The organism is Acetobacter sp. DmW_043 (genome assembly GCF_002153485.1).
GTDB classification, from domain to species: domain Bacteria; phylum Pseudomonadota; class Alphaproteobacteria; order Acetobacterales; family Acetobacteraceae; genus Acetobacter; species Acetobacter thailandicus.
In genome coordinates this window covers 1-57,671 of record NZ_JOMN01000007.1, presented here as the reverse complement: position 1 = coordinate 57,671, position 57,671 = coordinate 1, and the positions used below count along the sequence as shown (strand labels likewise).

General features: G+C 51.0%; 47 protein-coding genes and 2 tRNA genes (2 of these 49 only partly in view). 29 read left to right on the top strand and 20 right to left on the bottom strand.

Annotation, left to right across the window (positions count from 1 at the left end; translation table 11 throughout):
* On the top strand, positions 1–23 hold the 3' portion of the coding sequence (locus HK11_RS01910) for a cobalt-precorrin-6A reductase (RefSeq protein ID WP_086553656.1). Its footprint begins 766 nt before the window's first position; the window shows 23 of its 789 coding nt (coding positions 767–789); its start codon lies off the left edge, out of view; it ends in the stop codon at positions 21–23.
* Here the strand turns inward: HK11_RS01910 and cobJ are convergent.
* From cobJ to HK11_RS01880, 6 genes are all read right to left on the bottom strand, one after another.
* Positions 1–754 carry the 5' portion of a precorrin-3B C(17)-methyltransferase gene (cobJ, locus tag HK11_RS01905; RefSeq protein WP_086553655.1) on the bottom strand. The gene continues 8 nt to the left of window position 1, outside the view, so only the first 754 of its 762 coding nucleotides appear in the window; the start codon lies at positions 752–754; the stop codon falls past the left edge of the window. The genes HK11_RS01910 and cobJ overlap by 31 nt on opposite strands.
* Entirely contained in the window at positions 751–1,476 is a 726-nt protein-coding gene (locus HK11_RS01900) for a precorrin-2 C(20)-methyltransferase (protein ID WP_086553654.1), read from the bottom strand. The genes cobJ and HK11_RS01900 overlap by 4 nt, the downstream gene beginning before the upstream one ends.
* A complete protein-coding gene (locus HK11_RS01895; RefSeq protein ID WP_086553653.1) occupies positions 1,476–2,105 on the bottom strand; it encodes a precorrin-8X methylmutase in 630 nt (209 codons plus the stop codon). The genes HK11_RS01900 and HK11_RS01895 overlap by 1 nt, the downstream gene beginning before the upstream one ends.
* 20 nt (positions 2,106–2,125) lie before the next feature.
* Positions 2,126–3,340, bottom strand: coding sequence for a precorrin-3B synthase (cobG, locus tag HK11_RS01890; protein ID WP_086553652.1), 1,215 nt, complete (start codon positions 3,338–3,340; stop codon positions 2,126–2,128).
* Between the two features lie 306 nt (positions 3,341–3,646).
* Positions 3,647–4,747: a hypothetical protein gene (locus HK11_RS01885; protein ID WP_143216341.1), complete on the bottom strand. Its 1,101-nt coding sequence runs from the start codon at positions 4,745–4,747 to the stop codon at positions 3,647–3,649.
* A gap of 548 nt (positions 4,748–5,295) precedes the next feature.
* Positions 5,296–6,225, bottom strand: a complete 930-nt coding sequence (locus tag HK11_RS01880) for a DMT family transporter (RefSeq protein WP_369822905.1) — start codon at positions 6,223–6,225, stop codon at positions 5,296–5,298.
* A gap of 177 nt (positions 6,226–6,402) precedes the next feature.
* Here HK11_RS01880 and panC point away from each other — a divergent pair, with 177 nt between their 5' ends.
* Positions 6,403–7,242: a pantoate--beta-alanine ligase gene (panC, locus tag HK11_RS01875; protein WP_086553650.1), complete on the top strand. Its 840-nt coding sequence runs from the start codon at positions 6,403–6,405 to the stop codon at positions 7,240–7,242.
* Positions 7,243–7,271: 29 nt separating this feature from the next.
* Positions 7,272–7,625, top strand: a complete 354-nt coding sequence (locus HK11_RS01870; RefSeq protein WP_086553649.1) for a RidA family protein — start codon at positions 7,272–7,274, stop codon at positions 7,623–7,625.
* A 122-nt stretch (positions 7,626–7,747) separates the two neighbouring features.
* Here HK11_RS01870 and HK11_RS01865 read toward each other — a convergent pair.
* Positions 7,748–7,823 (bottom strand) — tRNA-Asn (locus tag HK11_RS01865).
* Between the two features lie 136 nt (positions 7,824–7,959).
* Between HK11_RS01865 and HK11_RS01860 the strand changes: the two genes are divergently transcribed.
* Positions 7,960–9,000, top strand: a complete 1,041-nt coding sequence (locus tag HK11_RS01860; protein ID WP_233133254.1) for an ABC transporter substrate-binding protein — start codon at positions 7,960–7,962, stop codon at positions 8,998–9,000.
* Between the two features lie 92 nt (positions 9,001–9,092).
* Here HK11_RS01860 and HK11_RS01855 read toward each other — a convergent pair whose 3' ends face one another.
* Positions 9,093–11,249: a TonB-dependent siderophore receptor gene (locus HK11_RS01855; protein ID WP_233133253.1), complete on the bottom strand. Its 2,157-nt coding sequence runs from the start codon at positions 11,247–11,249 to the stop codon at positions 9,093–9,095.
* A 190-nt stretch (positions 11,250–11,439) separates the two neighbouring features.
* On the opposite strand from HK11_RS01855, the gene HK11_RS01850 reads away from it, so the two are divergent.
* The 3 genes from HK11_RS01850 to HK11_RS01840 are packed head-to-tail and all read left to right on the top strand — an operon-like array spanning position 11,440 to position 13,531.
* The gene (locus HK11_RS01850; RefSeq protein WP_143216340.1) at positions 11,440–11,781 is read left to right on the top strand and encodes a hypothetical protein; all 342 of its coding nucleotides are present in this window, start codon (positions 11,440–11,442) and stop codon (positions 11,779–11,781) included.
* Positions 11,781–13,235 (top strand): PepSY domain-containing protein, encoded by a 1,455-nt coding sequence (locus HK11_RS01845; protein WP_158092776.1) that lies wholly within the window; start codon positions 11,781–11,783, stop codon positions 13,233–13,235. The genes HK11_RS01850 and HK11_RS01845 overlap by 1 nt, the downstream gene beginning before the upstream one ends.
* Positions 13,232–13,531, top strand: coding sequence for a hypothetical protein (locus tag HK11_RS01840; RefSeq protein WP_086553644.1), 300 nt, complete (start codon positions 13,232–13,234; stop codon positions 13,529–13,531). Before HK11_RS01845 ends, HK11_RS01840 begins: the two co-directional genes overlap by 4 nt.
* On the opposite strand, the gene HK11_RS01835 is transcribed toward HK11_RS01840, so the two are convergent.
* Positions 13,495–14,352, bottom strand: coding sequence for an N-acetylmuramoyl-L-alanine amidase (locus tag HK11_RS01835; protein ID WP_086553643.1), 858 nt, complete (start codon positions 14,350–14,352; stop codon positions 13,495–13,497). The genes HK11_RS01840 and HK11_RS01835 overlap by 37 nt on opposite strands.
* 602 nt (positions 14,353–14,954) lie before the next feature.
* Here HK11_RS01835 and HK11_RS01830 point away from each other — a divergent pair.
* From HK11_RS01830 to HK11_RS01795, 8 genes are all read left to right on the top strand, one after another.
* Entirely contained in the window at positions 14,955–17,729 is a 2,775-nt protein-coding gene (locus HK11_RS01830) for a ribonuclease E/G (protein WP_086553642.1), read from the top strand.
* A gap of 118 nt (positions 17,730–17,847) precedes the next feature.
* On the top strand, positions 17,848–18,552 hold the full coding sequence (gene hisG / locus HK11_RS01825) for an ATP phosphoribosyltransferase (protein ID WP_086553641.1): 705 nt from the start codon (positions 17,848–17,850) through the stop codon (positions 18,550–18,552).
* Positions 18,553–18,569: 17 nt separating this feature from the next.
* Complete coding sequence (gene hisD / locus HK11_RS01820; RefSeq protein ID WP_086553640.1) at positions 18,570–19,883, top strand: histidinol dehydrogenase; 1,314 nt, start codon at positions 18,570–18,572, stop codon at positions 19,881–19,883.
* A gap of 71 nt (positions 19,884–19,954) precedes the next feature.
* Positions 19,955–20,173 carry a translation initiation factor IF-1 gene (infA, locus tag HK11_RS01815; RefSeq protein ID WP_003622234.1) on the top strand — a complete coding sequence of 73 codons (219 nt, stop codon included), beginning with the start codon at positions 19,955–19,957 and terminating at the stop codon, positions 20,171–20,173.
* A gap of 5 nt (positions 20,174–20,178) precedes the next feature.
* Complete coding sequence (locus HK11_RS01810; RefSeq protein WP_086553639.1) at positions 20,179–20,811, top strand: nucleoside triphosphate pyrophosphatase; 633 nt, start codon at positions 20,179–20,181, stop codon at positions 20,809–20,811.
* On the top strand, positions 20,808–21,914 hold the full coding sequence (locus HK11_RS01805) for a ribonuclease E/G (protein WP_086553638.1): 1,107 nt from the start codon (positions 20,808–20,810) through the stop codon (positions 21,912–21,914). Before HK11_RS01810 ends, HK11_RS01805 begins: the two co-directional genes overlap by 4 nt.
* Positions 21,907–22,071, top strand: a complete 165-nt coding sequence (locus HK11_RS01800; protein ID WP_086553637.1) for a DNA gyrase inhibitor YacG — start codon at positions 21,907–21,909, stop codon at positions 22,069–22,071. Before HK11_RS01805 ends, HK11_RS01800 begins: the two co-directional genes overlap by 8 nt.
* A gap of 74 nt (positions 22,072–22,145) precedes the next feature.
* Positions 22,146–22,221: transfer RNA gene (locus tag HK11_RS01795), tRNA-Phe, on the top strand.
* Between the two features lie 40 nt (positions 22,222–22,261).
* Here HK11_RS01795 and HK11_RS01790 read toward each other — a convergent pair.
* Positions 22,262–22,582, bottom strand: a complete 321-nt coding sequence (locus HK11_RS01790; protein WP_086553636.1) for a hypothetical protein — start codon at positions 22,580–22,582, stop codon at positions 22,262–22,264.
* 183 nt (positions 22,583–22,765) lie between these two features.
* Between HK11_RS01790 and HK11_RS01785 the strand changes: the two genes are divergently transcribed.
* From HK11_RS01785 to HK11_RS01775, 3 genes are all read left to right on the top strand, one after another.
* On the top strand, positions 22,766–24,232 hold the full coding sequence (locus HK11_RS01785; RefSeq protein WP_158092775.1) for a hypothetical protein: 1,467 nt from the start codon (positions 22,766–22,768) through the stop codon (positions 24,230–24,232).
* A gap of 133 nt (positions 24,233–24,365) precedes the next feature.
* Positions 24,366–27,164, top strand: a complete 2,799-nt coding sequence (gene polA / locus HK11_RS01780) for a DNA polymerase I (protein ID WP_086553634.1) — start codon at positions 24,366–24,368, stop codon at positions 27,162–27,164.
* A 3-nt stretch (positions 27,165–27,167) separates the two neighbouring features.
* The gene (locus HK11_RS01775) at positions 27,168–27,788 is read left to right on the top strand and encodes an SCO family protein (protein ID WP_086553633.1); all 621 of its coding nucleotides are present in this window, start codon (positions 27,168–27,170) and stop codon (positions 27,786–27,788) included.
* A gap of 10 nt (positions 27,789–27,798) precedes the next feature.
* On the opposite strand, the gene HK11_RS01770 is transcribed toward HK11_RS01775, so the two are convergent.
* Positions 27,799–29,937, bottom strand: a complete 2,139-nt coding sequence (locus tag HK11_RS01770; protein WP_198943207.1) for a protein-disulfide reductase DsbD — start codon at positions 29,935–29,937, stop codon at positions 27,799–27,801.
* Between the two features lie 399 nt (positions 29,938–30,336).
* Between HK11_RS01770 and HK11_RS01765 the strand changes: the two genes are divergently transcribed.
* Genes HK11_RS01765 through HK11_RS01740 form a run of 6 tightly spaced genes read left to right on the top strand, consistent with a single transcriptional unit; the run spans position 30,337 to position 36,751 of the window.
* The gene (locus tag HK11_RS01765; RefSeq protein ID WP_086553708.1) at positions 30,337–31,962 is read left to right on the top strand and encodes an ABC transporter substrate-binding protein; all 1,626 of its coding nucleotides are present in this window, start codon (positions 30,337–30,339) and stop codon (positions 31,960–31,962) included.
* Complete coding sequence (locus tag HK11_RS01760) at positions 31,959–32,978, top strand: ABC transporter permease (RefSeq protein ID WP_086553632.1); 1,020 nt, start codon at positions 31,959–31,961, stop codon at positions 32,976–32,978. The genes HK11_RS01765 and HK11_RS01760 overlap by 4 nt, the downstream gene beginning before the upstream one ends.
* A gap of 14 nt (positions 32,979–32,992) precedes the next feature.
* Positions 32,993–33,967 carry an ABC transporter permease gene (locus HK11_RS01755; RefSeq protein ID WP_086553631.1) on the top strand — a complete coding sequence of 325 codons (975 nt, stop codon included), beginning with the start codon at positions 32,993–32,995 and terminating at the stop codon, positions 33,965–33,967.
* Positions 33,957–34,964, top strand: a complete 1,008-nt coding sequence (locus tag HK11_RS01750) for an ABC transporter ATP-binding protein (protein ID WP_086553630.1) — start codon at positions 33,957–33,959, stop codon at positions 34,962–34,964. Before HK11_RS01755 ends, HK11_RS01750 begins: the two co-directional genes overlap by 11 nt.
* A gap of 8 nt (positions 34,965–34,972) precedes the next feature.
* Positions 34,973–35,974, top strand: a complete 1,002-nt coding sequence (locus HK11_RS01745; protein WP_369822904.1) for an ABC transporter ATP-binding protein — start codon at positions 34,973–34,975, stop codon at positions 35,972–35,974.
* Between the two features lie 39 nt (positions 35,975–36,013).
* Positions 36,014–36,751, top strand: coding sequence for a 1-acyl-sn-glycerol-3-phosphate acyltransferase (locus tag HK11_RS01740; protein ID WP_086553628.1), 738 nt, complete (start codon positions 36,014–36,016; stop codon positions 36,749–36,751).
* 122 nt (positions 36,752–36,873) lie between these two features.
* Here the strand turns inward: HK11_RS01740 and HK11_RS01735 are convergent, their stop codons facing one another.
* The 4 genes from HK11_RS01735 to HK11_RS01720 form a co-directional block, all read right to left on the bottom strand.
* Positions 36,874–40,245, bottom strand: a complete 3,372-nt coding sequence (locus HK11_RS01735; RefSeq protein ID WP_086553627.1) for a glycosyltransferase — start codon at positions 40,243–40,245, stop codon at positions 36,874–36,876.
* A 117-nt stretch (positions 40,246–40,362) separates the two neighbouring features.
* On the bottom strand, positions 40,363–43,299 hold the full coding sequence (locus HK11_RS01730; protein WP_086553626.1) for a glycosyltransferase: 2,937 nt from the start codon (positions 43,297–43,299) through the stop codon (positions 40,363–40,365).
* A 114-nt stretch (positions 43,300–43,413) separates the two neighbouring features.
* A complete protein-coding gene (locus HK11_RS01725) occupies positions 43,414–44,430 on the bottom strand; it encodes a glycosyltransferase (RefSeq protein ID WP_086553625.1) in 1,017 nt (338 codons plus the stop codon).
* A gap of 237 nt (positions 44,431–44,667) precedes the next feature.
* Positions 44,668–45,873, bottom strand: a complete 1,206-nt coding sequence (locus tag HK11_RS01720; RefSeq protein WP_233133251.1) for an AI-2E family transporter — start codon at positions 45,871–45,873, stop codon at positions 44,668–44,670.
* Positions 45,874–46,091: 218 nt separating this feature from the next.
* Between HK11_RS01720 and HK11_RS01715 the strand changes: the two genes are divergently transcribed.
* The 3 genes from HK11_RS01715 (at position 46,092) to HK11_RS01705 (ending at position 48,030) form a co-directional block, all read left to right on the top strand.
* Complete coding sequence (locus tag HK11_RS01715; RefSeq protein ID WP_086553624.1) at positions 46,092–46,331, top strand: bacterioferritin-associated ferredoxin; 240 nt, start codon at positions 46,092–46,094, stop codon at positions 46,329–46,331.
* A 66-nt stretch (positions 46,332–46,397) separates the two neighbouring features.
* A complete protein-coding gene (locus HK11_RS01710) occupies positions 46,398–47,351 on the top strand; it encodes an NAD(P)H-dependent glycerol-3-phosphate dehydrogenase (protein WP_086553623.1) in 954 nt (317 codons plus the stop codon).
* A gap of 139 nt (positions 47,352–47,490) precedes the next feature.
* On the top strand, positions 47,491–48,030 hold the full coding sequence (locus tag HK11_RS01705) for a Dps family protein (RefSeq protein ID WP_086553622.1): 540 nt from the start codon (positions 47,491–47,493) through the stop codon (positions 48,028–48,030).
* Positions 48,031–48,132: 102 nt separating this feature from the next.
* Here HK11_RS01705 and HK11_RS01700 read toward each other — a convergent pair whose 3' ends face one another.
* From HK11_RS01700 to HK11_RS01690, 3 genes are all read right to left on the bottom strand, one after another.
* A complete protein-coding gene (locus HK11_RS01700) occupies positions 48,133–48,531 on the bottom strand; it encodes a hypothetical protein (RefSeq protein WP_198943206.1) in 399 nt (132 codons plus the stop codon).
* Between the two features lie 95 nt (positions 48,532–48,626).
* On the bottom strand, positions 48,627–49,535 hold the full coding sequence (locus tag HK11_RS01695) for a 4-(cytidine 5'-diphospho)-2-C-methyl-D-erythritol kinase (RefSeq protein ID WP_086553620.1): 909 nt from the start codon (positions 49,533–49,535) through the stop codon (positions 48,627–48,629).
* Positions 49,536–49,554: 19 nt separating this feature from the next.
* On the bottom strand, positions 49,555–51,381 hold the full coding sequence (locus HK11_RS01690; RefSeq protein WP_086553619.1) for a tetratricopeptide repeat protein: 1,827 nt from the start codon (positions 51,379–51,381) through the stop codon (positions 49,555–49,557).
* Between the two features lie 114 nt (positions 51,382–51,495).
* On the opposite strand from HK11_RS01690, the gene HK11_RS01685 reads away from it, so the two are divergent.
* Together HK11_RS01685 and HK11_RS01680 are read left to right on the top strand one after the other, a co-directional pair.
* Positions 51,496–52,332 carry a uracil-DNA glycosylase family protein gene (locus HK11_RS01685; RefSeq protein ID WP_086553706.1) on the top strand — a complete coding sequence of 279 codons (837 nt, stop codon included), beginning with the start codon at positions 51,496–51,498 and terminating at the stop codon, positions 52,330–52,332.
* 210 nt (positions 52,333–52,542) lie between these two features.
* On the top strand, positions 52,543–54,474 hold the full coding sequence (locus tag HK11_RS01680; protein ID WP_086553618.1) for a transglycosylase SLT domain-containing protein: 1,932 nt from the start codon (positions 52,543–52,545) through the stop codon (positions 54,472–54,474).
* Between the two features lie 43 nt (positions 54,475–54,517).
* On the opposite strand, the gene HK11_RS01675 is transcribed toward HK11_RS01680, so the two are convergent.
* Positions 54,518–55,816: a hemolysin family protein gene (locus HK11_RS01675; RefSeq protein WP_086553617.1), complete on the bottom strand. Its 1,299-nt coding sequence runs from the start codon at positions 55,814–55,816 to the stop codon at positions 54,518–54,520.
* A 186-nt stretch (positions 55,817–56,002) separates the two neighbouring features.
* Positions 56,003–57,205 carry an adenosyl-hopene transferase HpnH gene (gene hpnH, locus HK11_RS01670; protein ID WP_086553705.1) on the bottom strand — a complete coding sequence of 401 codons (1,203 nt, stop codon included), beginning with the start codon at positions 57,203–57,205 and terminating at the stop codon, positions 56,003–56,005.
* Between the last annotated feature and the right edge of the window lie 466 nt (positions 57,206–57,671).

Here is a 57,671-nt window from a genome sequence, read left to right as displayed (position 1 = left end):
CCACAACACTGCGCAATGTATAAAACCAGGGCTGATGACCAGAAGGCCGCTCAATCAACCGGCTGGCTGCACACCCGATCAGCACCAGAGTGCTCATATCCGCCAGGTCGGCATCAGCCTCTTCAATACTGGTTATTCTGACGGCTTCATCGGGACGACCAATAGCGCGGGCAAACGCAACAGGCGTATGAAGCGGCACAAACTGCCGCAGATGAAGCAAGGCCTCACCAAGCTGCCAGGGGCGTGCCTGCGAGCGCGGATTATAAAGGGCGATAACAAACCCGGCCTCTGCCGCCAGCTGCAACCGCCGCAGAACAACTGGCCAGGGCTTGAGGTTATCTGAAAGAGACATCACACAAAAATCGCCTCCCAGTGGCGCACCAAGTGACGCCGCAGCCGCCAGAACTGCACTGACCCCGGGGATGACTTCAATATCAAGCGTCCGCCATGTGTCAGGCCCAAGCTGCACCTGCTCAAAGACGGCACTGGCCATGGCAAATACCCCGGCGTCACCACCTGACACAACGCCGACATGCCGGCCAGCTGAAGCCATTTCAAGAGCGTGACGTGCGCGTTCAGCCTCAACACGGTTATCAGAACTATGACGAATGACATGATGCGGCGCTTCAACCCGCTGCACATAAGGGCCATACCCCACAAGGTCGGTCACCTGTTCGAGCACCTGTGTTGCCTGGGGAGTACGCTGCAAAATATTACCAGGCCCGAGGCCGATAATGCTGATACGCCCGCTCATCTGACACCCTTTCGTCCCGGAACCAGCACCAGCGAGAAATATGGTGCGGTCTCTCCACACTCATCAAACGGGCAGGAAAAACTATCCGGCTGCGTGCCACGCTCAACATAGCGCGCATCTGACATGCGACCTGACTGTACAAGGGCATTGCGCACTTTGCTCATGTTACGGCCTATTTTCATAATAACTGCCGCATCAGCCTGTTGCAGCCAGCGGGTCAGATCTGCCTCAGGCAATGTCGCAGGAATAACACACAGAACATCATCACCATGCGTCATGGGCAGCTGAACCTGTGACCAGCAGCCATTCATAGCGGCAATACCAGGCACAACCGAGGTTGCAAACTGCTCTTTCAGCCGGTCAAACAGATACATGGCTGAACCATAAAGAAAGGGCTCACCCTCACACAGCACGACGACATCCTGCCCCTGTTTAAGCATATCTGCCAGCTGCTGCGCACTGCGGTCATAAAACGCCTGGATACCACGCTGATAATCCGGGTCTTCCACTGCGATTTCTGTCGTGAACGGATACACCAGGCGCAGCTCATGCGTACCTTCGGTAATGTATGTCTCTGCAATAGTGCGGGCGTGCCCTTTGCGCCCCTCACGGCAAAAATAAGCTACTACCGAAGCACTTTCGATCAGGCGGGCGGCTCTTACCGTCAGCAGATCAGGGCTGCCTGGACCAACCCCTACAACATGCAGTGTGCCTGTAGCCATTATTCAGTCTCGCTGGCCAGAGCATTGACCGCAGCTGCAGCCATTGCACTGCCACCAAGACGACCATGCACAATAAGCCAGGGAACATCTGTACGCTGAGACAAAGCTTCTTTCGATTCAGCCGCACCGACAAAACCAACCGGCAAACCAATAACAGCCGCAGGCTTTGGTGCACCGGCATCAAGCAGTTCGAGCAGATAAAACAACGCGGTGGGCGCGTTGCCGATTGCCACGACTGCGCCTTTCAGCCTCTCACCCCAGAAGTCAAGCGCTGCGGCGGAACGTGTGTTACCAATCAGCTTTGCACGCTCAGGCGTACGTTCATCACGCAACGTACAAACGACCGGATTAGAAGCAGGCAGACGGGCACGGGTAACACCATGTGCTACCATTTCTGAGTCACACAAAACCGGACATCCACCCTTCAGTGCCTGACGTGCAGAAGACGTGAAATCAGCTGACATGCTGACATGCTGAGCCAGTTCAACCATGCCGCAGGCGTGAATCATACGCACCACAATATTAGCATCAGTAACAGGAAAGGCACTCAGATCTGCCTCATCACGGATCATAGAAAAAGACCGCTGATAAATGGCCGCGCCATCATGGATATAGTCATAACCAGCCATAATGGCCCTCACTCCTTCGTTTAACCGCCGCCTTCACCCATATCTGAGCGCACAAAAGCACACACGGCTTCAAAATCTGTCACCCTGCACACAGGGGCATCACCTGCCCTACTGTTTCTGGCAAGATGATACTCACCAGCAGTAGCCACAACTGTGACATCTGCCGGAGCAGGATGAGCACACCCCTTACGACACCCTGAGACATGAAGTGAAGCACCTGACGGCAAAAAAGCTGACAGAGCCAGGGCCTGTGCCGGTGTATCGTGGGCAGCCTGTGCACATCCCTTCGCACCAGAACAGGCATAAACGCGCAGCCTGGCCTCATCATGCTCTGTCAGAAGTCCTGTGATCTGAGGCATCGCATTTTGCCCTGCCAGGATCAGACTATGCCACGGCGTCAGTCTGATATATCCATCACCCTGACTGGCAACGGCGGCACAATCACGTAAAATTTCAGGCGTCAGAGAGCCAAATGCCACACCCAGACCATATACACCTGTTACCAGAGAACCAGTCAGCAACGGATTTTTCTGCGGCGGGATTATTACGCGCTCATATGGCTGGTTACACGCTTCAAATAAAAGACAGCCCGTTTCAGGCTGGCGAAGCGGGCGTGTTTTATCGGCCTGCTCAACAAAGCGCCTGGCCAGATCAAGAGCAAGCGAGACAACACCTGAAGCATCAAGAGCCTCGCTGCGAGCAACACCACAGACGACCTGCCACAAAGTGTCGGAACCAGCCACAGCCTGCAAAGATATATCGCCCTTTAAGGCACCAGCCGGGCATAAACCACCACCATCAACCACGAAGCCAAATTTATCCGGTAAAGCAGACAAATTCTCTGAGCTCATAAGCTGTTCTGACAAATTATGAGCGACAGAAAGCGTTTGTACAGCACAGTCTTTATCCAGCCCGGCCAGAGGCGAAACCTGTAATGCCCTGCGTTTTTCCGCACCCGGATCAGGCAGACCAAGACCTGCCTCAACCATACGCCGGGGGAAAAGAAGCGCCTGCTCGTAAGTAAACCCTCTGAGCTGCAGACTGCCACGATTTGTAAGTGTGATAACACCATTGCCATGACGCTCTGCTTCATCAGCCAGAAGGAGTGCCTGTTGCGCACTGACCCGGCCAAAAAGCGGACGCACCCGCACCAGCCAGCCATCAGCCGCCTGCATGGGCATATGCAGACCTGGACACCACCCTTTAACGACCGGCTGCGCGACAGAAAATGTCATAATATGTGTTGTCCCGCCCCCAGGCTTTTATGCTCTGTGTGACAGTGTTAAGCAGGCCTGTTTCAGTGTGTCAAAAACTATCAGTGAAAATATTAATATCACGAAAAAACAGAAAAATTATCGGGTAAAAGGATATATACTGACCTGACAATGAGCAGCAGCGGCTTAACCTGTTATACCGACTGTACTATTTACGCCGGCTCTACATTTTTCTCCTGCTCGTAACTCACTTCTTTTTCTGGTCACACACGAACACCCACCTGCAGACCGAATGTTCGTATAATGTGAAACCAGTCCAATTTCTCTTCAGCTATTCTTAAACTTCTTTTTTCGAAAAGAGACCTGCATAGATATCAGCTTCTCTATCCCTGATGTGCTGCGGCACATCTCACCATTCTTAACTTCCGTGACAATTTCTCCGCTTGAAAACTGTGCTGCATAAACGCAATCCAGCTCCAGACTTTCCGGCCCGGCTATCTCTATAGCAAAACCGACAAGCGGCATCCCTTCCCCTCTGGTGCCACAATATACGCCATTCGCTACCCAGTCGCTGATGCGGCCATTCAACAACACAGCTTTATACCTGATCCGTAAATTTTCAGGATTTATATGCAGCTCAAACCCCTCAATTCTGAAACGGGCAGTATTTTCAAAATAACCCACCACCACAGGAGTGCTTTCCGGGAAAGAGGCAACAGAACTCTGTGTATGAAAATCACCAATATTAGAAATATGAGCTGACAGCCTTACAGGCAGAGCAATTTCTTTCTCATGGCGAGGCATAAGGCATTTGCGCCCAAAAAAGTTTTTAGTTGCTATACGCGAATCTGTACTGGTGCCGTTATCAAAACGTTCCTCCAGCTCTGGTGTCTGTCCATTATAAATAAAATGATTGAGCGTATCATGCCGCTCCTTACAATATTTTTCAAATGCAGCAAAACATGAAAAAGTAGATTTACATGTCCCCACAAAAAAAGTCGCCTTCAAAGAAAGAGAAAAATCAATAAGTGATAAGGTAAGAGTATCATATTCTCTTATGTTAATAAAATCTGATTTCCAGTATAAATAAATATTGAAATCTTTTTTTGCTATAGTTCTTATTTCTTCTTTTGAGTATGGCATATTATTCTCATCACACAGAATTAATGCTGATGATAATAAATATCCAAATTTATTTTTGGCTTTCGACAGAATAGCTGATGGCGCCAGTAAATTATCTTCATACTTAACCGGACTTAAAACACTATGGCTGTAATCTTCCCAGTCTTTCTCAACACGCATTTGTATAACATGTTTGATATCACGATCCTGAAAAATACCATCACTAATGATCGTAGCAATTTCTTCTATAGTGTCATTCAGAATAAAAGCCCTGGTGAGCTGGCACGTCAGCCCATAAAGCGCCATATCACCAAGGATTTTAGTTTCTCCAAACCGCTCTGCACCTTCCCAGAAGCAGGCTGAGGAATCAACTTCCTGATAATCATCATCCGGCCCGTATTTAACCGGAATGGAAAAGGCATTAAGAACATAACAAATATAACGAACATCAAATACTGACGCAAAATCAACCCGTGGCCGGGGTTCTCTGCTCTGCGGATCAAACATAACCAGAGGAGGAAGCTTTATACCCTTCTTCTCTCTCAGCGCTTTATGAGCCAGGCCAATAAGCGCCAGTTTCTGGTTAGTTATACCGGCAGCTACACCATTATAACTTATATATTCCATACCCATCTCATCATCTATCTTGAAAAAACTGTATAATTTTTTAACAGACTGGCAATATTCATATAATTATACCACCCTTAAAATCATATCACCCTCTGGTCAGGCAGCAGACAACACATAAATGGGTTTAAAAAACAAACCCATTTAAACCGACTACCAGACCACAGAAGCCAATGCTCCCTACATGGTCCATGGCTGAACGACAGAGAGAAAGCTGATGGTCTTTTTTATTTCAACATCCCGGCTTTCAAAGCACGATTACGCTCTGCACGCTCCTTCATGGCCATACGCTCGTAGCGAATACGCTGACGAAACCAGTTGAGCATGCCTGAAAAAGTAATGACGGCAATACCAACAAAGGTCCAGACATCCAGCGCATCATGAAAAACGATATAGCTTAGCGCAATGGCCCAGACCATCTGGCTATATTGCGGCAAAGCAACACGGTTAGCCGGAGCACGGGCTGTCGCCAGCATGAGCAGCAGCTGCCCTAATGCAGCCAGAAAACCATAACCAAACAAATATACCCAGGCAGTAATATGCGGCGGCCAGGCTGCATTAGCGGCCATCAGAATACCATTACCGATAAGCGGCCCCGCCAGACTTGAGCCAAACAGAGACAAACGCACACTTTCTTTATCAGCCACACGATAGGCTATAACACTACCTGCGCATGATATAGCTGAGAGCAAAGCGCATAAATGCCCTATGTTCAGGGCACGCACACCAGGGCGCAGCACTATCAGCACACCGACAAACCCGAGCACAACCGCAATCCACGCCCATATCGTCACTTTCTCTTTCAGCAACACAACTGAAAGAATAGTAACAAATAACGGCATCAGAAACATAAGAGAAAAAGCCTCAGGCATAGGCAGCAGCATAAAAGCCTTTACACTGGCTGCTGTCGCCACAAAAACGCACACAGCACGCAAAACCCACATAGCCTTATTTTGCGGCCGCACAACATCGAGATACGACTCATGTGGTTTGCGTATAAATGGCAGAATAAGCAGCCCGAACACACCACCTGAGAAAGCAACCTCAAACGGGTTCATATGTCCCGCCAGCATTTTCGAGAACGCGTCACTGATCGAGAATGACGCGTACGCCCCAAAAGCAAGCGCCATGCCAGAGAAAAGAGTTTTTGTGTTCATAAGATGAGGTGCCATATCCTGAAGGCAAAAAAACCGCGACGCTTTGTCATCAAAACAGCGTCACGGCCTGCATATGCTCCCGATATAGCGTTAACAGCGAAAACACCACATTATTTTTCTTCAGAGCAGAAGTGCTTTATAAGTATAGTATCTTTTATTACACAACCAGGATCTGACATGCAGATTATTACAGACCGGCAGGAACTGGCCCGCCTGGTCACTCAATGGCACAGACAAGGCGAAACCATAGGTGTCGTGCCAACAATGGGATCTCTTCATAACGGGCACCTGGCACTTGTGCGTGCCCTGGACGGTAAAGTCACCCGCCGCATTGTCACGATTTATGTTAACCCCATTCAGTTTAATAACGCAGATGATTTTCGCCTCTACCCACGCAGCCCTGAGGCCGATGCAGACCTCCTCAGGCAGACCGGTATCGTCGACGTGCTGTACACGCCCGACAGCAAGGACATGTACCCCGAATATTTTTCAACGCAGGTAACCGTCAGCGGCGCAGATACTATTCTCTGCGGTGCAGACCGCCCCGGGCATTTTAATGGTGTAACCACCATTGTCACCAAACTACTGATGCAGACAGGCGCTGATGTGGCTGTATTTGGTGAAAAAGACTTCCAGCAGCTCAGCATTATCCGCCGCATGACTGAAGATCTGAACTTCCCTGTTTCTGTGCTCTCTGTACCGGTTGTGCGCGAAGCTGATCAGCTTGCTCTCTCTTCACGCAACCGTCGCCTGACAGCTCAGCAGCGCCGGCAGGCTGCGCAACTCCCCTCTCTTCTGCTCGCATGCATTGCCAGCATGAAACATGATCAGACAGAAGAAGACGCACTTGCCACCTGCCGCACCAAACTTACCCAGGCAGGATTTACTGTGCATTATCTCGAACTGCGCTCAGGCGAGACACTGAAAATCACAGCAGCGGCAGACCCTTCTGCCCGCCTCTTTGTTGCCGCAAGCCTGGGGGATATTCGTCTTATTGATAATATGCCTCTAAGCTGAGGCTTTCTTTTCTGACACAGGAGCCTGTCATGAGCGATATTACGCGCCTTGAGCCCGAAGAACGCCTTTGTGGCGCAGTTATCTATAATGGTCTGATTCACCTGGCTGGTCAGGTCGCTGATGATCCGTCACTTGATGTAAAAGGACAGATGGCTGACATTCTGCGCCAGGTTGATTCTCTGCTCAGCAAGGCTGGCACTGACAAAAGCCGTCTTCTCTCCGTTCAGATTTTTCTGACTGATATCAACGATATTACAGAAATGAACAAAGCATGGGACGCCTGGTTAGACCAGGATAATAAACCAGCCCGAGCAACAGTTGAAGCAAAACTGGCTAACCCGGCATGGAAAGTCGAACTGACCGGCATTGCGGCCCTGCGCTGATACTACCCCGGAGCTGCTGATAACGCAGCTCCACCAGATTCTGCCCGGCACACGCGTATACAGTCAGAAGACGCAATGATTAGCACCCTGGAGAAACAATATTTATATTTTTATGAAAAGGCTGGCTCCCGAAGTAGGACTCGAACCTACGACCCAGCGATTAACAGTCGCTTGCTCTACCAACTGAGCTATTCGGGATCAGCGAGGCATCGTATAACCGCATTTGGCGGGGCTCGTAAACCCCCTTATGTGATTTTTTTTATTTTTTTTATCGCAACTGTTTCTGCCGTGACAGTACAGATCTCTCCGCGTTAGAAAGATCAGGAACATGAGCATGTCAGGCCCCCCTCCCGGCACTTTCCCGCGCCGCACGTTTCTGCTCTGTGGATTAGCCGGAGCGGCAGCCGCAGGCAGTGCTGAGCTGTACCATCTGCACAGGCATCATCACCCCCGCCGCAGAGCTGATGGCCTTTACCACCAGATACGCCTGGCATGGCCTGACGCAGATAACAGCCCGGTTCTGAATGTTGCTGCGCAGAAAAATTTTCTTACGCACTACAATCTCGATCTCCTGCCCTTTAACAACCCGCCTGAAGACGGGGATGAGGCTATAACGGCCCTGGCAAAAGGAGAGGCCTCTTTTGCGGTTGCACCCGCCACTACATGGTTAACACATCTCAATCAGGGACTGGCCGCCAGCCTTATTCTGGGGGTACAGCCAGGAACATTTCGCCTCCTCGTGCGGCGCGCGACAGGCATTCAGAGACTTAACCAGCTCCTGAACCGTACTGTTCTGGTTGACGAGCACAACAATGCAGGAAAATTGTTTTTCGCCACCATGATGCGCCGCAAGGGCATGAACTCTATGGAGAAAATAAACTGGAAAATCGTACCTGATGCCACACTGACAGCGCCGGATACGCTCGCTGAAGCGGACGCGATAGTGACTGATGACCCGCAAGGATGGCAGCTGCTCAGCACGCAGCCAGGCGTATTTTCTGAACTGGCAGGCAGTACAACGGGCGCTTATTCAGAGCGTACAAACCTGGTACTTGGTATCAGCCATACTGCCCCTGACACCGAAGCAGATGCAGCAACAGCACTCACTCTGGCCCTGAAAGATGCTGCAAAATGGTCCCGCACTCATTTGCAGGAAACCGCTACTCTTATGGCCCAGACATCTGACGGATTAAACGCACAGACCATATTCCGGATGCTCCAGAAAGAACCGGTCATACAGGCGATTACAGGGCAGAAACTACGCGAGCAGGTTGCTCAGTATTGTGATGAGCTGCAACTGCTTGGCCTGCTCCCTCAGACAGCTGACTCGTCAGCTCTGGCTCATCGTTTCACCCATAACCCGTTACGCAATTAAGCGGGGTGTTCTTCCGGCCGCAGATATAAAAAACTGACTGAAAACCGTTTTTTAAAATAGAAAAACCAGTTCTTCAGTCAGCATTTTTTTGATTATAAATCTGTCGTAAACGAGAATTTAAAGGTGCGTGGTTCCCCCTGCATCAAATATCCTCCGAGAGAAGACGCCCAATAACGATTATTGGCAATATTATCGACGCTAAAACGCAATGTCATTGGCTTATGCTTCACAGCAAAAGTGTAACGCATAGCGACATCAAAACGGGTCCATACAGGCAAGTGCATGGTATTACCTGCGTTAACCCACTGCTTGCCCGTATTAACAACACGACCAACCACTGTGCCTCCCTGCAAAAAAGGCAGGTCATATTCAAGGTTAGCATTCAGCGTGTAGTTCGGCACACCAATAGCTGTTTTCCCTTTATTATCGCCCTTAACAATATGGGCATCAATAAGGGTCGCCCCTCCGTTAAAGCGCAGCCCCTTCATAATAGTGCCATTAACATTCAGCTCCGCACCGCGGTTACGCTGCATTCCATTCGCTGTAAAACGATAATAATCGCTCTGAGCTGTCGCGGCCAGATAAGCCTGCGGCTGCGATATCTGAAAAAACGCGAGTGTCGTAGTGAAGCGGCCGGTGTCATATTTTGCACCCACTTCATACTGAACACTTTTATAAGGCGGAAATACCTCTCCGAGGTTAACAATATTCGTGCCCGCAGCCACCGGCCCCTGAGACAACCCCTCGATACGGTTAAAATAAACAGATGTACGGCGCGTGGGATGAAAAACCAGGCCGACAACCGGTGTAAAATCACCCTCATTATAATGATCGGTGCGGGCACGGGTGTTATAATCAAAAGCGTTGATGAGCATACTCTGGTAACGAAAGCCTGCAGTCAGCGCGATACGGTCATGCCAGAAGGTCACCGTATCAGAGAAGAACAGACTATAAAGGCGCGTTGTGTTTTTTGTTTTAGGGTTATGAATATTACCACCAACATAAGAGTTGTTTAATGGAGCAGAGTATTGAGGATGGTATAAATTATTTGCGGCCGGCGTTAACGACATAGCATAGGCTGTAGCTGTATCCTCCCACAATCCGTTACCACCCGCATTAATTTCATGCTTAAAAAACCCAGTATTGAAATGGGCTCTGAGGCCTGCACGGGTACTTTCATTGGTCTGTACATAAGGCACATACATACTGCCATTAGTACCATCACCTGTGCTGACATTTTTAACAGTCAGGTTAGAATATAGCCCCTTTTCGTTCGCCCCCATACCGCCAAAAGCACCATAAAGTGTAATATGCTTTGTCAGGTCATGCTCAGCATTCAGCATCCCGAAAATATAACTCAGATCATTATAGGCCCAGCGCTGACCATAGTTTTTTGAAGCTGACGGTACACGTGGCACACGCGTAACATCACTCCCCAGAAACACAGCAGACCGCCCGCCATTCACCCCCTGATTCTGGTAATTCATATCCACTGAAATGCGGGTGTTGTCGTTATGCCAGTCAAAATCGGCTCCCACCACAACACTGTGACGGCGCTCGTTCTGGATAGCATCCTCTCCGTCACGACCGGCGACATTCAGTCTGAACCCATAATTTTTATTATCACCAAAGCGTCGGCCAACATCGATACTTCCTTCTCCCATCGCGCTGCTGGTATAGCCGCCTGTGACGCGCGTAACGGGTGTTTTTTCAGCATGTTTAAACATCAGATTAATGTTGCCGCCAACCGCCGAACCACTCGGGGCTGCACCATTAAGAAACGCGCTGGCACCATTAAGAATCTGCACCTGATCATATAGCTCAGGAGAGACAAGCTGACGCGGGGTAATGCCATAAAGCCCGTTAATAGCAATATCATCACTATTCAGTACAAAACCCCGGATAACAAACATCTCAGAAAAATTGCCATAGCCCATGGTCGTACGCACAGAGGGGTCATTTTGCAAAACCTGCCCCAGTGTCTGCGACTGCTGGTTTGCAATCAGGCTGGAAGAGTAACTGCGGATATTAAACGGCACATCAAGCCCACGTTTTGTGCCAAGTGCGCCAAGCTGCCCGCCGCTGCCCACTTCCATACGGTTACGACGACTGGCCGTAACAACCAGCTGTTCATCCTCTCTCGCCTCAATTGCTTTTTCGTTCGCATCACTCTCCCTGGTTTTGACTATATTTTTTTTATGATCGGATACTGTCTCTGCTGCCTGAGCCGAAAAAACACCGCCACTCATAAAACCTGTCATGAGAAGACACGTAAAAATTCGGGAAGCTGACCGCTGACGAGGTAACATGAGTAATCACACATTCTGAGAGGGGTTCAATTGAGCGGCCTTATATACGCAAATGAGAAACATTCTCAATGACTATTTCAAACAGCTCTGCTATAAGGCGGATGTCTAAACCTGAAGAAGCGCGAATCTCTTGCCGGCACTTTCCTCTTCTCCCGCTCAGCACACCTCCCTCACGCAGAACGCACATAAGCTGCGCAAACCAGCAGTGCGACTAATGCCATGGCACCGCGTGCTATGGCTGCTTTGCGCCGGCTGCCTCGCCTGGAGTGCTGCCCTCTCATGGGCAGACCTGCTCACAGCAGCCAGCCGCCTTAACCCTGCCCAGGGCGCTATGGCCATAACTGCATTTGCGACAGCCTTCATCCCTGCACTTATTGTCATTGGTTATGGTGCGCGCATGCACAAATGGGGTTTGTGGTTTCTGGTCCTTTTAAGTGTCAGTGGCATCGTAATAAAAAACCTGGCGCTGTAATGACTAAGCCCGGAATACGTGAGACTTTTCGCCTGCATATGGGCTGGCTGCACAGCTGGGTGGGTTTTATCGCCGGGCTGGTACTGGCCTGTATTTTCCTCACCGGCACCCTGACTGTTTTTGATCAGGAAATAACGCAATGGATGCAGCCCGAGGTTCCGCTCAGTCCATCACACCACATCACGCCTGAAGCATTACAAACAGCAGCTGATGCAGTTTTGCATAATCAAAAACAGGGACGCGCCGTTTTTATTAACCTGCCTTCAGCCCGTGACCCGGTGCTCAGAGTGCTGCACTATAACGGCACTGCTTTCACCGGCCCTGCTTATGACCCTGCAACAGGGCTCCTTCTTAAAGGACGCGACACCGAAGGCGGTCAGTTCTTTTATAATTTTCATTATACACTTCACAGCGGTCGGATTGTGGGGGGTATTCTGACCGGCCTGGCCGGACTGTTTCTGCTCGTTGCACTGCTCTCAGGCCTTATCATACATCTGCGGTCCATATGGCCCGACATGGTCCTGTTTCGTCCCTTTGGCCCCAGACCCCGTGCCTGGCTTGACGCACATCTGCTAACAGGCGTTCTGTTTCTGCCTTTTCTGCTGCTCATAACCTACACCGGCACAATTATTCAGCCTTACAGCCTGTTTGCACAAAAGCCACGCCCTGCGGCAGCCACACCTGCCAGACATATCGAAACAACGGCTCTTCCGCCCCTTTTCCCGCTGATTGAAGAGACAAAAAAACGCCTGAATACACAGGAATGTGGATTTATCCTCTTCACGCCAGAAGACATACGCATTTCACGCAGTGATTATTCCAGTCTTTTTCTCACGCGCGATCAGGCCATTTTTGACCGTAATGACGGGCATTTTTTACGCATCATTACACATGACAGCACAGCCGACAGGCCTTTTCAGCTCGCACGCGGCCTGCACCATGCACGTTTTTCAACCTCTGTTTTGTCCTGGCTTTATTTTCTTTCAGGCCTGAGCTGCACCATCCTCATTATCAGTGGCCTGGTGCTCTTTCTGATCAAACGCCGCCGTATATCCGGTGACATGACTGTTTATAAACTGGCGGAAGGGTTTTGCATTCTGACAGTCGTGGGTCTTCCCATCAGTGCGCTGGCATTTCTATGGGCAAACAGACTGATACCAGTTTCTTTTCCAGGGCGGGCCGAAGCTGAAGTCAGCGTATTCTTCGCCACATGGACACTCTCAGCCACGCAGGCAATTTGCTTTTCGCTCGCCAGACGCCCTTTTGCCGCATGGACGATGCAGCTGATAACTCTGGCAGCACTGGGCGTAGGCCTGCCCATAGCTGATGCACTCATGGTGCCTCACCCCACTCCGCGCAACATAGCTCTGTCATGCACTGTTGATATATGGTGCCTTATAACAGCCACTGCCGCAGCTGTTGCTGCCATGCGCCTGATAAAAAAAACGTCATGATCTTTATACTTATTTTTCTGCTGTGGTTTACAGGCTTTCTGGCACACGAAATCGTGCAGCCGCGTACGCGCAAACTGATAGCACCCTCACCCTTACCCATCACTACACTGCGTTATGTACGATTTTTACTGCCAGGCGCAGCGCTGCTCCTCAGCCTGCACACGGACTGGCAAACCGGCGTGATGATCTGGCTGGGACTTGGCGCCTGTGCCGGCATTGTCTGCGCTCTCTCACTGGCCTTATGGCGACAAAATGCAGCTCAGCCTGACAGACCGGCACCTTCAGAGGCAAAATAACGATTAACTGCCTGGCACATTACACCAGCGACCATAGCCCTGTGACCCGCCTGACGCAGGGCTGCTTCATCCAGACGATTCGACATAAACCCCATTTCAACCAGAACAGATGGAATTTGTGCTGACTTAAGAACGGCAAAAGCAGCATGACGCTGAGGATGCGGCAAAAGATTAATACGATTTTTAAAAGATGACACAACAGCACCGGCCATAGAGGCTGATCCCTTACGCGCCTCTTCCGTCACCAGGCTGGCCAGAATCTGCTGAACCTCGGGTGTGGCGCCACGTACAAGCGGCCCGCCATAACGATCAGCGCTGTTCTCTGTCCGGGCCAGTGCCGCCGTCTGCGAATCAGAAGCGCCATGCGAATGTGTATAAACACTGGCACCACGCACTGATTTATTCAGCAGCGCGTCAGCATGCATAGAAATAAACAGGGAAGCTCCGTGCTGATGCGCCATTTCCACACGACCATCAAGCGGAATAAAATGATCACTCGTGCGCGTCATCGCCACACGATAACGCCCCGTTGCAATGAGCTGACGGTGGAGTTCTGTCGCAGCTGCTTCAGCCACATGCTTTTCATAGGTACCTGAAAAACCAATCGCCCCGGGGTCCTTACCGCCATGGCCCGGATCAAGCATCACAAGAGGTAAGGCAGGACGTGCCCTCCCTGTGATGGCAGGAGCATGAAGCGTTGAATGACCAGACGAAGTAACCCTGTGAGTGCCTGAGGCAAAAGCCGCAGCAGGCACGATACTGCCCAGTAAAGAAGCACCACCCGTAACAGTCAGCAATTTTCTGCGCGCCAGTTCGAACATGATCTTTCTTTCAGGTCATATTATGGCCAGTCTACGCGGCCTGTTTCTTATCCTGCCTGCACTAACCTCGTGATGTACCACGATTCTGGCCAGTCTGCTCATGAAAAAACATTTCGTAACAGTATACAACCCGTAATCACAACATGCCCGCAAAATGTCAGCCGCGTCATGCTGTAAAAAAGTAGCAGGCCTGAATGACTTGCGCATTCTTCTGCTTTGCGTCATGGTTGATAATAGCGGCATATAAAAGCAATAACAGGCTTTTGTGTGCCCTGTTACTGTTTTCTGGATGCTGAACTGAATGCGGCAGATAGCGTGCGTTATTTAAGGTCATTCCGCACCACCATCGCAGACATGAAAGCAGGACTATTAAGTGATTGAAGGATTTATGAGTGTAGCCCAGGCCCGGAACGTCAGATACGTGATCAGATCACAGGCAGAGCTCTGCCTGTGCCAGCACGACGTTCTCCAGGCTACATGTTCCGATTTTTTTCTGTCGAGTGATTATTCATGCCTGCCGGAAGCGCCCCTGTCGCAGATCCGTTCGTCACGACGTACAGATCTGACAGGCTGGCCCCCGCAGCATCGGAGTTTTGTTTTTGATGTCCAAGCGTATGCTAATCGATGCAACACATGCGGAAGAAACGCGTGTTGCGGTAATGGGTGGAAACCGGCTTGAAGATTATGATGTTGAAATAGCTGCAAAAAAACAGCTTAAAGGGAACATCTACCTGGCGCGCGTTGTGCGTGTTGAGCCAAGCCTTCAGGCCGCCTTTGTAGATTATGGTGGCAACCGCCACGGTTTTCTTGCTTTCAGCGAAATTCATCCCGACTACTACCAGATTCCTGTTGCAGACCGCGAACAGCTACTGGCCCTTCAGGCTGAAGAAGAGGCCCTCCTTGAGGCGGCCGAACGCGAAGAAAGCGAAGAGCCACCTGAAGCACGATCTGAAACAGACGACGATACTGCTGCATCTGTAGCCGAGGACGATTCGCCGGCTTTTGAAGGGGGTGATGAAGTCCCTGAAGCACGTACACGTTCACGCAACGATGCGCCTGATTATGTTGGCGGCGAAACAGACACCGGCGACGAAGCCCTGATACAAAAGCGTATTGCCAGATTTCTGCGCAATTACCGTATTCAGGAAGTGATCCATCGTCGCCAGGTTATTCTGGTGCAGGTTGTCAAAGAAGAACGTGGCAATAAAGGCGCTGCGCTGACGACCTATATTTCTCTGGCTGGTCGCTATTGTGTGCTGATGCCCAACGCACTGCGTGGGGGTGGTGTATCACGCAAAATCACCTCAGTGCCCGATCGCCGCCGCCTGCGCGACATTATTTCTGACCTTGAGCTGCCACGCGGCATGGCCATGATTGTCCGCACAGCCGGTGCCCAGCGCCCTGGCCCCGAAATTACGCGTGACTGCGAGTATCTGCTGCACCTGTGGGACGACATTCGTGACCACACATTGCAGTCTCTGGCACCCACGCTGATTTATGAAGAAGCAAGCCTCGTCAAGCGCGCTATCCGCGATGGCTATACGCGTGAAATCAGTGAAATTCTGGTTGATGGTGAAGCCGGCTGGAAAGCTGCCCGTGACTTTATGCGCCTGCTTATGCCGCAGCATGCCGACAAAATAAGGCTGTGGAACCGCAATAACCAGTCACTTTTCACGCATTACCATGTCGAAGGTCATCTCGACGCTATTTTCTCCCCGACTGTGTCGCTGCGTTCTGGCGGTTACCTGGTCATCAACCAGACAGAAGCTCTGGTTGCTATCGATATTAACTCAGGTAAAGCCACAAACCAGAGAAATATCGAAGAAACAGCTTTCCGCACCAACCAGGAAGCAGCAGACGAAATTGCCCGTCAGCTCCGCCTGCGTGACCTTGCCGGCCTGATTGTCATTGATTTTATTGACATGGAATCCCGACGCCACAACGTCATGATCGAACGCCGCATGAAAGATGCGCTACGTAATGACCGGGCTCGTATTCAGATGGGTAACATCTCCCATTTTGGCCTGATGGAACTTTCACGGCAGAGACTGCGCCCCTCTGTCGCAGAGGCGGTGTTTGCACCCTGCCCGCACTGCCATGGCACTGGCATGATACGCAGCATTGAAAGCTCTGCGCTGCACGTACTTCGTGCCATTGAAGAAGAAGTCAATCGTCGCAGGGCCTCTGCACTGACTGTATATGTTGACGGCAATATCGCTCTCTACATCCTCAACAATAAACGCTCATGGGTTGCAGAAACAGAGAAACGTCACGGCGTCAGAATTCTCTTTGCGGCTGACAATACACTGCCTGCCCCTGAAATTCGTATCGAACGCCAGCAGGCCAGCGGCAGAGAAGAGCGCTTCTCTTCACCCGTTACTACCCCCGCTGATGCGCCTCTGGCCGCTGAAACTGCACCAGCAGCACAGATCGTTGCGACCGAAACACCGGCTGAAACCAGCGAGCAGAATATCTCTGCAACGGCCCCGGCTGCAGGCGAAGAAGAGCCCCGCCGCCGCCGCCGCCGCCGCCGCCGCGGGGGTAACCGCGAGGACCGTGCGCAGCAGCATAATGACCAGAACCAGTCTGACGCGCCTCAGCATGTACAGTCAGAATCCTCTGACACGCCGGAACCGTCTGATGAACAGCCGGATGTTGCACAGACCGAACACGCTCTGATGCCAGGCAGACGTCGTACACGTCATTCACGCGTGCGCCGTCCGGAACAGCAGCAGGCCAAACAGTCTGAGCAAAACGATAACAAAGCTGTCAGACATGTGCCGATCTGGAGAGGGCCAACACCCGCTAATCCGTTCGGTGATGAAGTGGAGATGTTTGATCTGACTGATGAAGATCCGACCGAGGAAACTTCAGACTATCAGGAGCCTGTTATCAGAGCTGTTGCAACTGCAACTGTCAGCAAAGACAACGTAACGTCACCGGAGCCTGCTGAAAAAGAAACCGGGGATCAGCCACAGAAAAGCCGCAACTCAAGGCGCAGACGCTCTGGCCGCGCCAAACAGACTGAAGCTGAAGCGACAGAGACTGGTGAAGTGGTCACACAGGATGATTCTGCCGCACCGGTACAGGCTGATGAGCCAGCAGTCGCGACTGAAGATAAACCTAAGACACGCCGCAAACCAGCCCGCAAAAAGGAGCCGGAAGTCGTAGCTGAAGACAGTGGTGAGGCCGTGCAGGAGAAAAAACCTGCCCGACGCAGACGCACTTCGAAAAAAGCTGAAGCTGCTGAAAGCGAAAGCTCCGCACCAGAGAAGGCCGGCACAGACAACGATGCTGACCCTTCAGTGGTGCAGCCTGTTGTGATCAGTGACGAGGCCCCCAAAGGTCGTCCCCGCACCGGATGGTGGCGTCGCTAACATTTAAAACAATCGTGAGCAGAGAGGAGGCCCGGCCTCCTCTCTCTCAATCTTTGCCGCATCAGCCTCCTGTGCTAGGAACATTCGTGTTCTCTGTTTTGTCCCGACCGGAAGTTTCATGACCGCGCCTCAGCCTGCCACGAAAGACCACCAGCCTCTTATTCTGGCTCTGCCAAAGGGGCGTATTCTCAAGGCTGTTACGCCACTCCTCGAACAGGCTGGCCTGACCCCCTCTGACGACTGCCTGGGCGACAGCAGCCGCAAACTACGCTTTCCGACAAGCAATCCAAATATTGATGTTGTGCGTGTCAGGTCATTTGACGTAGCAACTTTTGTCGCCACAGGCGGTGCACATATTGGTATTTGTGGCGCCGATGTGCTGATGGAATTTGACTACCCCGCCATTTATGCCCCCCTTGATCTGGGCATTGGTAAATGTCGTATTTCAGTCGCACAGCCTGAAAACCTGCCCCATAGTGCTGATGAATGGTCACAATGGTCTGAAGTGCGGGCGGCTACAAAATATCCTGCTATTACACGCCGTTATTTTGCTGCACGTGGCATTAACGCCAATATTGTGCACCTGCATGGCGCGATGGAACTGGCCCCTATGCTGGGCCTGTCCCGCCTGATTGTTGACCTGGTTGATACCGGCTCAACTCTGCGTGCTAATGGCCTGCGTGAGGTCGAGACGATTGCCAGTGTTACCAGCCGCGTCATCGTAAACCGCACAGCTCTTAAAACCCGTCCTGAAGAAATTACAGCTATTCTCGATACATTCCGCGCAGCCTGTAAAACTTCCCTTCCACTTGCCACAGTCTAAAAGGTGCATGCACTGTCATGAAACGGCTCGATATTCGTGATTCAGGCTTTGAGGCCGGCTTCTCTTCTCTCCTTGCCTCACGCGAAGAACAAAGCGACAAGGTTAATGAACCCGTTGCTGCCATTCTCGCACAGGTACGCAGAGAAGGAGACACCGCGCTTTGCGCTCTGACCGAAAAATTCGATCGCCTGCCACTCACACCTGATAAGCTGGCTTTCACAGCAGACGAAATTGAGCAGGCATGCGCTGAAGTCAGCCCCGAACTGCTTGAGGCCCTCGACCTGGCAGCCACCCGTATTGAATCATTTCATAAAACTCAGCTCCCTAAAGATACCCGCTATACTGATGACGCAGGTATGACACTGGGCATGCGCTGGATTCCCCTTGATGCAGCCGGCCTGTATGTACCTGGCGGCAAGGCGGCCTACCCCTCATCAGTATTAATGAACGCCATCCCGGCACGGGTTGCAGGCGTACAACGCCTGGCAATGTGTGTGCCAACACCTGACGGTATAATTAACCCACTGGTTCTTGCCGCCGCACGACGCGCCGGCGTAACCGAAATTTACCGTGTGGGCGGAGCACAGGCAGTCGGAGCCATGGCATATGGCACACAGACAATCAGCCCGGTAGACCGCATTGTTGGCCCGGGCAACGCTTATGTGGCTGAAGCTAAACGTCAGGTGTTCGGGCATGTCGGCATTGATAGCATTGCCGGACCTTCTGACGTGGTGGTTATTGCCGACTCGAACACTGACCCGCGTCTGATTGCACTTGATCTGCTTGCACAGGCCGAACATGACGAAGAAGCTCAGGCGACTCTGATTACACCTGAAGCCTCTTTTGCTGACACTGTGACAGCCGCTGTTGAGGCCGAACTCAAAGTACTGACCCGCTCAGCTATTGCCAGCACCAGCTGGGAGCGTAACGGCGCTGTTCTTGTTGTACGCAACTTTGACGAAGCCATAGAACTGGCCAACCGCCTGGCCCCTGAACATCTTGAACTGATGGTCGATGACCCTGAGCCTCTGCTGGCTCGTGTACGCCACGCAGGCGCGGTTTTCCTTGGTCGTTACTGCCCTGAAGCTGTTGGAGATTATGTCGGCGGCCCCAACCATGTACTACCCACATCACGCACGGCACGCTTTGCCTCAGGCCTCTCTGTTTTCGACTTTATGAAACGCACAACTTTCCTGGCAGGCGGGCCTGAAGCCCTGAAACGCATCGGCCCTGCCGGGGTCGCTCTGGCCACCGCTGAAGGGCTTGAAGCACACGCTCTGAGCATCTCTGCCCGGCTTGATGCACTAACGAAAAATACACCTAACGCTTGACCGCAGGCTGGCACTCACCCATACCTGCACAACACAACCTTGATGAGACCCTAAAATGAACGAAGGATGCCATGTCTAAAGAGGACATGATTGAATTTAGCGGCACAGTCACCGAACTCCTGCCCAACGCAATGTTTCGTGTCAAACTTGACAACGAACACATGATTCTGGCCCACACCAGCGGCAAAATGCGCAAAAACCGCATTCGTGTTCTGGCGGGTGACAGGGTCAATGTTGAAATGACCCCCTATGACCTGAGCAAAGGTCGTATTACCTTCCGCTTCAAGTAAGCATCATGACAATGCCTGGGGCACCCGGCAGCGACAATGCAACACGCCCGGCTTTTGTCCTGGCATCAGCATCACCCCGCAGGCTGGACCTTCTGGCTCAGCTCGGGCTGGTGCCTGACCGTGTTTTGCCTGCCAGTATTGACGAAACACCCAGGCGTGATGAGCCGCCACGTCAGTATGTAAAGCGTATGGCTGATGAAAAAGCCCGGCGTGTGGCTGAGCAGCTCTCTGACCCGGCTTTAATTCTCGGGGCGGATACTGTTGTCACGCTCGGGCGGCGCATTTTGCCCAAAGCGGAAGACAGAGCTACAGCACGTCAGTGCCTGAGCATGCTCTCTGGTCGTCGTCATACTGTTATGACCGCAATCAGGCTTATGCCCTCTGCTGCCTGGCCTGAGGGACGCACCTGTGAGCGGGTAACAGAAACCGTTGTTACGTTCTCGCGTCTTTCTGATTATCAGATTGACGCATTACTTGATGCCGGCGACTGGGAGGGCAAAGCTGGTGGCTATGCTCTGCAGGGGCATGCCGCAGGCTTTATACGCTTTATCTCAGGCAGTGCTTCAGCCGTTATTGGCCTGCCACTGTTCGAGACAGCACAGCTGCTGCGTGGACAACCTGGCAACTGGCTGCCGTGACACAGCAACTTTACCTGGCTTACACGCCCGGAGAACTGCGCCTTGCTGTCGTTCAGGACGATGAACTCCTGGACTATACTCTCTGGCGACCTGATTTTCCCGACGGTGTGGGGGACCTGTATCACGGACGTATAGCGACACTTTTACCTGCTATGGGCGGTGCATTTGTCAATATCGGCCTGGGCGGGCAGCAAGGCTTTTTGTCTCTCTCTGGCAACCAGGCGCAGCTTACCGAAGGGCATAACCTGATTGTGCAGGTCACGCGCGCGGCCCTTGGCGGTAAAGGCCTGCGCCTGCGCCTGCCACAAGGCACACAGCCCGACCTGCCAGCCTCATCACAGCCAGGCCTTATAAGCCGCGGGCCAACCCCGCTTGAACGACTGGCTCAGCTCTGGCCACAGGCTGAGTTATGTGCTGACAGCCCTGAGGCCGCAGCGCTTATCCCACCAGCTTTACGTGACAGACGGCGCAGATTATTTCAGCCTGTACCAGCCAGCATCAATCAGGCATGTGATGCGCTGGCAGATACAATCGTCACACTCCCCGGCAGGATGAGTGCAAGCATTACTCCCACACCGGCACTCATCGCAATTGATATGGATGCCCCTCCCTCTGCTTCAGGGCAGACCAAGCAAACCGCCCAGTTTGCTGCTAACCGTGATGCCCTGCCTGCCTTACTGCACCAGATCAGGCTGCGAAACCTTTCCGGGGCTATTCTCATTGACCCGGCAGGTCTCGCTGTCAAAAAACGTCAGGCTTTGCTTGAACCTGTCAGAGCCATGCTTAAAGCTGACCCGCTACAGCCACGCTGCCTGGATATTACAGCGCTGGGGCTGATTGAAATTGTACGGGCCCGCATACATCCCTCATTACCTGAACTGCTTACCTCCCCTCAGGGGCGTGCTCTGGCAGCGCTGAGAGCTATGTGCAGCGAAGATGCAGCCCAGGCAACTCAACTGCGTGGCAGCCTGCGGCTGATTGCTATTCTTGAAACGATACCGCAGACTGTGGCTGACTGTGCCCGCCTGCGGGGTAAACCATTTACATTAAAATCTGATCCCTCTTTGCCCGACTTAAGCTGGAGAACAGACACAAATGACTAAAACTGCTACCTGCCCCATCTGCAAAGCGCCGGCAAACCATGAAACACGGCCTTTTTGTTCACGCCGCTGCGCTGACATTGACCTGGGCCGCTGGTTTAATGGCACTTACAGTATTCCTGTCCCGGCCGAACCTTCAGAAAAAAACGAAGAAAATTAACAGAAAGCGCATTTAGTCTCTTGATCATCTGAGCGGGGTGAGATACACCCCTCTCACGCTGTAAGGCTTACAGTGCCCAAGTAGCTCAGTTGGTAGAGCAAGCGACTGAAAATCGCTGTGTCGGTGGTTCGATTCCGCCCTTGGGCACCACTTTTTAAAGTGGTTTTAAGCCATCTCTCCAATAAAATCTTTAGTCTTTCAAACCCATCCATTTCGGGTGTTTACGTTCTATCCATTCGAGAATAACGCCGCTTGCCCGCCTTAAAAGGGGGGCATCATCTGAGAGCAGCAATAAGCCAAGGGGCAGCATCCATATGCCCAGCACAGGCAAAAACCATAAAAACCCACCAAGAATAAATAAAACACCAGCTGGAATACGGGTCCACTTTGCTTCAGAGCGGCGCAGGCGCGCTACATAATTCTGTATTTTTACAGGCAAACGCGCCAGAAGAAGCTGAAGACGCCGTTCGCGTTCATCTTCCTGGCCGGGAGATATAGTGCTCTGTGACATAACAGTGCTCCTCCTTCTTACTTACGGGTGTTTTTTATTCTGGCATATATTGATACTGCCAGCATTATACTATTGTGCATCTGACTTATCCTTCCGGACAGTCATCCCTTTTGCTTGACGCCCTCTGCCTTCTGTCATACGGGCGGAAACTTCCATACTGAGAAAATGCACAGGGAGACGACATTGCATATTCTGAGGCCATCAGGCGCCCGCCCTGGCTTTTACAGCGCGCTCACTTTATGCCTTTTCATGGCATTTGCAGCCCGCCTGCTGGTCGCCATTGTGTGGCCACAACCCTGGCGACCAGATGAAATTTTTCAGTATATGGAACCGGCACATAAACTGGCATTTGGAACCGGCATAACCACCTGGGAATGGCATGCCGGTATTCGCTCATGGCTGGTACCTGGTATTATCGCTCAGCTTATGAAAATCGGTGCAGCCTGTGGCATCACACAACAACTACTGTTTATCAGAGTCTGCACCGCTTTCTTTTCTTTGCCGGTTGTTATTGCTTTTTTCTGGTACGGCTGGCGCAATGGCGGCAGCGCAATGGCGTGGACACTCGGAGTCTCTGCTGCGTTCTGGCCTGACATTCTCAGCGGTGGCATTCGCACACTGGGGGAGTTTCTGGCTGGGAATGTTTTATGTGTGGGCGTTATCTGTCTTGTTGCATATCGCCAGGAAAGCACGACAAGAATCTGCTTTTTTCTGGCCGCTGTTTCAGGCTTTTGTTTAAGTCTGGCCGCTGCCGTCAGGTTTCAGATAGCCCCTGCTTCCGCCCTGGCGTTCCTCTTCCTGCTTCAAAAAGGCAAAATAAAACCATTTTTCATCGGCTGCCTCGCTGCTTTAATACCTGTTACTGCGCTTGGCCTGACAGATTATCTGACGCTGGAGCAGGCTTTTCAGTCTGTTTTCAGAAACTATCACTATAATCAGACACTGGGCGTTGCGAACAGCTTTGGCAAAAAATGGCCTGGCTATTATGTGCAAAAATATGCCCTGCTGTGGGGCGCTTTATTTCCTGCTCTGATTTTCTTTTGCATTAAAAGTGGCAAAGAGAGAAGAATACCCCTGCTGGTTGCTATTTTTATTGTTTTTTATCATTCTCTTATCCCACACAAAGAAGTCAGCTTTGTTTATTCTGCTATACCGCTTCTGGTCTTTTGTGCAGCCTGCGGATGCTATACGCATATTATCGCCAGGCTCAGCCCTGCAGCCATGCCTGTTGCAGGGCTGAGCCTCTTACTGCTCTTTGCTTTTTACAGCAGCTACACCCCTTATCTCTCACGCGGCAATTATGGCATCAGCTTTGAATTACAGGCGACACACCGGCATGATATTTGTGGCATCGGACTGCTGACAGACCCTCAGGCTGACACCTATCGGGAAATAGGTGCCGGGTATTCAGGGCTGACAAAACATATCCCTCTCTACCTGCTGACCTCACCTGAGGAAGTAAAAACAACACAGCAGCATTATAACTACCTTATTACCAGCACGTATGGAGAGAGTGGTTCTCCGGGAGCAGACTGGCAGCAGATAAAATGTAAAGAGGATTCTGTTTGCCTCTACCACCGCCCTTCAGGCTGTGACGGCGCCCCCGATTTTGAGCAGTTCTCACAAAAGCTGCATACTCTCAGTAAATAGCCGCTTACAGGCTGCTTACATAAGGATAACGGCTCTGCGTTCTGGACATCCGGCACAAGGCCGCATATCCCACTGATGTGCCCCTGCTTCTGGCACATCAGTTTCTGACAGCTCTTCACCTGGTTGCCGCATCATGACTCAGACCTCCACACCTCATCTTGTCCTTGTTGATGGCAGCGGTTTTATCTTCCGCGCGTTTCATGCCCTGCCACCAATGACCAGCCCGGCAGGTGTGCCGGTTAATGCTGTTTATGGCTTTACCAACATGCTCTCGCGCCTGCTGCGTGAACATGCAGGCAGCCACCTGGCTGTTATTTTTGATGCGGGCAGACACACCTTCCGTTCAGAAATATATCCGGCCTACAAAGCTCACCGCCCTGAAGCCCCCGAAGAGCTGCGCCCGCAATTTGCCCTGGTACGTGATGCAACCCGGGCATTCAATGTGCCGGGCATCGAATTACCAGGCTGGGAAGCCGATGACCTGATTGCCTCCTACGCCCGTGCCGTTCAGGCCATTGGCGGCACCTGCACTATTGTCTCATCCGACAAAGACCTGATGCAGCTTATTGGCAATGGCGTCAGCATGGTTGACCCCATGAAGCAACAGCCCATTGGTCTTGCCGAGGTTGAAAAAAAATTCGGCGTCACCCCGGATAAAGTGATTGATGTGCAGGCATTAATGGGTGACTCAAGCGATAACGTACCGGGAGTGCCAGGCATTGGCCCTAAAACGGCTTCTGCCCTGATTAATGAATTCGGCACACTCGAAGCTGTGCTCAGTGCTGCACCAGAGATGAAAAAATCCAAAAAGCGCGAAATGCTGATCGAGCATGCAAAGGCAGCCCGCATCTCACGCCGCCTGGTTGAACTGGCCTGTGACGTTCCCCTGCCTGTCGCTATTGACGAACTGACCGTAAAAGAACCTGAAAAAGAAACTCTGGCTGCCTGGCTTGAAAACATGGGCTTTCGCTCACTCATCAGCCGTATGGGTATGGCCACCTATGCCGGCACAGAAGCACACAGAGCAGCCCGCGCCACAGCTGAAGCATCAGTCAACCCGACAGAAGCTCAGGCCGACACCGGCATTTCTGAAACAGTTACCGCCCCCCCTTACAGCGGTTATGATACCGTACGAACAGCTGAAGCGCTTGAACGCTGGGTTGCCGCCGCGCGGGAGGCCGGCCTGTGCGCCGTTGACACAGAAACAGACGGCCTTGACCCGCTGAGTGCCGGTATAGTTGGCATCTCGCTGGCGACGGCACCTGGCAAAGCCTGTTACGTGCCCCTGCGCCACCAGGGCACCCTGGAAGAGCCTGCAGGCGAGCAGCTCAACCCGGATGATGCCATTACTCTGCTACGCCCGCTGATGGCCGACGCAAGCGTGCTGAAAATTTTTCAGAACGCCAAATTTGACCTGCTGGTCTTTGACCGTGCAGGCCTTGATTTTACAGACATCAGCCCGACTGATGACACGATGCTGCTCTCTTACGTGCAGTCCGCCGGCCTGCATGGGCAGGGAATGGATGAGCTGTCTGCCCTGCATCTGGGGCACAAGCCCATCAGCTATACAGACGTTACCGGCACAGGCCGCAATAAAATTCCTTTTGCTCAGGTGGCCGTCAGTAAAGCGACTGACTACGCGGCAGAGGATGCCGATGTCACACTTCGCCTGTGGTATGCGTTGCACCCTTCCATGCGTGCAAACCAGTGTCTTGCCCTGTATGAACAGATTGAACGACCACTCTCGCCCGTCCTGGCAGAGATGGAAAAAACCGGCATTGCCATTGATCGTGCAGCACTGAGCCGTTTGTCAGAAGATTTTGCAACCCGTATGGCAGTAATGGAGACAGATATTCACACGGAAGCAGGGCGTGAATTTAATGTCGCCTCACCACGTCAGCTGGGTGAAATTCTGTTTGACGAGATGGGCCTTAAAGGCGGTAAACGTGGCAAAGCCGGAGCATGGGGCACTGACTCCTCCGTATTGCAGGACCTGGTCGATCAGGGACATGCCCTGCCAGAGAAAGTACTGGCATGGCGCCAGCTGGCAAAACTAAAAAGTACCTATACCGATGCACTATTGCGTCAGGCTACCACAGACGACAGAGTGCACACCTCGTTTCAGATGGCAATTACCACCACAGGCCGCCTTTCTTCCAACGAGCCTAACCTGCAGAATATTCCCGTCCGCACAGAAGAAGGTACACGCATCCGGCAGGCCTTCATTGCGCCCAGAGGTAAAAAACTGATCTCAGCTGACTATTCGCAGATCGAGCTGCGCCTGCTGGCTGATGCCGCTGACATTCCTGCACTGCGGGAGGCCTTTACACAGGGACAGGATATTCACACCCGTACAGCCTCTGAGGTCTTTGGCATTCCGGCTGAAGAGATTGACTCCCTCACCCGGCGCAAAGCCAAAGCTATTAATTTCGGCATTATCTACGGCATTTCTGCTTTTGGTCTGTCAAAGCAGCTTGGCATCTCACCAGGTGAGGCCCGCACCTATATCGAGGCCTATTTTACACGCTATCCCGGTATCAGAGATTATATGGAGCGTATGCGCGAACAGGCCCGTGAACTGGGCTATGTACTGACCTCATTTGGCAGACGCTGCTACGTACCAGGAATTCACGATAAAAATGCAGCCCGCAGACAATATGCCGAACGTCAGGCCATTAACGCCCCGCTTCAGGGGGGGGCCGCTGACATTATCAAACGTGCCATGGTCCGCCTGCCCCGTGCCATAGCAGATGCAGGTTTGTCTGCACGCATGCTCCTTCAGGTGCATGATGAGCTTTTATTCGAAACCAGTGAGGATGAGGCACCGCGTGTTGCTGCCCTGGTGCGCGATATTATGGAAAACGCAGCACAGCTCTCTGTGCCGCTGGTTGTCGAAACAGGTATCGGAAATAACTGGGCAGAGGCACACTAACCCATGACCCCTAAAGATAAACGTGTACTCACCGTCACCCTTACTGTCCTGCTCGCGGCTGGCATTGCCACAGGGGCAGGTACTTTTCTTGCCATGCAGCATGGCGTCAAACTCAACAATTATGGCAATGAGGTGGGCGGCTCTTTTCGCCTGATGGACGCCTCAACCGGCTCAATGACTGACCTGATGTTTCGTGGTCGCTGGATGGTCGTGCTTTTTGGCGCAACCCACTGCACACAGGACGCCTGCGAGACCGCCCTGCGCAACATGTCAGAGGCCCTGAACAAGGTTGACCCTTACCGGCGCAATGCCTCGATTATTTTTGTCAGCCTCGACCCGCAGCGCGACAATGCCCCACGCCTGCATCAGTATACTGATGATATGGGCACACGTGTTGTAGCGGGCACAGCTTCACCTGAAGCTCTGGCTGAGCTTGCCCGCGAATATCATGCTCCTGTCGAAAAAGTATCAGACCCCGAATGGGGCTACACCATGAAGATGTCCCCCTCCTTCGTCGTCATGGACCCGGATGCCCACTATAAGGGCAGCATTGACGCCACGCTGGATGCCGGGGCAATGCAGGCACGTCTCGAACAAATTATGCATCCGGACGTAAAACAGTAAGCCTTTCGGCTTACTGCTCCAGCGTTTTTAAAATCAGTGCCGGCGTAAGAATCTGAGGCAGTGTCACCTCAGGCCCATGCGCCGGGCTGTATACATAAAGTGGCACACCATCACGCCCGTGCGCGCTCAGAAACGCACTGATCGCCGGATTATGATTGGTCCAGTCACCGCGCATTACTGTCACACCATATTTTGCAAAAGCCGCTCTGGTTGCCGGAATATCAAGCGCTATGCGCTCATTCACCAGACAGGTAATGCACCAGGCTGCTGACATATCAACAAACACTGGCTTACCCTGAGCTTTAAGTTCGTCAAAACGGGCCTGAGTAAAGGCTTCAACACCCTCTGGCAGGCCGGATGCACGGGCCTGGGATACGTTGCCACTGCTCTGGGCCAGTATGGGCAAAAGGCTGAGTGCCCCGACAAACACCACTATCGCCAGGCCATACACGCCATAAAGCCCGTGTGTCATACCACGCTGTATAAAACGTACCTGGGCAACGCCATACAACCAGGCTGAAAATGCCAGCATCACCAGCCCGCTCGCCAGCATGAGCACACTCTGCGCTCCGCCCTGTAGCGTAGCCACCCAGACCAGCCAGACGCAGGTTGCCAGAAGAGGAAAAGCCAGGAACTGACGCAGATACTGCATCCACGGCCCTGGTTTTGGCATTTTCGAGGCGAGACCAGGTACCAGGACAAGCAGCAGATATGGAGCTGCCAGCCCGAGCCCCATAGCCGCAAACACACTCAGCCCCGCCAGAGGCGGACCAGAAAGCGCACCGGCTATAGCCACGCCCATAAATGGTGCGGTGCAGGGAGATGCCACCACCGTTGCCAGAACGCCGGTCAGTACATCATGCATATAACCATGTTTGTGTGCGTTTAGCCCGCTCCCTGCTGAAACCGGCAGAAACTCAAAGACACCAAGCAGATTAAGAGACATAACAAACAAAAGCCATGTCATAGCCGTGACAAACACCGTTGACTGGAACTGAAAGCCCCAGCCAGCGGCACTCCCGGCTACACGCAGGCTCATAATCAACCCGCCCAGTGCCAGGAAGCTTACCATCACACCGGCGGCATAACAGGCTGCGCTGCCAATTTGTGCATGACGCTGACCATGCCCCATTTTTGCAACTGACAGAGCCTTCATCGCGAGCACAGGAAAAACACAGGGCATAAGGTTAAGGATCAACCCACCCAGCAGCGCAAAAGCGATTTCCTTCAGCAGGCCAGTATGCGCTGCTACTGCAGAGGGCGTGACTGCAGGGGCCTCACTTACCGTTATTGCCTGTGTCAGGGCACGCTGCGCACCATCCGCATCTTTAAGAACAAGCACACCAGATAATGAACGATGCCCCTTAAACTCTGGCAGCAGCGTGAGCTGAAGAAGCACATCTCCATTTTCAACTCTCAGTTTCTGCTCAGCAGGCTGGTTAATAAGGCCAGGCTGATCAGGCATGAACCAGGCCTCTTTCACCGATCTTTCTGAAAACTGACCACCACTGATTTTGAGCAATCCCTGCGGGGTCATTGTCGCAGTAAACGGTGATGGAACAGGGGTATTTTGTGCAGCGGCTTCAAACAAAGGTGCCTGCGCTGAAGGTGCGGGGGTACCAACCGGCAGCGTAAGTGTAAAATCTCCGCTTTCGGGCACACACAGACTGGCACAGACCAGCCAGTCCGCATGAGCCTTTACCTCAACCCGGTTCTGAACTGCGTCTCCTTTACGGAGAGTCAGCGATAAAGGCAGCACAACATCGCCGGTATAAGCGTACGACATCAGGGAGGAATCGGGAATACGCAGGGGCACAGGCCAGATAATAGTACTGGTCTTACCCTGCAACGCTCTCTGGGCTGCAACCTCTGTCGTAACGGCCTCACCGGCATCACCGGGGTTAAGCCAGTATGTATGCCAGCCCGGGCTGAGCTGCAGGCGTAGTGCAACATGCAGGGGGCTCTGCTCGTCTGCTGCATCTGACGCGGTAATGAGCGTTGCAACCGTGTGGTCTGTCCGCACTGTGTTGCTCTGAGCCGCCAGGGCCACATGTGCTGGCACCATCATCGTCAGACACAAAACAAAAAAAACAGACGTTACACGTGATAACACTCTGATCTTTTCTGAAAGAAAGGATAAAGCACTCATGAATTCTTTGCGGTTATGACAATTCATGTCCAAATACTTTCAGGTCTGTTCTCTCGTCATAAAGCTTTTCAGCATAGAAAAACTCTTCTTCTGAAAGCTTATTTTTGAAAAAAATCGTTGCAAACTATCTATGCGTTAATGAGAGGTCAACATTACACACTGAAAAATCAGACATTTTGCGGAAAAATATCCTTTTCCTTCGTTTATTACTTTCTTTTCGTTTTAAAAACGGAAATTATAATCCAGGCCCCCTCTTTTAACAGCCAGACCGGAGTATGACATCAGGTGCTGAGATGCCTTACTTTTGCCGCTCGCATGAATTTCCTGCGTGCATCCACTCTCGCTGTTATCGCACAGACACTGTCAGTCAGCGTGGTTATTCTGTCTCCTGCCGTTGCTATGGCACAAAACGACTCACAAACACCTCCCCTGCCACATTCAGGGGGCACACTGCGTATGGTGGCCCAGAGTTCAGGCGGCACGCTCGACCCTCAGATCTCCTATATGGCACTGACGCGGCAATTCGAAACCCCTGTTTATGACACACTCCTTGCCTACCCAAAATTTGCGGGTGCACGGGCAGTGCCCGTAATCGCCAGCCTGGCGGAAAACGTACCACAACCTGAAGATGGCGGGCTGACATATCGTATTACCCTGCGCAAAGGTATCCGGTTTTCTAACGGGCATGAACTGAATACTGAAGATGTTGCAGCGTCTTTCCGCCGTATTTTTAAAGCCGGCAGTCCGACAGCTGGTCCGTATTACAGCCACCTCAAGGGGGCAAAAGAATGCCTTGCTGACCCCGCGCACTGCACGCTGAAAGAAGGGATAACAACAGACCCCGCCAGCCGCACAGTAACCTTCCACCTCGACACACCTGACCCGGAATTCCTCCCCAGACTGGCCTGGTCGCATTCGGCCATTCTGCCCGCTGATACACCAGCCTCTGACACAGGTAACACTGCCCCTCCGGGTACAGGGCCGTATCGTATCACAGGGTATGACCCAACACGTTTTCTGCGCATGGAGCGCAACCCCTATTTTCATGAGTGGGCGCATGATGCCCAGCCAGTCGGCTATCCTGATATTATTGAAGCCACATTTGGTCTTGACCAGGAGTCAGAGCTAACGGCTGTCGAAAATGGTCAGTTTGACTGGATGTATGAGAGCATTCCCCTTGACCGGCTGGGTGAGGCAGGTGACCACTTTGCAGGCCAGGTGCAAATATATAGCCAGCTTCTTTATTACTATGCCGCTCTTAACACCACACTACCGCCCTTTGACAACCTGAAAGCCAGACAGGCGCTCAATTATGCCGTGAACCGCCACGCCATGGTTATTTATCACGGTGGCCCTGCTGTCGCGACGCCAATATGCCAGCTCATCCCCTCCGGAGCACCCGGCTTTGACTCGTCATGTGCCTACACAAAGGGGGCTTCACCAGAGCACCCGGCGGCAGAATGGAAGGCACCCGACCTGGAAAAAGCACGTCAGCTTGTGAGGGAAAGCGGTACAGCCGGGCAAAAAATCACGGTCGTCGCACCACTTGACGGGCGCTACGGCGCTATGGCGACAGAGCTGCGTAATACACTGGCTCAACTGGGATATGACGCTTCAGTACGCAGCATGACCCAGGCCGTACAGTTTTCCTATATTCAGAATAGTGACAACCGTGTGCAGGTTGCCCTGACAGGCTGGCAGGCTGACTACCCCTCTGCCTCGTCCTTTTTGCAAACTTTATATTCGTGCGCCACCATTCACCCCCATTCAGACAACTCCCTCAATGTCTCAGCTTATTGCAACCCGGACATTGATGCGCTCATGGATCAGTCTGCCATGCTGGCACTGAAAGACTATGACGCGAGCAATGCCTCATGGGCCAGGGCTGACCGTGCTCTGATGGCGCAGGCTCCCTCCGTACCACTGGTACAGATCAGACGCGTAACCCTGCTGGCAAAACGCGTTCACAATGCCATTGCCACCCTTAATGATGACCTTCTGCTCTCTCAGCTTCAGATCAAATGACCACTGACCTTCACACTCCTGCTTCTCCGGCTCCCTCTGTCAGCCTGTGGCGACAGGCCGCCCGCACCCTTCTGGCTGATAAAGGCAGCATGACAGCCCTTGCTGTTTTGTGCATCATGGTGCTCGCCTGCCTTCTGGCACCACTTTATGCGCACTATGTAGCTCATACTGATGCCTTTGCCTCAAACGTTGCGGGCAGTATTGTCCTTAACGGGCATGAGGTGGATATCATGCAACCTAATGATAACCCGCTTCATCTGGGTCTCAGCCCTATTGGGCCAACAGGTCACACAGCTTATCTGCTGGGGGCGGACAGCCAGGGCCGCGATATTGCCGCACGCCTGCTGTATGGTGGCAGAAACTCCCTGATGATTTCGGCCTGTGCCGCTGTTCTGTGTCTGTTTTTATCTACCCTCGTGGGTGTCACAGCCGGCTATTTTGGCGGTATCACTGACAGTATTTTGTCACGACTGATGGATATTATGTGGGCTGTACCGGTTTATCTGTTTGCTATTTCCCTCTCCATCATCACGGTCAGGCACGGGCTGCAAATTGGCCCTTTTACGATTGAAGCCGATAACCTGCTTATTCCCATCATCATTATTGCACTGGTTTATGTCCCTTATGCCGCGCGCCCTGTACGCGGACGGGTTATGGTGCTGCGACAGGCTGAGTTTGTCACAGCAGCACGCTGCCTTGGTGTGCCTCAGTGGCGTGTGCTCCTGTTTGATATTCTGCCCAATGTGCTGATCACTCTGGTTGTGCTTGGCCCGCTCCTCATGGCGCTGTCTTTACTGGCTGAGAGCGCCCTCTCCTTCCTGTCACTTGGTGTACAGGCTCCCGCTGCCTCATGGGGAACCATGATTCAGGATGGGGAAGGACTGATTTACTCCCGCCCTGTCGTTGCCATTGCTCCGGGCCTTGCGATTGTTTTTGTTGTTCTTGCCCTCAACATTCTGGGTGATGGCCTGCGAGACGCCCTGGACATTCGCAACGCCACACGCCGTTCGCGCTGAAGGAGGAAAACTCTATGCTCTCAGCTTTTCTCCGCAGGGTCGGGCAGACGCTTATCGTCCTGTTTGGTATTTCCATTCTGGTATTTCTGGTCTTTTTTGCAACGCCCGGAGCTGACCCGACGGCACGCATTGCAGGACGCAATGCCTCCCCCCAGACGATGGAAAAAGTACGACATGAATACGGCTTTGATCGTCCTCTGCCGTTTCAGTACGCCACCATGATGAAAAAACTCTTCATCACCCGGGATCTGACCTCTTATGCTAATCGTGGTGAACAGGTTGTACCTGAAATTATTCAGGCAGCCCCTGTTACCCTCTCCCTGGTCTGTGGCAGTGCTGTCATCTGGCTTATCGTCTCAGTGGCAATGGGCACACTGGCCGCAGCCATGAAAGGAAGCTGGGTTGACCGCACTCTGATAATGCTCGGCCTTGTCGGTATTTCTATGCCTGTTTTCTGGCTGGGCCAGGTTGCCAACCTGATTTCACTCAGCCGCTATCATGACACATGGCTGTTCTCATGGGTGCCCGGACCAGGTTATGTGCCGCTGACGCAAAACCCCCTGGCATGGTTTAAAGCTCTGGTTATTCCCTGGTGTGTGCTGGCCGTTATGTTTATTGGCATTTACAGCCGTATATTAAGGGCTGACCTTGTCGCTCTGGCACAGGAAGATTTTATGCGCACAGCACGCGCCAAAGGTCTTTCGCCAGCCCGCATCCTGGTTTTTCATGGTCTGCGCACCTCAGCCATTACCTACGTATCGCTCTTTGGTCTTGATTTTGCACAGCTGCTGGGTGGTGGTGCCCTGCTGACAGAAGTCGTGTTTGGTCTGCCTGGTGTGGGCCGCCTGACATATCAGGCTCTGACGAACCTCGACCTGCCCCTCATTATGGCAACGGTGATGTATTCAGCCACCTTTGTCGTTCTTGCCAATGCTGTTGTCGATATTCTTTATATTCTCCTTGACCCCAGAGTGCGTGATGGCCGTTAATTTTTCCCCCTCCACATCTCAGCCCCTGCTGGAAGTTAAAGACCTGTGTGTCAGCATTCCCTCACACGGGCGCTCTGTAGCCCTCATTGAGCATATTTCCTTCACGCTCAGAGAACGCGAAATTCTCGGCCTGGTTGGCGAATCAGGCTCTGGCAAATCCGTTACAGCTACCGCCATTATGGGGCTGCTTGATACGCCAGGACTGAAAATTACTGGCTCTGTACGCTTTAGGGGGCAGGAACTGGTTGGTCTCTCAGCCAGGAAAATGCGCGCCATTCGCGGGCGTGACATTGCCATGATTTTTCAGGACCCAATGACTGCCTTCACCCCTGTTTATACTGTGGGCTGGCAAATTGATGAGCAGATTATGGCGCATGAGCGCCTCTCCCGCAAACAGGCCCGCGAACGCACCGTGCAACTCCTCGCCGAAATGGGCGTGCCTGACCCGACACGCACAGCAAACCGTTACCCCCATCAGTTATCCGGTGGGCTGCGCCAGCGGGCTGTGATTGCCATGGCCTTATCGTGTAACCCCACACTCCTGATTGCTGACGAACCAACAACAGCTCTTGATGTCACAGTACAGGCGCAGATACTCGAACTCATCAGCACATTACGTGACACACACGGGTCATCTGTTCTGCTCATTACGCATGACATGGGCGTCGTGGCAGAAACATGTGATTCCGTTATGGTACTCTATTCCGGACGCATCGCCGAGACAGGGCTGGCCGAAGCACTTTTTGCTCACCCCAGGCACCCTTATACAACAGCTCTGCTTAACTCCATTCCTCCTTTTTATGGTGAACGCCCCCACAGACTACCCGCTATTGCAGGCACACCACCCGCCCCGCACGAGCGACCCGCAGGCTGTGCCTTCTCACCACGCTGCCACGATGCACAGACAATCTGCTCGACTATTCCACCTCTCTCCCCTGCAGGAAATGGTCAGCAGGCTGCATGCTTTTTCTCCACTTCAGGCCAGCAGGAACACTAGAAATGTCGATACCTGCACCAGACATAACCAAAACCCTTCTTGAAGTGCGCCACCTGCACAAGACATATCAGCTGCCAGGCAGAAAAACGCTGAAAGCCGTTGATGATATCTCCTTCTCGGTCAGGCAGGGTGAAGTGCTTGGGCTGGTTGGCGAGTCAGGGTGCGGCAAATCAACCCTTGGCCGCTGCCTGCTGCGCCTGCTGCCTGCATCATCTGGCAGTATTTTATTTGATGGACAGGACATCACCCGGCTTTCAGAAAGAAAATTACGCCCTCTGCGTCAGAGACTTCAGATGGTTTTTCAGGATTCATCAGCCTCCCTGAATCCACGCCGCCGTATTGGCGACCTGCTGGCTGAACCGCTGCGTGTGCATGCTGACCCGATAAACGGCAAACGCACGGCAGATATGATAACTGCCCGCCTAACAGAATTACTTGATCTTGTCGGGCTGCCCCGCTCTGCACTTGAGCGCTACCCTCACGAATTTTCGGGCGGACAAAAGCAGCGTATTAACATTGCCCGCGCCCTTACCCTTTCACCACAGTTAATTGTTGCTGATGAACCTGTCTCTGCCCTTGATGTCTCAGTTCAGGCTCAGATTATTAATCTTTTCGCAGACCTGCAGGACCAGCTCGGCCTGACATATGTTTTTATTTCTCACGATCTCTCGGTCGTCAGACAAATATCAACGCGTGTTGCCGTGATGTATCTCGGCTCGATTGTAGAAATAGGTGAAACAGACACCGTTCTTCACACGCCGGCTCACCCTTACACCAGCATGCTGACACAGGCGATCCCTCACCCCACAAAAGGAAAAACAGGGCTACCTGCCATTACAGGGGATATTCCAAGCCCGGTTTCACGCCCTTCAGGCTGCCATTTTCACCCTCGCTGCCCTTATGCACAGGCCATCTGCCGCGAAAAAGCACCTGCTTTAGAAAACGTAAAACCCTCCCATATGGTGTCGTGTCACTTTCCTCTGGTTGCATTACAAAAAATTTATGTATAAAAGTTAATTTTAATAAATACATAATTTTGGCCGCTCACCATGAAATTTGCAGATATCATTTTAATTCATATAAAATTTTTTCTTTCCCTGATCGTATTCGGATTACTTTTTATAATCATGGATGCCGGATCATTTTTGATTAATTTATTTTTGCCTGACACGCCATTCCGGCGCTGTCTGGGGCGTAAATGGCTGGCCATTATGTCAGGCGCAGGTGTTCGCTACCTCATTAAATCAAAGCTCTTTACATGCGATTTCGATGAAATAGAAAAAATTAAAAAAGAAAAAAACCTGATTATTATTTCCAACCATCCCTCCCGCATGGATGGTATGATTCTGGCCTCCTTACTACCCAATGCCATCGCAGTGACAAAAAGCTCTATATGGAAACGCTACGCCATGGGCATGACACTGCGCACGGCAGGCTACCTTGAAATTAAACCGTTAAATAAACTTTTCCCTGAAATTCAACGCTCATTCGACGAAAGCGCGCAACTTTTACTATTCCCGGAAGGAACGCGCTCTAAACCTGGTGAAAAAACAGGTACATTTCAGGGGGGCTTTGCCATCATAGCGCAGCGCACCGGCAAACCTGTTCAACCGGTTATTATTGAATCTGCCTCTCCATACCTCTCACAAGGCTGGCCGTTCTATAAGCTTCCACCAGTACCTATGGTATTTAAAGCACGGCTTGGCCCACGGCTTGAAGCTCCTGAACGGGGACCTGGCAACGTAACCAGCCTGGTAAGAACTGCTGAGAAAATTTTCACTTCATAAAAATAAAGCCAGGGACTGACATTTGTGCACCTGGCTTTGTTTTATTAAAATATTGAAGTCATAACCCCAAAAATCAGGGGAGATATTTCTCCACAGACCATGGCTGTGGAGAAATAATCAGCTCAGACCAGTTTCAGGCCTGCTGCTTCTGCATGTAAATGACTTTCAAAAATATGATGAATGTGATTTGTCACTTTCTCTGACAAATCACATTCACTTACTTTTTTCAAAATATTATTATCAAGAGTCAGCAGAATATTAAGCGGCTCTATACTTACAGAATCATTGATAACATTAAGCAAGCAAACGCGGTAATTACCACTGAAGTGCTGAGATAAACCCGTTTTAAAAGATATCTCTACAGAAAATCCTGCGCAGAGCGGTGAATCTGAAAACAGTCCGCCTACATCACTTCTGGGACTACGCTCCGTTCCAACAAAGAACATGCTTTCACTGTCTTCCGAAATGCAGGCCAGAAAAATCTGACCAGCAGCACGGGTATTATGCTGGAACGCCCATCCCTTCAGAATGAAATTATTTTTTGTAATTTCAGGAGCCGGACTACCGATAAGAGACGTGCATTCATCAATATAGTACTCGATGCCATTTGCACGGGTAATTTCAAGAGGACGCCTGTGATTCAGGTGCTTGAGCTTGATGCCTCTCAGCAGACTATCCTGATGAGAAATACGCTGGAAGTCAGCAATGACACGTTCAACAGATGACGGGCTCTGGATGATACGATTAATTTTTGCACCTTCAACTTCAATCTGGAAAGCTGTCAGAGCAAAGCTGCCGCGGCCATTAATTACGTTCACCAGACCAATACGGAACGTACCTTCACACCACTTTCCACGCAGAGCCACCTGACCTGCAAAACCTGAACGACGAGGGGCATCAGGATAAATTGTCAGTACGTCAGGGCGTGACTCTCTGACACAGGGAATGAAAATAACAGGCTGATCTTCGCTGCCGATCAGAACGGTATACAGTGTACCGGTCGTCGTAACACGCGGGACCATATGCCAGCCACGAATATGAAATTCATAAGCCTTATCAAAGTCAGAAAGTTCACTCTCAGCAAAAACATGATGGCAGATATCATCAATATAATATTCTGCATCCTGAATAGCGAACCAATCTGTTACAACTTCAGGCAACTCTACACTCAGATCACGCATTGTTGGCGGATCAAAGATATGACGAGGCGGAGCCTGCTTACGCCAGATCTCATGAGGCAGTAAATGAACCTGCCCTGCATCAATCTGCATTTCAGAGAAGCCAAGACGCTGAACCGGAGCAACATCCTGATAAATTTTATAAAGCTCACGACCATATTTTTCTGCATCAGGCCACAGCGCAGGCGTAATATTGCTCATAATCTTCTGGCGAAGTGTCTCAGATGCACGCAGAAGCTCAAGGCGGGCCAGAACAACGGAAGGACTATTAACAGGCACTTTAAAACCGTTTACGCCATTTTCAACACGATCATGAAGCGCACCGATATCGGTCACGATAGGGATAAGACCATTCTGCCATGCTTCTGACAGCGAAATGCAATAAGTCTCAGGCCATATACTCAGGTTAAGCGCAACATCCGCCACTTTCAGGGCATCTGTGCTACCCATCGAATACTGGCCGTGCACTGTAACATTCGGCGCCATCATACTATTCAGAACCTGCTGATATTCAGGATGAACAGCACCAAAAATATGAAAATGGAAATGATCCGGGTGAGCCAGTGCGATCAGATTAAGGATCGTATCGGCGCCTTTTGTGCGTAAAAAATTACCAACAATAGCGACACCCAGTTTACCATTCACAAGAGGGGCATAACTCTTGCGCGTTACAGGCAGTGTGCTCTGTGGTGAAGGGATACCCAGAATGGCGCATTTTTTTTCTTTAACAATCGGATAAACTTCACTGACCAGATTGTAAGAATGCTCAGTTCCGAACAGCAGCAAATCAACAGAATGCAGCATAGTCGCGACAAAGGCACGTCGGGTCTGCTCGCCGCCATACTCAATATTCGACGAATTTTTAAGAATATTATCGTAAGCAACAACCGATTTTGTAAGCTCTTCATCATAAATGAAGCTCTGGTCGAGCAAATTATAACGCGACGAAATCAGCCAGAAATCATGAGCAGAGAAAACAACGCCGGCACCACAGGCTTTTGCAATAATGGGCAGCGACAGAGCATGGTGACCAAGATGCTGAAAATGCACAACGTCAAAATTATAATGACTGATAACATTAGAAAAAGCTGCTTCCTCAGGGGCATCGCACATGGCGTCTGTCCAGCCGACCTCAGGCACATCAAAGCGCTCAACCTCTTCACCACTGGACGTCAGAAGGCGACAGCATCCGTCACGTCTGAGCCAGTAATAAAAATCAACCTCACGCCCAAGCAAAGTGCACAATGTTTCCTGGTATACTTCCACACCGCCCCAGGCTGCCTCATATTTAGTCGAATGAGTGCACATCAGCACACGAAGAGGACGAATTTTCTTCGCTTCAATAACAGCAGCTGCCGGACGCTTATATAAATTAGCGCCGGTTACATCCATAATTTTATTGATACGGTTTTCATAAAGATGCTTTTCCATAACAGATTTTTTAGCAGCCTGAGCCGCTCTGTTACGTAACGTGCTGTTATTAAGGAAACCATCAATCGCCGCAATGACACCACCAGTATGACGCGCCAGGGCAATACCTTTAACGTCGTCAAAATATTTACTATCCATTGCTTCAGGCGCTTCAATAACCTGAGCGGTACCAGCTAAAGCAAGTTCGTAAAATCTTGGCCCGGGAGCGGTCGCCTGGCTGGTGTCACCATGACTGGCATAATCACGGAACATAGTCAGCGTCACAGCACTGACATTGGCAAAATCGACAAAAGCCTCGTGACTGACAGAACGCTGAATAGCAAGCTCTGCAAGGTCGGATGACAAAGGTGGCAGGTACTCATTGCCTGGGCAAATCAGCTTCAGGCGTGCATCAGGGAATGCTGCGATAATATGACGCAGAGTTTTAACGCGGTTTGGCCACATCGTCCCCGCAAAGAAAATATCATACTCAAGCTCATCAGCTTTTTTAATCTTACGATCATGCAGCGAGCGTGAAGCAGCCAGCGGTAAATAATGTCCTTTACTCCCGTAAGCCTCAGCACAGGACGGATCATTTGTGAAAATATAATCAAACAAGCCCGCATTTGCGACATTGAAGTCCTTCATAAAAGGATCTTCAAACGTCCACAAAATCATAGTCTTAAAGGCAGGCCGAACACGTTGCAAAAGGGCCATATTGATACGCTGCCCGTCAATACAGAGCAGTGTATCATGCTCACCTGCCGCAGCCAGTGCGCCGAGGTTATGATTATCGGCAACCACGACGTGCTCTTTACCCAGCAGCTCGACTGCTGCCCGCTGCACAGCAAGGGTCAGATAAGCATTCGGATTGTTTGTATAGTTCGTATTATAAATAACGGCCATCTGTCCCTCTTGACCCCTGCTCACGCTTTTTTACTGTCACTCACCGCGCTACGATCATTGCCGGTTACTTCACAGTAAAAAAACATATTTACACACCATGATGTCTTACAAACGTAGTCACATCATTATTATTTTCTCAATAGCGTTAATATAGGCCTGCGGCTGATTTTCCCGGGCGATACGCTCAAGCGCATTATGCTGTATTTCTCCCCACAGATCTGACGTTGTATAAAGCTTTACAATAGCCTCTGCAAACGAAGACGCATTCATATGATCACAGGCCAGCATATCAGTGCCATCCTGCCAGCCAACCTGCTCACGCAAAATATCTGACGCAACAATTGGCAGGCCATGAGCTGCTGCCTCATGAATTTTATAGGGTATACCACCTGCAAAACGTGTTGGTGCAACAAAAACACGATGTGCATTATAAACTGGTGCGAGTGCATCAACCCGACCAAGCACCCTTACGCGCGGATGGGGTAATAACGCAGCAAGATCAATATCTGCGCCACAAAAACCACAAACATCAAATGTCACATCATCAGGCAACCTGCCATCAAGCAAAGGCAGAACCTGCGTTACAAACCAGATAAGCGAATCTAAATTCGGAGAATCTTTGTCGTGTACAGCACCTACAAACAAAAGGTTCTTCCGCGCATCATAGCCAGGAGCAGAACGATCAGGAGACTGCAGATGCCCCAGAACGGTGACATCCTGCATCCCCAGCCTGCGCAGGGTCGCCGCATCGCGTTCATTCACCGCAACAAACTTCTGCGCAACACCTGCAGAACGAAACTCCTGCCTCAGCATTTCATCCAGGCTATGCTGTGCCTGCTCACCACGCAGAGCCGCCTTTTGCTGTTCACGCCCCGCGGCAACAGCTTCTGTGTCGAGAATAACCTTACAGCCCGGCATAACACCGGCAACATCAGCCAGAACCGGTGCAACACGCTCCGCATTATGAGTACGCGCAACCCATATGGCATCATAATAACCAGGACGACTTTTCAGAAAATCTGTAAGATCATCTATCCCTTTATTCCACATAATTTCTGCACGATCCGGGAACCCGGAATAGACATCATCTCCCTCACCGGTATTTCGAAATACCGGATACACAGTAACATGACATCCCAGACAATTCGTTAATACCGTAATAATGTCATTTGAACGGGTAAAACCCGAACCCAGGTGCCGGAAAGGCAAATAATCTTCAATAAACAACACACGCTTAAGCGAAGGATATGCTGAGCGCGCATAAAGAAGCTGCCCGTCATGCCGCGGCAGACGCTGCTCTATATAATCGCTGTTTTTTTCGATAAAACGCTGCTGATTAATGAGCATGAGCTGGTTGCTGCCACTGGACCCCGACGTACCATACTCATAATGTATAACGGTAACGCCCGGGTCATATACGACATCAAAACCCATTTTATTAATACGAACACACAGATCCGTATCTTCAAAATAAGCCGGTGCATAATCAGCATCAAACCCACCCAGCTCTTTAAGAATATTCGTACGTACGAGCAGGAAAGCGCCTGAGCAAAAATCAACAGAACGAACATAATTCGCCTCAGGAACATCAGGCAGCTGATCGCGAAGATAACCCGATGCCGCACCTCTTTGCCAGATGATACACCCGGCCTCCTGTAACAGACCGTTCGTGCGAATAATCTTTGCACCAACCGCACCAGCCTCAGGCTCTTTTACAAATCGGGCCAGCGCTGTTTCCAGCGCTAAAGGCATCAGCTCCAGATCATTATTGAGGTATAGCACATAGTCTGCTTTAACCTTCTCCAGCGCTGCGTTACAGCCTGCCAGAAAACCAACATTACCTACAGTTCTGATAATATCCAGCCCATTTACATAGCGCTCGATATGCTTGACCTCATCAGAGGAGCCAGAATCAACCAGGATAACCTGAATGCGCCCATCATAATTATCACGTAGTGACGCAAGCGTTGTCATAGTCATGGCGAAATTATTATAAGCCACGACAATAACGCTGACCTCAGGATTTTCACATGAAAAATCAATTTTTGAGCGCAAAAGTAACGGAAGCCGCAGGCGGCTCATACGCTGATACACGTCTTTAGAAATACTCTCTATTTCTTCTTCAGTGTAACCTGACTGATCAATAATACCATTGTTCATTACATAATAAACAAAAAAACTAGACTTCGCATATTTAGCGACTTCAGTCTTAACTTTGGTATTTTCTGCATAAACCCGCAACGACAACTCAGGCTCAGGCTGGCGCAGTTCATATTGCCCATATTTGGCAAAATGCTCGTAGCCGTTCCTGAAACCGCCATTTTGCACTGCACCGGCAATATCAACGTAGCAGCTCAGATAAAAATCTTCAGAAAAATACTGATTGGGATTATATTTCAAAGGGGTATCATTAGTAAGATAATGATGTAGAGGCCCCTGCCATAACGCCCCGTCTTCGCAGACATCCGGATATGTTTTTACATACCAGTCCGGGTCAAAATACCAGGACATACGCTTCTGATACACGGTCGGCTCGGGCACAGACCGCAAAAGCGCAATATATGGCCCCTCTTCAATATTAATTTTAAAATCAGGATTTTCTGAAATAAACAATGACGGATCAAAAAAAACAGAAGGAGAATTAAGCTGACGGCTCCCCTGATTTAAATAATGATCATAGCCATTACGAATATTATTCTCTCTCAATGTTTCGGGCGAAACATCGAGGTAGAGACGACGATAATACTCTTCATCAAACAACCAGTGCGGGCTGTGTGAAAGATTTCCCACCCGGACATAATGATCAAAACCTGAATGATACTCACCTGAAGCAACCAGCTCACGCACATCAGAATAACGTTGCAGATACCAGGATTCATCAAAAAATGGATTGGGAGAGTGCTTCAGGTCTCTCCCTTTTGTTTTATAAAACTCTTCGATCTCGCCATCCTGAGATAACTCGAAAAAAGACAATACTGAGTGGTACTGTTTCTTATACCACTCACCATCAAAAGCGGCCCAGTCTATTTTACGCTTTAGCTTTAATAATGACATTTCAAAATCCGAACTTTATAACCCGACACATCGAAAATACTACAAAAAAGCAACCAGTTACAAACGACAAAAGATATGACGGATTTTAAGTTACGAACCCTCTGACCGCCTTCATCAGAGCACTATCAGCTTCAGATCCTCAAGAATTTTCACAACCTCACGAATACGATTACCATAAGTATGCTGTTCCAGAGTTCTCTTCTGCGCCAGTTTTGTCGCCTGCAAGCGTTTTTCCGGTGCGGCAAGATACTCACTGATCAGACGATCAAAATCCCGCTTATTCGAGAAAGACGGAATTTCACTGGCCGGGTAATACCGGCGAAGCTCATATGTATCTTCATGAAAAATCTGAAACGCACCAGCTGCGGCTGCCTCAAACGTACGGGGGCCCGGCGTTGAGGGAGAAATCATGAAGCGTTTATTTTCAAAGTGCAGCGAACGCCCAAGATTAAGCACTATCCGCGAATGCTGATAAAGCTCAACCAGCTGTTTTTTATCAATACGATCATCAGAGAAGCCAATACCGAACTCATTCCAGCCTGGTCCGATGATACGAATATTCAGACGGCGCAGAGACGGGAGAAGATTACGGACAATATCTTTACGGCTGGTAAAAGCGACACCACAGAAAAGAACATCAATGTGACGCTGCTCTTCACTTACAACTGGTGCATAATGCAGCTTGCGGCTTGCGGCGAGCGGCAGATGAAAAACCCGGTCACGCTGATAAAAATTATGCCCCCAGCGGTCACAGGAGAAAATAACATCAAAATCGTCAGCTACGCGATAATTAGCGTCCTGCTCGTAGGGATCTTCTGTCGCCCAGAAAACAGTCGTCGCACCGATTTTTTTGGCCTCACGACATACTTCACCAAAATAAGTACTTTCAGGCAGGTATGACCCAATAGCAAAAACAATCGTAGGCTTAAGAAATGCAATAGACTCAGCTGCACCACTAATATGAACAGCCGTCACATTTTCTTCACCAAAACACTCAACCCATCCGTCCATAATAGACTCACGAATTTGAGCATTTGCCTGAGACTCATACCGTCCGCCACTACACACCAGAACGCGCTGATTGTTCCATACCTGCGCTACAGTTGCGTTTTCCTCTTGAGAAGCTGCCATAAAAGTATCCGTGCGTTAAAACCGTCCAGCCAGATTAATCTAACCGCTAACAATATGACAGGCACAGTCGCATGTCATATACAGGCTGTAAAGGACTTCTTCCCTTAGAAAAACAGCAAACAACGCAGCGAAGAAAAAATTAAAAATAAATTTTACTAAATAATTATAAAAACTTTAAATTTTTATATAAATCCAAAAACTGGCCTGTTAAAAAACCGACCAGCTCACCGTGCAGTTTCAATCAGCCAATAGTTCAGATTTACTCTTTTTTGCCAGCCCGCCCCCTGACGCTACACTCCATATAAAATATGCAACCGCAGTCAGTACCGGACCAATAAACAACCCTTTAATACCCCAGGTTTCAAGCCCTCCCAGAATACCCATCAGCACCCATACAAATGGCAGGCGCACAGAGCCCCCTATCAGGACAGGCCGGACAAAATGATCCCCCATAAAAAGAATAAAAGAGCCATACACAGCAACACAAATTGCCGAAATCATGCTCCCCTTTACAGCAATCAGCAGACAGCACACCAGCAAAGCAACTGACCCGACAATAGGTATCATTGAAGCCAGAGCGGTAAAAACTCCGAGCAGTACCGGCTGAGGTGCTCCCGCAACAAAATATGCGACACTTATAAGTGCCCCTTCGCCAAGACCAACAAGCACAAGACCTGCCATAGTACCGCGCACAGCACTGACAATATAATAACAGACCATTCTGGCACGCACACCAAAAAGCCGCACGCCAAGCCGCTCACACCGCACAGCGACTTCATCGCCTGAACGAAGAAAGAAAAACTGAATAAGCAGGGCAAAACCCATGATAACGAGTATACTGACGAAACTATGCCCAAGTGACGCGGCTGGTTTCATCAGCTGATCGAATTTCAGGTGACCAAAAAGGTTACGCAGCTCTTCAGGTGATGCAAGATTTTGCTGCCACCACCCATGAGCAGCAGCAGCCCCCCAGGGCAAACGCTCCACCCAGACAGGCTCCGGCAATCCGTTCTGGATAATGTCTTTAACCCAGGCAATACCCTTACCTGCCTCGTCTGTTAAAACGGAGACAAGCAGAATCATGGGCACGACAAAAATAAGCACGACACCAACGACACATGCAGCAGCCACGGCTGAACGACCATGGGAGGATGGCCACCGGCGCATAAGCCGCGATGCAACCGGCCAGCAAATGATGGCCAGTATCCCGCCCCACAATAATGACAGACAAAAACGCCCAAACGTGTAAAGCGTCAGCGCCGCAACAATAAAAGCCAGTACCCCCTGCATACGCAGATGAAAGCCTTTGACCTCATAGTTATGCCGCGAGGGAATATCACGGATTTTCACCTTACCCTCTTCACGCCCCTCATCAGCTTCGTCATTTTTAAAAATTAATAATAAAAAATCAGTCATCGCCGTTTTTATTTTTTTAAAAGACAAAAATATCTCCTGTTTAATGAGCTTAATTTTGAAAAAAATATTAAAAATTTTATTATTATTAACACGTCTATTTCTCATCATACATATTTTTCTACATTATAAACCTGCCTCGCAATAAGAACCTCATCTCACTGAAATTCATCAGAAAAAATTTTATTGCGAATAATTCTCATTCGTGTATAAAAAAATAAGCTTCTTCAGGAATCGGAACGATCACAATGATCATCTGCTCTTGCAACTCTCTTACGCACAAAGATGTCGAGCATGCTGTTGAATATGGTGCGACACATCCGCGCGATATCTATGCTGCCAGAGGCTGCAAAGCCAAATGCGGCAACTGCGTGCCTGGTGTCGTATGCATGCTGCGTGAGGCTCTTGTAAAAAAAAGCCAGACACCAACATTGTTTTCGCATCTGAGCAACTGTGCTGAAACACCGGCAACAGCACTTACGGCCTGATACTTTCCTCTCAGCACTGTAATTCTGTTATTTGCCGGATTCATTACTTTCTGGCAAAGTCGTGTCATGACAAATATTACTGTTTTTGGGGCCGGTGCGTGGGGATGCGCTCTTGCTCTGCATATTCATAAAACCGGCGCAAATGTAAGATTATGGGCACGCAACCCGTCTGCCCGCCTGCCTTCGGGAGCCATGCCGCGACTACGTGACCACCCCTTGCCAGCAGACATCACAGTCTCTGACACATTCCCTGTCACAACCGACCTGAGCGTTGTTGTTATCCCCGTTCAGCACCTTGCATCTGTTTTGCCACATCTGCCTCAGGCACCTGTCCTGCTATGCTGCAAAGGCATTGAGCAAACCACTCTGGACTTTCCACTTGAAATTCTGGCGCGGGTCAGACCAGACCTGAAAGGTGCCTTTCTTTCAGGGCCAAACTTTGCTCATGAAATTGCCGCAGGCCTGCCCGCCGCAGCTGTTATTGCTGCTACTCAGCATGAAACAGCACAACATATTGCCGAACTGATTTCATCACCCTTGTTTCGGCTATACACCAGCACTGACTGCACAGGGGTACAACTGGGCGGAGCAGCTAAAAACGTAATTGCTATTGCAGCAGGTGCCACCATGGGAGCTGGCCTGGGGGAAAATGCCCGGGCAGCTCTGATTACCAGGGGGCTCGCCGAAACCGGACGCCTGGCGACAGCACTTGGTGGACAGCCGGCCACCTTATCAGGTCTGGCTGGTATCGGAGACCTGCTCCTCACCTGCACAAGTCCAGCCTCACGAAATTACCGGATGGGTCTGGCTCTTGGACAGGGAAGCAGGAAAGAGGAAGCTCTTACCACACTTCCTGGCGTTGCCGAGGGTGTGACTACAGCCAGCGCTCTTCTCAGCATTGCCCGACGCCATAATGTGCATGTGCCCATTACTGAAACTATTGCGAGCTTCCTTTCGGGTAGCCTTACACTGGCGCAGGCACAGGATAAATTACTCAGCCGCCCACCCGGCTTTGAGTAAGATTTTTAATAACAATTTTATGTTTTTTTAAATAAAATAGAAAACACCTCTTTATTTTAAGTCCTGTTATTCACACATTATTATATGCGTCACGAATGATTTTCAGTGCATCAACATAGTACAGTAAGGATCAGGATTCATGACTAAAGCATCTTCAGAAGCTAAATCAGCTCACGTTAAAGAATATCTTGGCACCCCGACAGATCTGCCAGCTAAGGCTGTTAAAGAAGTTGGTATCGGCCTGGGAGACCTGCTGGCTGACACATTTGCACTTTATATTAAGACGAAAAATTTTCACTGGCACATGAGTGGCCGTCAGTTTCGTGACTACCACCTCCTGCTCGATGAACAGAGCGACCAGATATTCGCAATGACGGATCCTCTGGCTGAACGCGCCCGCAAAATCGGAGAAACAACTCTGCACTCAATCGGCGAGATCAGCCGCCGTACAAAAATTGCAGATAATGATGCCCTCTACGTTACGCCTGAAGATATGCTGGCTGAGCTGCGCGAAGACAATCTGGCACTCACCACACATATGAGAAAAGTGCATGCACTGTGTGATGAAGCCGGCGATATTGCATCAGCCAGCCTGCTTGAAAACTGGATTGATGAGACAGAACGCCGCACGTGGTTTCTTTTTGAGGCAACCCGTCCTGCGTTCGGAAAAAATAGCTGATACTTAATCAGCACATTACCTCACTGATAGCGGCCAGTTAATTTCTGGCTGCTATCAGCGTATTATGACCCGATATTCCTCTTATAACAAAAAACTCAGGCCTTAATTAAGCTTCCTGTCATCAGGACGTCCTTCAACCCTGAGGCCATGATGGATTTGCAGGCCGCGTACCAGCTTCTCCGAATCATTCGGCGTTAAAACCAGCCCGACAGGCCCGTAAGCAGGGTGCTGAAATGCAAGGACTGATCCACCGGTTACTACTTCCGGCTGCAGTGCCCAGCGTGTTCTCGAAACAGCAGAAAAACGTGCCCCTTCAATGGGTGGTACGGCTTTATCCTTAAGCATCGTTTCACGTACGCGGCCAAGCACCTGAAGCAATGATGTTACCTGTTCAGCAGACAGCGCAACTTTAACTGCCTCTACAGACTCATCATCAGAGGAGAGAGTCATCACCACGGATTCAAGATCATCCGCCAACGTCAGATCTACTTTTGACACCATAGCTTTTCTCCGCATAAAAAACATTCATACCAGAGCATGAATACCTGCAACAGTTTCCCTTACCTGATGCGTTTATCTCACATATATAAGGCGGCTCAACAGAAGCCTCCACCCCAGACCCACCATTCAGGCCGATTTCGGGAAAGCGAATAAGCAGCCTGCCGGGCGGTTGCGTCATCTGGGAAAATAGCAAAGCATGTTGCCCCGGACCCGCTCATACGCACCAGTAAATTGTCCGGGATATCAGCCAGCACATTAAGGACATCTCTGACAGGCGGGCAAACAAGGCATGCTGCGTCCTGCAGGCTGTTACTCTGAAGCGACAAAAAACCAGCCAGAGACTGCGCATCAGGCCAGGCATCAGGCAGATCTGCCCGGGGCACAAAATGACCATCGCGACGGCGGAAGATCTCAGGGGTTGAAACCGCGACACCACAATTGACCAGTAATATACCACAGGAAGGAGGCAGGGCGGGTGCATCCGAGAGTTTCTCACCGATGCCTTCCATCCGGGCAGCCCGACTATCAAGACACACCGGAACATCTGCCCCGAGTTTTTCAGCCATCAGTGACAATGCCTCACTATCAGGCTCAACCTGCCAGGCACGACTGAGCAGACGAAGTGCTGCAGCTGCATCTGCTGACCCCCCACCGATACCAGAGGCAACCGGCAGCTCTTTTCGCAGCACAAGCCGTCCCCCAGGCACTTTGGCAGCTCCACCTGCAGCGGCCTGTACCATGGCTGCAGCTTTCATCACAAGATTATTCTGTCCGGCAGCATCCTGTCCCAGCGGGGCGCCAAATCGTCCGGTCAGTTCCAGGCGTAGTTCTTCATCGCCAGGTTCATAAAACAGTTCATCGCAGGCTTCTGCAAAAACAGCCAGGCTATCAAGCAGGTGATAGCCATCTGCTCTTTTACCCGTCACATGCAGATACAGGTTAATTTTTGCACGAGCAGACTCTGAAAAAATCTGCGAAGAAACATTTTCTGTTTTTTCAGACATTCTAACTTATATTTCTCTTTTATTTTCCTGCAGGCAGCCCTGATAGCGACACAGAAGCCTGTTTATCAGGCAGATTGCCAGCCCGGGCAAGAGCACCCCTGATCAGCTTTTCATCCCGCGGCTCAGGCTTCAGTTCAAGAGCAAGATTCCAGTGGTCAACAGCTTCTCTGTGACGTCCCATACGCCAGTAAACCTCACCCAGATGATAATTCACCTCCGGGTCTTCAGGTGTCTGCGCGACAGCCCTCTCCAGTAATTGTGTACCTTCCTTCAGGTCCCCACGCTCAACCATAACCCAGCCGAGACTATCACGAATAGCCGCATCATCCGGGTCAAGTTCAACAGCTTTTCGCAGCAGGCGCTCAGCCTCAGCAAGGTCTTCATGCTGTTCGGTCATAGAGTAACCAAGAAAATTAAGCAGCAAAGGATTATCAGGCTGCAAGGCTAATGCTTCTTTCAGATCGGCTTTAGCCTTTGGCCAGTTCCCAAGCTCATAAGACGTAACTGCCCGCAGAAATAATAACGACCAGTACTCCTTCTTCACCCCGCGCAGCGGTGCTCCTGCCCTGGATAAATTAACCGCCTTATCATAAGCAGCAAACGCACCCTGCCAGTTTTTACGGGAAGCTTCCGTGTTCCCCAGCTCACTTACAGGCAGCACCAGCTCAGGGTTATCTTTAACCAGCGCGAGCAACTTATCTCTGGCTTCATCAAGATGATCTGATTCATTATCAATAAGAGCCAGTTTAAACGCCGCAACGGGCATCAGCGGGCTCCCTGTTGGCATGCGCAAGAGCGTAGCACGGGCAGCCTGTGGATGCCCTTCATCCTGCTGCACTTCCGCCATCATCAGCAGGGCCTCAGACATATGCGGGTCAAGCTCAAGTGCAAAACTGAGCATGAGCCGCGTCGCCTCATTTAAACGAAAACGGGCCTGTCTGGCGGCCTGTGGGCTCATAGCCTCCTGCTCAGCATTACGCAGCTGCTGCTGAAAAAGAAACGCTGTCAGCACATAAGCCCGGGCAAGCCCCTGCAATGACGTATCAACCGGAAACTTACTGACTTCAGCCTGAAACTGCTTTCCTGCCAGAGCGAGAACCGGATCAGCATCAATCATACGACGCAAAAGTTCTCGTGCTTTATCACGCTGACCATTCTGCCAGCACCAGGCGGCATAGGAGCGGGCAAGCAAAAGATCCTCACCCGGCATTGCATGCTGCGCCTGAGCAAAAAGACGGCCAGCTTCAGCACTGTCACCCGATAGCTGAGCAATTAATGCCGCATGCAACGTGTAGAAAGGAGAAAGCACGCTCCCCTGTATGCGGGATAATGCATCAAGGGCAGCATGCGTTTTATGCTCGGCCTGATCACACCAGGCCAGCAGCAGAGGCAGAACCAGATGAGCCATCGGGTCCTGACTGCCCTGCTGATAATAACGGGCAGCAGCCTGCCAGTCTCCCTTAAGGGCAGCGTGATTACCGAGAACAAAGGAGGAAAGAATTTCCTTCCCCGCAAACTGCTCTTCTCTGCGGGCCAGCTCAACAGCTTCAGGACTACCTGCCAGGACACTCAGAACAAAAGCCTGGGTAGCCATGTCACGGTTAGCCGGGTCAGCCTGTGAGGCCGCACGCAGTGCACGGGCAGCTTCAGAATCATCCCCGCGACTCCTTGCGGCAATTCCGGCCAGAAAAGCGCCCGAATCGACCTTCTGGTTTGCGGCAGTTATTTTTTTACCCTGTGTCTGTGCCAGTTCTGGCACTGATGCTGCACGCGCAAACGGATCTGCAGCTACATTAACAGAAAAAAACAGCACAAAAGCTGTAGGCAAATAGCGACAAAGTACCATAATAACCCAGGTCTCAGGAGCAACAGAAAGGGAAAAACTAATATGAACCCCTCCTGCCTTTCTACTCCGCCTGAAGCTAATAGCCAAACTCTCTTCTTTTCAGGTAATGGTGATATGACACATTCTCCCCTTTCTCTTCTTCGTCTTTACGAAGAATGGGGAGTCGATACCGCGATAGGTGACAGTGCAACTGATCAGAGAGAGAGCACTTTCACACCGGTTCCTGTCACCCTGCGCCATACAGATACAGCTACCGCAGCACCACAAACGAGACAGCAGGCCGCTGCAACGCTGCCAGCAGCACAAAGAGCCCGGAATCCGGTTACTCAGCACGCTTCTATGCCAGGCGAAAGCGTTGAAGCCGCGAGAAAGGTCGCCAGACAGGCAACCTCCGTTGCAGAGCTGAAAACTGTTATGGAGCAGTTTCATGGCTTCTCGCTCTATAAAACAGCGATTCACACCTTATTTGCGCAAGGCCCGCGTCACGCTCCGCTTATGATTATCGGTGATGCTCCTGATGCTGATGAAGACCGTAGTGGCAATGTCTTCTCAGGCTTATGTGGCTCTTTGCTTGATCAGATGCTTAACGCGGCAGGAATCGACAAAAAAACCCTCCTCCTTGCAACTGCTCTGCCGTGGAGACCACCAGGCGGACGCCCTCCCTCAGAGATCGAGATTCAGACCTGCCGCCCCTTCCTCGAACAGACCATCAGGCTCTTTGCGCCTCAGAGGCTGTTGTTATGCGGCAGTATGCCCTCCCGGGTGCTGACAGGGTCAGCTAAGCTCCCTGCCGCACATACATGGCACGACCTCACCCTTGAAGAGTACCCTGAGCCACTCCCCATGATGAGCATACGCCACCCCCTTCAGCTTCGCGCCAGCGCGGCTGCACGCAAAGACATATGGGCAACTCTGCTTCTTGTTGCACAAACGCTACAGCAAAAAAACTAAAAACACCGGGAAATTCATGTCATACAACACGCATTCATTACTATTTATTTAATATAAAAATTTCATTTTTTCATACAGTTAAAAAGAAAATTATCGTCATTTTATAAAATTAGCGAAGCGTGTAACACACCCTGTTTATAACTCAGCGAAGGCACTTCCCGGCACTGCAAGGTTGCTTTTTCACGCAGAAACCCCTAGATCCCGCCAGCCATGCGAGCGATAGGACAAATCTCTAATCATATCGCAGCGACAGCCATTCTGGCTGGAGCAGCTTTATGGGCAGGGGCCAGCGTTACAACAACGAAGGCTCATGCCGCACCGCCTGAACCAGGACAGGACGCGCACAGCAATGAGCTGGCGATGGTCATGCCCAGGCAGGCTTTCAATGGTAGCGATGATCTCCCGCTTCCTAAACCTCTTTCCTCTGAAGCAAGCCTTCAGATCCGCTCTATTTTTCGCCTGCAGCGACAGGGCGCCTTTAGCGAGGCAATCAGCAGCAGCACACATCTGACAGATACCCTCCTTCTGGCAGACATTGAGGCGGACCGTTACCTTAACCCGGCTTACCACCCCAGCGTGGCAGAGCTTCGACTCTGGCTAAAACAATACAGCACACACGCTGATGCCTCAGCGATATGGGACAGGCTGGCTGCCATTACGCAGCAAAAAAGCCCTGCCCCGCTTCCCCCGTCAGGGAAAGTTCTGAGCTATGCCGGTATTCCGGCCAGTCATGTCGCTTATGATTTTACACGCAACCATCTGCTTGACCGTACACTGCGCGAACGAGCCGGATGGGGCATCAAAGGGGTACGCAGCGCGCTCAGGCTGATTGAAAAAACCCCGGGTATGACCCCCGCCTATGCCGCACAGCTCAAAGCTGAAGCCGCACAGGCAATGCTGGCAATGGGTAATACCGACGTCGCGCTCGAAATAGCACGCTCAGGGTTTGAGCAGACACACAATAAAAATGCCCTGGCTGGCTTTATTGCAGGCCTCGCTTTGTGGAAAAAAGACCTGCACGCTCAGGCCGTGCCTTTTTTCACCAAAGCGACATATGCAGAAAACGCAACACCAGCCATGCGTGCAGCCTGTGCTTTCTGGGCCTCACGGGCCTATAAAAAGCTGGGACAAACCCATAAATACCATTTATGGCTTCAGCATGCAGAAGGCTTCACCGACACCTTCTATGGCCTGCTGGCGTCACAGCAGCTCCATGCCTCAGGTGGCGGGCATGACAAAAATTATGTACATAAAGCCGAACTTACACGAGCACTTAAAGATTCTGCTCCTTCCACACCGGTGCTGACAGAGATTGACCTGGAAGCCGTTGGCGGGACTGAAATAGGTCGTCGCGTTTTTGCACTTCTGCAAACGGGAGAGCAGGAAAGAGCTGAGCGGACAATTCGTCGGGCATGGGCTGATTTTCGTGACGTTACCCTGGCCCGCTCTTTTCAGCTTGTGGCCGAAGCCGCCGGTTTGCACAATCTGGCAACCGAAATGGCCGAAGCTATCAATAACCGGGAAGCGCATACACAGCGAAACGACAATACGCCTCTGCCTGTGCTGAAACCCAGAAATGGTTTCACCATGGACCCTGCACTGGTTTATGCGCTGACACGACTTGAATCCAACTTCGACGCCAAAGCTGTCTCAGGCTCAGGGGCGCACGGGCTTATGCAGATTATGCCTTTAACTGCCGATTTTATCATAAGCCCTTCACCAGCGAATATCACCCACCGGTTTGAGCAGGCCGTCGACACCCTGCATGACCCAAGCCTGAACCTTGAAATCGGACAGCGGTATGTGCATTACTTGGCTGACCTGACCCAGCATACCACTCAGCAGCCAGGTCTGCAGGGGGGCGATATGATCCGCCTTCTGGCCAGCTACAATACCGGCCCGGCAGCACTGGCAAAATGGGAAAGAGACAGTGCCGTCAGCTCTGAAGATCCCTTCTTATATATGGAGCTGCTGCCCAACGCTGAAACGCGGGAATATGTGCACAGGGCGTTATCTTATTTATGGATTTATGCCAGCAAAATGAACCTGCCAAAGCCATCGTTACAGGCTCTGGCACATAATCAATGGCCCGACTTCGCTGAAGAAACAGCTCTGGCAAACAGAAAAATCACACTACACTAGAGCGTTCCTGTGCTGGCGCAGACCTCGCGCCAGCACTGTCAGATCAGTTTTCTGCCAGGCTCTGACGGCTGACTCTGACCCGGGCCACGCGGCGCCCCTCCATCTCAAGCACCTCAAATAACCAGCCCGAATAAATAACCTTATCGCCGGCAGCGGGCACACGACGCAGCAACGCCAGAAGAATACCACCCAGGGTATGATAACTGCCCTCATCAGGCAGATGGCGCAGGCCAAGACGATCTTTCACCTCATCTGCTGACTCTGTGCCGTCAAGCATCAGAACAGCATTCTGGCTGTCTGCCTGAGGGTTATGCACAGCAGGCTGTGTCTCGTGGTTTTTCTCACCTACAATCGCATCAAACAGGTCAGAGGCTGTCACCACCCCTTCAAACGAACCATACTCATCAAAAACGAAAGCTATACCCAGTGGGATGGCGCGCATACGCTCAAGCATATCGAAAGCTGATATACTGTCAGGCACAACAACCATTGGTCGCAGCCCGGCCTCAATCGACACCGGCATGCCGTCAAGTGTGCGGTCCAGCATATCTTTAGCCAGCACAACCCCCACGGGGTTATCAACCCCGCCCTCACATACAACAATACGGGCATAGGTTGTCTGACGCAGGACTTTAATAAGCGCATCACGCCCGGAATGACGGTCAATCCAGTACAGCTCGTTACGCGGCGTCATAATCGCTCTGACTGGCCGGTCGGCAAGTCTGAGCAGACGCTCAATCATCGTCCGTTCCTGATGTTCAAGAACTCCCGTCCGGGCTCCTTCTGCAATATAGGCTTTAAGCTCCTCCTCAGTCATAGTCTGAGTAACAGCATCTCCGGCGCCCATCATTTTGAGTACCAGGTTTGAAGACTGACGCAGAACCGCAACAACCGGCCGCGTCATATTAGCCAGAAGCTCAAGAGGAAAAGCCAGGCGGGCCGCCATCACCTCAGGCTCACGCAGAGCCAGCTGCTTAGGCACCAGCTCACCCAGCACCAGCATTAGACAGGTGATAATCATCACCACGAGCACCATTGACAGCTGAGCCGCAATGGGGCGGAGAACCGTCACCTGCTGCAACATCGGCGTAAGATATGCCTCGATACGCACACCACCAAAAGTACCTTCGAGAATAGAGACCAGCGTCATACCGATCTGCACAGTAGGAAGGAAAATCTGAGGATTTTCTGCCAGCTTCATAGCCCGTGCAGCACCACGCACACCGCGTTCACGCAATATGGCAAGCCTGGGCATTCTGACTGAAATAAGAGCCAGCTCACCCATAGCAAAGACTGCATTAAGAAAAACGAGAAGGAAGATAATAAGGACAGAAACCGTCATTGGAGAAAATCACCACCACAGGCAGAAAATAACATTTATAAAAACACAATAGTCAGAGACGCGTGCATAGCTGCATATCAGGGCAGCCTGCTTAGTTTAAAAAATAAACACCACATAAGCTGTAAAAAAAAGGACAGCCCATACTCTGAGCTGTCCTTTCTTCAGGCGTAGTTACTCAGGCAACACTCAGTCAGCCCCGGCAACCTCTGCCTCCAGTGGCATTGCTGCATCTTCAGCCTTTTTACGCACAACCTTCACACGTGGTGCGCGGGCAGGCTTGCGGGCCTCAATTTCAGCCATCTGCTCTTCAACCTGTTCAGAGTAGTTGTACTGAGCCGGGCGCTGGTTCGCCAGGGAGATCTCCGGCACCATTGGCTTTTCAGTCTCAGGCCCGAACAAAGCTACTTTGGCAATATGCCACGGACGCTGAACGGCATCGATCACAGCTGTTGATTCGTAACCTGAGTGCACCATGCAATCTGCGCATTTCTCATAGTTACCTGTGCCATAATCATCCCAGTTGGTATCTTCAACCAGCTCACGGAACGATTTTGCATAACCTTCACCCAGCAGGTAGCACGGACGCTGCCAGCCAAAGACATTACGCAGCGGCTTACCCCATGGCGTGCAGTGATACTGCTCGTTGCCAGCCAGGAAGTTCAGGAAGAGTGGTGACTGTGTGAAACGCCACTTTTTCTTCTTTCCAAGACGGAAAACGTCACGGAACAGCTGCTTGGTTTTCTGACGGTTAAGGAAGTGCTCCTGATCAGGTGCGCGTTCATACGCATAGCCCGGAGCAGTCATAATACCGTCCACACCCATCGCCATCACTTCATCAAAAAATGCGGCAAGACGCTCAGGTACGACACCATCGAACACAGTACAGTTAATAGAGACGCGGAACCCGCGTGCTTTCGCCTTCTTAATTGCTGCGACTGCACGTTCGTACACACCATCCTGGCAGACAGATGCGTCATGCATTGTCTTATCACCATCAAGATGCACGTCCCATGAGAAGAAAGGTGATGGTTCATACTCATCCATCTTCTTCTCAAGCAATAACGCATTTGTGCACAGATAAACGTATTTTTTACGCGCAATCAGGCCACGGATAATCTCGGGCATTTCTTTGTGCAGTAATGGCTCGCCACCTGCCACGGCAATAACCGGGGCGCCAGCCTCGGCATCTGCATCAAGACATTCCTGAACAGTCATACGCTGGTTAAGGATAGCCGCCGGGTAATCTATTTTACCACATCCCGCACACGCCAGATTACAGCGAAAAAGCGGCTCCAGCATCAGCACCAGCGGATAGCGCTTGCGCTTTTTGAGATGCTGCGTGACAACATACTTCCCGACCCTGACGGCCTGCATTATCGGTACGGCCATAAACCCCCGCTCCGGCGTTTTTTTACGCCTGCAATCATGAAACTGGATGAGACTGCCAGTCATTCCAGAAAAAAAAGAATGAAACTAACCTGACACCTGGTTTCTGTGCCCTGTAGCAAGTTTGTCAGATTTATTACAGGAATCCACACAGCGAAACCATAATTGCCCAGCCTATAAGATATCCGCTCTCAAGAGTCTAAAGCTTTTTCCAAAAAAGTGACAAATAAGCAACAGACGTCAATAAGTTTGTAACATACCCTTGCCTTAATCACAGAAACATTAAAACCAGAGCCTGCAAACCATGATACCCCAGGTGCGCTGATACTGCACTAAAAGTGAAAAAACACTCAATAAGAATGGGAAACATCACATGACCTCGCCGTTTCAGGAAAAAAACTCAAACTCCACCACTGTGCCGACGCACGGCCGTTTTCCTGTTCTGGACCGCGTGACATACCCGCAGGAT

Bases quoted from the DNA above. Each gene is read 5' to 3' on its own strand.
- HK11_RS01900 (WP_086553654.1), bottom strand. From the start codon at position 1,476: ATGGCTACAGGCACACTGCATGTTGTAGGGGTTGGTCCAGGCAGCCCT.
- HK11_RS01895 (WP_086553653.1), bottom strand. From the start codon at position 2,105: ATGGCTGGTTATGACTATATCCATGATGGCGCGGCCATTTATCAGCGG.
- cobG (WP_086553652.1), bottom strand. From the start codon at position 3,340: ATGACATTTTCTGTCGCGCAGCCGGTCGTTAAAGGGTGGTGTCCAGGT.
- HK11_RS01885 (WP_143216341.1), bottom strand. From the start codon at position 4,747: ATGGCGCTTTATGGGCTGACGTGCCAGCTCACCAGGGCTTTTATTCTG.
- HK11_RS01880 (WP_369822905.1), bottom strand. From the start codon at position 6,225: ATGAACACAAAAACTCTTTTCTCTGGCATGGCGCTTGCTTTTGGGGCG.
- panC (WP_086553650.1), top strand. From the start codon at position 6,403: ATGCAGATTATTACAGACCGGCAGGAACTGGCCCGCCTGGTCACTCAA.
- HK11_RS01870 (WP_086553649.1), top strand. From the start codon at position 7,272: ATGAGCGATATTACGCGCCTTGAGCCCGAAGAACGCCTTTGTGGCGCA.
- HK11_RS01860 (WP_233133254.1), top strand. From the start codon at position 7,960: ATGTCAGGCCCCCCTCCCGGCACTTTCCCGCGCCGCACGTTTCTGCTC.
- HK11_RS01855 (WP_233133253.1), bottom strand. From the start codon at position 11,249: ATGAGTGGCGGTGTTTTTTCGGCTCAGGCAGCAGAGACAGTATCCGAT.
- HK11_RS01845 (WP_158092776.1), top strand. From the start codon at position 11,781: ATGACTAAGCCCGGAATACGTGAGACTTTTCGCCTGCATATGGGCTGG.
- HK11_RS01840 (WP_086553644.1), top strand. From the start codon at position 13,232: ATGATCTTTATACTTATTTTTCTGCTGTGGTTTACAGGCTTTCTGGCA.
- HK11_RS01835 (WP_086553643.1), bottom strand. From the start codon at position 14,352: ATGTTCGAACTGGCGCGCAGAAAATTGCTGACTGTTACGGGTGGTGCT.
- HK11_RS01830 (WP_086553642.1), top strand. From the start codon at position 14,955: ATGTCCAAGCGTATGCTAATCGATGCAACACATGCGGAAGAAACGCGT.
- hisG (WP_086553641.1), top strand. From the start codon at position 17,848: ATGACCGCGCCTCAGCCTGCCACGAAAGACCACCAGCCTCTTATTCTG.
- hisD (WP_086553640.1), top strand. From the start codon at position 18,570: ATGAAACGGCTCGATATTCGTGATTCAGGCTTTGAGGCCGGCTTCTCT.
- infA (WP_003622234.1), top strand. From the start codon at position 19,955: ATGTCTAAAGAGGACATGATTGAATTTAGCGGCACAGTCACCGAACTC.
- HK11_RS01810 (WP_086553639.1), top strand. From the start codon at position 20,179: ATGACAATGCCTGGGGCACCCGGCAGCGACAATGCAACACGCCCGGCT.
- HK11_RS01800 (WP_086553637.1), top strand. From the start codon at position 21,907: ATGACTAAAACTGCTACCTGCCCCATCTGCAAAGCGCCGGCAAACCAT.
- HK11_RS01790 (WP_086553636.1), bottom strand. From the start codon at position 22,582: ATGTCACAGAGCACTATATCTCCCGGCCAGGAAGATGAACGCGAACGG.
- polA (WP_086553634.1), top strand. From the start codon at position 24,366: ATGACTCAGACCTCCACACCTCATCTTGTCCTTGTTGATGGCAGCGGT.
- HK11_RS01775 (WP_086553633.1), top strand. From the start codon at position 27,168: ATGACCCCTAAAGATAAACGTGTACTCACCGTCACCCTTACTGTCCTG.
- HK11_RS01770 (WP_198943207.1), bottom strand. From the start codon at position 29,937: ATGAGTGCTTTATCCTTTCTTTCAGAAAAGATCAGAGTGTTATCACGT.
- HK11_RS01765 (WP_086553708.1), top strand. From the start codon at position 30,337: ATGGCACAAAACGACTCACAAACACCTCCCCTGCCACATTCAGGGGGC.
- HK11_RS01760 (WP_086553632.1), top strand. From the start codon at position 31,959: ATGACCACTGACCTTCACACTCCTGCTTCTCCGGCTCCCTCTGTCAGC.
- HK11_RS01755 (WP_086553631.1), top strand. From the start codon at position 32,993: ATGCTCTCAGCTTTTCTCCGCAGGGTCGGGCAGACGCTTATCGTCCTG.
- HK11_RS01750 (WP_086553630.1), top strand. From the start codon at position 33,957: ATGGCCGTTAATTTTTCCCCCTCCACATCTCAGCCCCTGCTGGAAGTT.
- HK11_RS01740 (WP_086553628.1), top strand. From the start codon at position 36,014: ATGAAATTTGCAGATATCATTTTAATTCATATAAAATTTTTTCTTTCC.
- HK11_RS01735 (WP_086553627.1), bottom strand. From the start codon at position 40,245: ATGGCCGTTATTTATAATACGAACTATACAAACAATCCGAATGCTTAT.
- HK11_RS01730 (WP_086553626.1), bottom strand. From the start codon at position 43,299: ATGTCATTATTAAAGCTAAAGCGTAAAATAGACTGGGCCGCTTTTGAT.
- HK11_RS01725 (WP_086553625.1), bottom strand. From the start codon at position 44,430: ATGGCAGCTTCTCAAGAGGAAAACGCAACTGTAGCGCAGGTATGGAAC.
- HK11_RS01715 (WP_086553624.1), top strand. From the start codon at position 46,092: ATGATCATCTGCTCTTGCAACTCTCTTACGCACAAAGATGTCGAGCAT.
- HK11_RS01710 (WP_086553623.1), top strand. From the start codon at position 46,398: ATGACAAATATTACTGTTTTTGGGGCCGGTGCGTGGGGATGCGCTCTT.
- HK11_RS01705 (WP_086553622.1), top strand. From the start codon at position 47,491: ATGACTAAAGCATCTTCAGAAGCTAAATCAGCTCACGTTAAAGAATAT.
- HK11_RS01700 (WP_198943206.1), bottom strand. From the start codon at position 48,531: ATGGTGTCAAAAGTAGATCTGACGTTGGCGGATGATCTTGAATCCGTG.
- HK11_RS01695 (WP_086553620.1), bottom strand. From the start codon at position 49,535: ATGTCTGAAAAAACAGAAAATGTTTCTTCGCAGATTTTTTCAGAGTCT.
- HK11_RS01690 (WP_086553619.1), bottom strand. From the start codon at position 51,381: ATGGTACTTTGTCGCTATTTGCCTACAGCTTTTGTGCTGTTTTTTTCT.
- HK11_RS01685 (WP_086553706.1), top strand. From the start codon at position 51,496: ATGACACATTCTCCCCTTTCTCTTCTTCGTCTTTACGAAGAATGGGGA.
- HK11_RS01680 (WP_086553618.1), top strand. From the start codon at position 52,543: ATGCGAGCGATAGGACAAATCTCTAATCATATCGCAGCGACAGCCATT.
- HK11_RS01675 (WP_086553617.1), bottom strand. From the start codon at position 55,816: ATGACGGTTTCTGTCCTTATTATCTTCCTTCTCGTTTTTCTTAATGCA.
- hpnH (WP_086553705.1), bottom strand. From the start codon at position 57,205: ATGGCCGTACCGATAATGCAGGCCGTCAGGGTCGGGAAGTATGTTGTC.